This window comes from Salinadaptatus halalkaliphilus, from assembly GCF_006543045.1.
GTDB lineage: Archaea > Halobacteriota > Halobacteria > Halobacteriales > Natrialbaceae > Salinadaptatus > Salinadaptatus halalkaliphilus.
In genome coordinates, this window is the sequence record NZ_RBZW01000028.1 from 1 (window position 1) to 56,966 (window position 56,966).

At 62.7% G+C, this 56,966-nt stretch carries 50 protein-coding genes and 1 tRNA gene (1 of these 51 running past the window's edge); 32 read left to right on the top strand and 19 right to left on the bottom strand.

What is annotated here, in order from left to right; genetic code table 11:
• Together D8Y22_RS11510 and D8Y22_RS11515 are read left to right on the top strand one after the other, a co-directional pair.
• On the top strand, positions 1 to 766 hold a 766-nt coding region (locus D8Y22_RS11510; RefSeq protein ID WP_141464857.1), incomplete at its 5' end, for an acyl-CoA dehydrogenase family protein.
• Positions 767 to 918: 152 nt separating this feature from the next.
• Complete coding sequence (locus tag D8Y22_RS11515; protein ID WP_141464858.1) at positions 919 to 1,686, top strand: IclR family transcriptional regulator; 768 nt, start codon at positions 919 to 921, stop codon at positions 1,684 to 1,686.
• A gap of 230 nt (positions 1,687 to 1,916) precedes the next feature.
• Here the strand turns inward: D8Y22_RS11515 and D8Y22_RS11520 are convergent, their stop codons facing one another.
• Positions 1,917 to 3,899 carry an archaea-specific SMC-related protein gene (locus D8Y22_RS11520; RefSeq protein ID WP_141464859.1) on the bottom strand — a complete coding sequence of 661 codons (1,983 nt, stop codon included), beginning with the start codon at positions 3,897 to 3,899 and terminating at the stop codon, positions 1,917 to 1,919.
• A 1,705-nt stretch (positions 3,900 to 5,604) separates the two neighbouring features.
• Here D8Y22_RS11520 and D8Y22_RS11525 point away from each other — a divergent pair.
• Entirely contained in the window at positions 5,605 to 6,366 is a 762-nt protein-coding gene (locus D8Y22_RS11525) for an SDR family NAD(P)-dependent oxidoreductase (protein WP_141464860.1), read from the top strand.
• A 208-nt stretch (positions 6,367 to 6,574) separates the two neighbouring features.
• Here D8Y22_RS11525 and D8Y22_RS11530 read toward each other — a convergent pair whose 3' ends face one another.
• Positions 6,575 to 7,543 carry a succinylglutamate desuccinylase/aspartoacylase family protein gene (locus D8Y22_RS11530; RefSeq protein WP_141464861.1) on the bottom strand — a complete coding sequence of 323 codons (969 nt, stop codon included), beginning with the start codon at positions 7,541 to 7,543 and terminating at the stop codon, positions 6,575 to 6,577.
• Between the two features lie 161 nt (positions 7,544 to 7,704).
• Here D8Y22_RS11530 and D8Y22_RS11535 point away from each other — a divergent pair, with 161 nt between their 5' ends.
• The 6 genes from D8Y22_RS11535 (at position 7,705) to D8Y22_RS11560 (ending at position 11,569) form a co-directional block, all read left to right on the top strand.
• Entirely contained in the window at positions 7,705 to 8,223 is a 519-nt protein-coding gene (locus tag D8Y22_RS11535) for a peptidylprolyl isomerase (RefSeq protein WP_141464862.1), read from the top strand.
• 261 nt (positions 8,224 to 8,484) lie between these two features.
• Positions 8,485 to 8,997, top strand: a complete 513-nt coding sequence (locus D8Y22_RS11540; protein WP_217350881.1) for a peptidylprolyl isomerase — start codon at positions 8,485 to 8,487, stop codon at positions 8,995 to 8,997.
• Positions 8,998 to 9,073: 76 nt separating this feature from the next.
• Positions 9,074 to 10,027 (top strand): oxidoreductase, encoded by a 954-nt coding sequence (locus tag D8Y22_RS11545; RefSeq protein ID WP_141464864.1) that lies wholly within the window; start codon positions 9,074 to 9,076, stop codon positions 10,025 to 10,027.
• Between the two features lie 111 nt (positions 10,028 to 10,138).
• Positions 10,139 to 10,477: a ferredoxin gene (locus D8Y22_RS11550; RefSeq protein WP_141464865.1), complete on the top strand. Its 339-nt coding sequence runs from the start codon at positions 10,139 to 10,141 to the stop codon at positions 10,475 to 10,477.
• A 220-nt stretch (positions 10,478 to 10,697) separates the two neighbouring features.
• Positions 10,698 to 10,781, top strand: a tRNA-Leu gene (locus tag D8Y22_RS11555).
• A gap of 329 nt (positions 10,782 to 11,110) precedes the next feature.
• Positions 11,111 to 11,569 carry an SPW repeat domain-containing protein gene (locus D8Y22_RS11560; protein WP_141464866.1) on the top strand — a complete coding sequence of 153 codons (459 nt, stop codon included), beginning with the start codon at positions 11,111 to 11,113 and terminating at the stop codon, positions 11,567 to 11,569.
• Positions 11,570 to 11,789: 220 nt separating this feature from the next.
• Here the strand turns inward: D8Y22_RS11560 and D8Y22_RS11565 are convergent, their stop codons facing one another.
• A complete protein-coding gene (locus D8Y22_RS11565; protein WP_141464867.1) occupies positions 11,790 to 12,563 on the bottom strand; it encodes a hypothetical protein in 774 nt (257 codons plus the stop codon).
• Between the two features lie 119 nt (positions 12,564 to 12,682).
• Here D8Y22_RS11565 and leuS point away from each other — a divergent pair, with 119 nt between their 5' ends.
• From leuS to D8Y22_RS11580, 3 genes are all read left to right on the top strand, one after another.
• Entirely contained in the window at positions 12,683 to 15,397 is a 2,715-nt protein-coding gene (leuS, locus tag D8Y22_RS11570; protein ID WP_141464868.1) for a leucine--tRNA ligase, read from the top strand.
• A gap of 141 nt (positions 15,398 to 15,538) precedes the next feature.
• Complete coding sequence (locus D8Y22_RS11575) at positions 15,539 to 15,853, top strand: HalOD1 output domain-containing protein (RefSeq protein ID WP_141464869.1); 315 nt, start codon at positions 15,539 to 15,541, stop codon at positions 15,851 to 15,853.
• A 57-nt stretch (positions 15,854 to 15,910) separates the two neighbouring features.
• Complete coding sequence (locus tag D8Y22_RS11580) at positions 15,911 to 16,510, top strand: DUF420 domain-containing protein (RefSeq protein WP_141464870.1); 600 nt, start codon at positions 15,911 to 15,913, stop codon at positions 16,508 to 16,510.
• Positions 16,511 to 16,585: 75 nt separating this feature from the next.
• On the opposite strand, the gene D8Y22_RS11585 is transcribed toward D8Y22_RS11580, so the two are convergent.
• The 3 genes from D8Y22_RS11585 to D8Y22_RS11595 form a co-directional block, all read right to left on the bottom strand.
• Entirely contained in the window at positions 16,586 to 16,771 is a 186-nt protein-coding gene (locus D8Y22_RS11585; protein ID WP_141464871.1) for a DUF7525 family protein, read from the bottom strand.
• 177 nt (positions 16,772 to 16,948) lie between these two features.
• Positions 16,949 to 17,980, bottom strand: a complete 1,032-nt coding sequence (locus D8Y22_RS11590) for a phosphate signaling complex PhoU family protein (RefSeq protein ID WP_141464872.1) — start codon at positions 17,978 to 17,980, stop codon at positions 16,949 to 16,951.
• 130 nt (positions 17,981 to 18,110) lie between these two features.
• Positions 18,111 to 19,211: an ATP-NAD kinase family protein gene (locus D8Y22_RS11595; protein ID WP_141464873.1), complete on the bottom strand. Its 1,101-nt coding sequence runs from the start codon at positions 19,209 to 19,211 to the stop codon at positions 18,111 to 18,113.
• A gap of 125 nt (positions 19,212 to 19,336) precedes the next feature.
• On the opposite strand from D8Y22_RS11595, the gene D8Y22_RS23150 reads away from it, so the two are divergent.
• Together D8Y22_RS23150 and D8Y22_RS11600 are read left to right on the top strand one after the other, a co-directional pair.
• Positions 19,337 to 19,462, top strand: coding sequence for a hypothetical protein (locus D8Y22_RS23150; protein ID WP_281282397.1), 126 nt, complete (start codon positions 19,337 to 19,339; stop codon positions 19,460 to 19,462).
• Between the two features lie 166 nt (positions 19,463 to 19,628).
• A complete protein-coding gene (locus D8Y22_RS11600; RefSeq protein ID WP_141464874.1) occupies positions 19,629 to 20,963 on the top strand; it encodes an MFS transporter in 1,335 nt (444 codons plus the stop codon).
• Between the two features lie 68 nt (positions 20,964 to 21,031).
• Here the strand turns inward: D8Y22_RS11600 and D8Y22_RS11605 are convergent, their stop codons facing one another.
• Entirely contained in the window at positions 21,032 to 21,226 is a 195-nt protein-coding gene (locus D8Y22_RS11605) for a cold-shock protein (RefSeq protein ID WP_005554588.1), read from the bottom strand.
• 184 nt (positions 21,227 to 21,410) lie between these two features.
• Here D8Y22_RS11605 and D8Y22_RS11610 point away from each other — a divergent pair, with 184 nt between their 5' ends.
• From D8Y22_RS11610 to D8Y22_RS11620, 3 genes are all read left to right on the top strand, one after another.
• A complete protein-coding gene (locus D8Y22_RS11610) occupies positions 21,411 to 21,875 on the top strand; it encodes an Lrp/AsnC family transcriptional regulator (RefSeq protein WP_141464875.1) in 465 nt (154 codons plus the stop codon).
• A gap of 363 nt (positions 21,876 to 22,238) precedes the next feature.
• The gene (locus D8Y22_RS11615) at positions 22,239 to 23,723 is read left to right on the top strand and encodes a proton-conducting transporter transmembrane domain-containing protein (protein WP_141464876.1); all 1,485 of its coding nucleotides are present in this window, start codon (positions 22,239 to 22,241) and stop codon (positions 23,721 to 23,723) included.
• Positions 23,720 to 26,161 (top strand): DUF2309 domain-containing protein, encoded by a 2,442-nt coding sequence (locus D8Y22_RS11620; RefSeq protein ID WP_141464877.1) that lies wholly within the window; start codon positions 23,720 to 23,722, stop codon positions 26,159 to 26,161. The genes D8Y22_RS11615 and D8Y22_RS11620 overlap by 4 nt, the downstream gene beginning before the upstream one ends.
• A 61-nt stretch (positions 26,162 to 26,222) precedes the next feature.
• Here D8Y22_RS11620 and D8Y22_RS11625 read toward each other — a convergent pair whose 3' ends face one another.
• Entirely contained in the window at positions 26,223 to 26,924 is a 702-nt protein-coding gene (locus D8Y22_RS11625) for a carbonic anhydrase (protein WP_141464878.1), read from the bottom strand.
• A 151-nt stretch (positions 26,925 to 27,075) separates the two neighbouring features.
• Between D8Y22_RS11625 and D8Y22_RS11630 the strand changes: the two genes are divergently transcribed.
• Positions 27,076 to 28,092 carry an NADP-dependent oxidoreductase gene (locus tag D8Y22_RS11630; RefSeq protein WP_141464879.1) on the top strand — a complete coding sequence of 339 codons (1,017 nt, stop codon included), beginning with the start codon at positions 27,076 to 27,078 and terminating at the stop codon, positions 28,090 to 28,092.
• Between the two features lie 99 nt (positions 28,093 to 28,191).
• Here the strand turns inward: D8Y22_RS11630 and D8Y22_RS11635 are convergent, their stop codons facing one another.
• From D8Y22_RS11635 to D8Y22_RS11650, 4 genes are all read right to left on the bottom strand, one after another.
• Positions 28,192 to 29,295 carry a PAS domain-containing sensor histidine kinase gene (locus D8Y22_RS11635; RefSeq protein ID WP_141464880.1) on the bottom strand — a complete coding sequence of 368 codons (1,104 nt, stop codon included), beginning with the start codon at positions 29,293 to 29,295 and terminating at the stop codon, positions 28,192 to 28,194.
• Between the two features lie 241 nt (positions 29,296 to 29,536).
• Complete coding sequence (locus D8Y22_RS11640) at positions 29,537 to 30,334, bottom strand: ABC transporter permease (RefSeq protein WP_141464881.1); 798 nt, start codon at positions 30,332 to 30,334, stop codon at positions 29,537 to 29,539.
• Entirely contained in the window at positions 30,331 to 31,395 is a 1,065-nt protein-coding gene (locus tag D8Y22_RS11645) for an ABC transporter ATP-binding protein (protein ID WP_246084417.1), read from the bottom strand. The genes D8Y22_RS11640 and D8Y22_RS11645 overlap by 4 nt, the downstream gene beginning before the upstream one ends.
• Positions 31,396 to 31,485: 90 nt before the next feature.
• Positions 31,486 to 32,682: a CBS domain-containing protein gene (locus D8Y22_RS11650; protein ID WP_141464882.1), complete on the bottom strand. Its 1,197-nt coding sequence runs from the start codon at positions 32,680 to 32,682 to the stop codon at positions 31,486 to 31,488.
• A 415-nt stretch (positions 32,683 to 33,097) separates the two neighbouring features.
• On the opposite strand from D8Y22_RS11650, the gene D8Y22_RS11655 reads away from it, so the two are divergent.
• The 3 genes from D8Y22_RS11655 (at position 33,098) to D8Y22_RS11665 (ending at position 35,156) form a co-directional block, all read left to right on the top strand.
• On the top strand, positions 33,098 to 33,325 hold the full coding sequence (locus D8Y22_RS11655) for a MarR family transcriptional regulator (protein ID WP_141464883.1): 228 nt from the start codon (positions 33,098 to 33,100) through the stop codon (positions 33,323 to 33,325).
• 103 nt (positions 33,326 to 33,428) lie between these two features.
• Positions 33,429 to 33,959: a 50S ribosomal protein L16 gene (locus tag D8Y22_RS11660; protein ID WP_141464884.1), complete on the top strand. Its 531-nt coding sequence runs from the start codon at positions 33,429 to 33,431 to the stop codon at positions 33,957 to 33,959.
• 321 nt (positions 33,960 to 34,280) lie between these two features.
• Positions 34,281 to 35,156: an ATP-grasp domain-containing protein gene (locus tag D8Y22_RS11665; protein ID WP_141464885.1), complete on the top strand. Its 876-nt coding sequence runs from the start codon at positions 34,281 to 34,283 to the stop codon at positions 35,154 to 35,156.
• A 171-nt stretch (positions 35,157 to 35,327) separates the two neighbouring features.
• Here the strand turns inward: D8Y22_RS11665 and D8Y22_RS11670 are convergent, their stop codons facing one another.
• Both D8Y22_RS11670 and D8Y22_RS11675 read right to left on the bottom strand, forming a co-directional pair.
• Positions 35,328 to 37,220 (bottom strand): ATP-binding protein, encoded by a 1,893-nt coding sequence (locus D8Y22_RS11670; protein WP_141464886.1) that lies wholly within the window; start codon positions 37,218 to 37,220, stop codon positions 35,328 to 35,330.
• Between the two features lie 151 nt (positions 37,221 to 37,371).
• Complete coding sequence (locus D8Y22_RS11675) at positions 37,372 to 37,989, bottom strand: DUF7344 domain-containing protein (RefSeq protein ID WP_141464887.1); 618 nt, start codon at positions 37,987 to 37,989, stop codon at positions 37,372 to 37,374.
• Positions 37,990 to 38,122: 133 nt separating this feature from the next.
• On the opposite strand from D8Y22_RS11675, the gene D8Y22_RS11680 reads away from it, so the two are divergent.
• The 4 genes from D8Y22_RS11680 to D8Y22_RS11695 all read left to right on the top strand — a co-directional run bounded on the left by D8Y22_RS11680 (position 38,123) and on the right by D8Y22_RS11695 (position 40,056).
• Positions 38,123 to 38,458, top strand: coding sequence for a DUF7113 family protein (locus tag D8Y22_RS11680; protein ID WP_141464888.1), 336 nt, complete (start codon positions 38,123 to 38,125; stop codon positions 38,456 to 38,458).
• A gap of 51 nt (positions 38,459 to 38,509) precedes the next feature.
• Complete coding sequence (gene ric, locus D8Y22_RS11685; RefSeq protein ID WP_141464889.1) at positions 38,510 to 39,253, top strand: iron-sulfur cluster repair di-iron protein; 744 nt, start codon at positions 38,510 to 38,512, stop codon at positions 39,251 to 39,253.
• A 101-nt stretch (positions 39,254 to 39,354) separates the two neighbouring features.
• Positions 39,355 to 39,618 carry a ubiquitin-like small modifier protein SAMP2 gene (gene samp2, locus D8Y22_RS11690; RefSeq protein WP_141464890.1) on the top strand — a complete coding sequence of 88 codons (264 nt, stop codon included), beginning with the start codon at positions 39,355 to 39,357 and terminating at the stop codon, positions 39,616 to 39,618.
• Positions 39,619 to 40,056, top strand: a complete 438-nt coding sequence (locus D8Y22_RS11695) for a GNAT family N-acetyltransferase (protein ID WP_141464891.1) — start codon at positions 39,619 to 39,621, stop codon at positions 40,054 to 40,056.
• 11 nt (positions 40,057 to 40,067) lie between these two features.
• Here D8Y22_RS11695 and D8Y22_RS11700 read toward each other — a convergent pair whose 3' ends face one another.
• Positions 40,068 to 42,500 (bottom strand): ATP-dependent DNA helicase, encoded by a 2,433-nt coding sequence (locus tag D8Y22_RS11700; RefSeq protein ID WP_141464901.1) that lies wholly within the window; start codon positions 42,498 to 42,500, stop codon positions 40,068 to 40,070.
• A 338-nt stretch (positions 42,501 to 42,838) separates the two neighbouring features.
• Positions 42,839 to 43,204, bottom strand: a complete 366-nt coding sequence (locus D8Y22_RS11705; RefSeq protein ID WP_174811833.1) for a hypothetical protein — start codon at positions 43,202 to 43,204, stop codon at positions 42,839 to 42,841.
• A gap of 280 nt (positions 43,205 to 43,484) precedes the next feature.
• Here D8Y22_RS11705 and D8Y22_RS11710 point away from each other — a divergent pair, with 280 nt between their 5' ends.
• Positions 43,485 to 44,300: a nucleoside phosphorylase gene (locus D8Y22_RS11710; RefSeq protein WP_141464892.1), complete on the top strand. Its 816-nt coding sequence runs from the start codon at positions 43,485 to 43,487 to the stop codon at positions 44,298 to 44,300.
• Between the two features lie 113 nt (positions 44,301 to 44,413).
• Here D8Y22_RS11710 and D8Y22_RS11715 read toward each other — a convergent pair whose 3' ends face one another.
• Together D8Y22_RS11715 and D8Y22_RS11720 are read right to left on the bottom strand one after the other, a co-directional pair.
• Complete coding sequence (locus D8Y22_RS11715) at positions 44,414 to 45,145, bottom strand: helix-turn-helix domain-containing protein (RefSeq protein WP_141464893.1); 732 nt, start codon at positions 45,143 to 45,145, stop codon at positions 44,414 to 44,416.
• A 54-nt stretch (positions 45,146 to 45,199) separates the two neighbouring features.
• A complete protein-coding gene (locus D8Y22_RS11720) occupies positions 45,200 to 45,577 on the bottom strand; it encodes a cupin domain-containing protein (RefSeq protein ID WP_141464902.1) in 378 nt (125 codons plus the stop codon).
• An 89-nt stretch (positions 45,578 to 45,666) separates the two neighbouring features.
• On the opposite strand from D8Y22_RS11720, the gene D8Y22_RS11725 reads away from it, so the two are divergent.
• From D8Y22_RS11725 to D8Y22_RS11745, 5 genes are all read left to right on the top strand, one after another.
• Complete coding sequence (locus tag D8Y22_RS11725) at positions 45,667 to 46,779, top strand: MBL fold metallo-hydrolase (RefSeq protein WP_141464894.1); 1,113 nt, start codon at positions 45,667 to 45,669, stop codon at positions 46,777 to 46,779.
• Positions 46,780 to 46,782: 3 nt separating this feature from the next.
• Positions 46,783 to 48,093 (top strand): MFS transporter, encoded by a 1,311-nt coding sequence (locus D8Y22_RS11730; protein ID WP_141464895.1) that lies wholly within the window; start codon positions 46,783 to 46,785, stop codon positions 48,091 to 48,093.
• An 874-nt stretch (positions 48,094 to 48,967) separates the two neighbouring features.
• Positions 48,968 to 49,264 (top strand): DUF7130 family rubredoxin-like protein, encoded by a 297-nt coding sequence (locus D8Y22_RS11735; protein WP_141464896.1) that lies wholly within the window; start codon positions 48,968 to 48,970, stop codon positions 49,262 to 49,264.
• Between the two features lie 66 nt (positions 49,265 to 49,330).
• Complete coding sequence (locus tag D8Y22_RS11740) at positions 49,331 to 50,236, top strand: ketopantoate reductase family protein (protein WP_141464897.1); 906 nt, start codon at positions 49,331 to 49,333, stop codon at positions 50,234 to 50,236.
• A gap of 471 nt (positions 50,237 to 50,707) precedes the next feature.
• A complete protein-coding gene (locus D8Y22_RS11745; protein ID WP_246084420.1) occupies positions 50,708 to 53,242 on the top strand; it encodes a histidine kinase N-terminal 7TM domain-containing protein in 2,535 nt (844 codons plus the stop codon).
• A gap of 7 nt (positions 53,243 to 53,249) precedes the next feature.
• Here D8Y22_RS11745 and D8Y22_RS11750 read toward each other — a convergent pair whose 3' ends face one another.
• Positions 53,250 to 54,866, bottom strand: a complete 1,617-nt coding sequence (locus D8Y22_RS11750) for a helix-turn-helix domain-containing protein (protein ID WP_141464899.1) — start codon at positions 54,864 to 54,866, stop codon at positions 53,250 to 53,252.
• 339 nt (positions 54,867 to 55,205) lie between these two features.
• On the opposite strand from D8Y22_RS11750, the gene D8Y22_RS11755 reads away from it, so the two are divergent.
• Positions 55,206 to 56,966, top strand: partial view of a GLUG motif-containing protein gene (locus tag D8Y22_RS11755; protein WP_141464900.1) — the 5' portion only. 1,665 nt of this gene lie beyond the right edge of the window; the window shows 1,761 of its 3,426 coding nt (coding positions 1-1,761); its start codon is at positions 55,206 to 55,208; its stop codon lies beyond the right edge, outside the window.

Sequence of the window (56,966 nt, forward strand, 5' to 3'; positions counted from 1 at the left end):
CGAGCATGGCTCGAACCCGTCGGCGATGGAGACCTACGCCGAACGCGATGGCGACGGCTACGTGCTCAACGGCTCGAAGACCTGGATCACGAACTCACCGATTTCGGACGTCGCCGTCGTCTGGGCTCGCGACCGCTCGGCCGCGGACGACCCCGTGCGGGGCTTCCTCGTCGAGACCGACCGCGACGGCGTCTCGACCAACAAGATCACCGAGAAACTCTCGCTTCGCGCCTCGATTACCGGCGAGATCGGCCTCACCGACGTCTCGATCCCCGAGGAGAACGTGCTCCCGGGTGTCTCCGGCATGAAGGGGCCGCTGTCCTGTCTCAGTCAGGCCCGCTACGGTATCGCCTGGGGCGCCGTCGGCGCCGCCAGAGACGCCTTCGAGGAGGCGCGCCAGTACGCCACGGACCGCGAACAGTTCGGCGGGCCGATCGGCCAGTTCCAGCTCCAACAGCGGAAACTGGCGGAGATGGCGACCCAGATCACGCTGGGCCAGTTGCTCGTCTACCGGCTGGCCGATCTGAAAGAGCGTGGCAAACTGGGACCACAGCACATCTCGATGGCCAAGCGAAATAACGTCAGCATGGCGCGCGATCAGGCCCGCGTCGCCCGCGAGATGCTCGGGGGCAACGGGATCACGACCGACTACTCGCCGATGCGACACATGGCCAACTTAGAGACGGTCTACACCTACGAGGGCACCCACGACATCCACACGTTGATCCTCGGTGAGGATCTGACCGGTATCCCGGCATATCAGTAGGTCGACGTACGTTCGCTATTCCGATCGATCTGGAACACCCTCTCTCCTGGGAACAGGTCACCGCGACGCTCGACCCGAGCCGCTGTTCCACATATCGACGATAGTGTTTTGCTATCCGGAACATTGATGTGGATACCGGCGGACACACGGATATGGCGACGGACGGACCATCGGCCGACAGCGCCGGCGTGACTACCACCCGGAAAACGTTTGCCCTCCTCGAGGCGCTGCGCGACGAGGAAGGGTGTACGATCACGGAACTCACGGCGCGGACATCCCTCACCAAAAGTACCGTTTACCGCCACCTACAGACGTTGACCGAGCTCGGATACGTGATCGAGCGCGACGACGGCTACTATCTCAGCTTTCGGTTCCTCCAACTCAGCGAGACGCCGCGAACCCGAACCCCGGGCTACACGGCTGCGAAACGAACGGTGTTCGAACTCGGCGAAGAGACGGACGAACGGGCCGTCTTTATCGTCGAAGAGAACTACGAGGCCGTCTACATCCACCGCTACGGCAGTCTGTCGGATACGATGATCGGCAAACGGCGACCACTTCACTCGATGGCGTCGGGAAAGGTCATTTTGGCCGAGTGGGACGACGATGCCGTCGCAGCCTTTCTCGAGGCGACGGAACTCGAGCAGTTGACCGAGAACACGATCACGGATCCCGACGACCTCTATGCGGAACTCGAGACGGTCCGCGAGCGTGGATACGCGGTCAACGATCAGGAGCATATGGACGGTCTGCGCGGCGTCGCCGTCCCAGTCTATACTCCCGATGACGAGTTGCTTGGCTCGCTGGGCGTCTTTGGGCCGACGACTCGGCTCCCGGACGAGTACGTCCACGGGGAACTCCCAAACCGTCTGTGGGACAAAGCAGGCGAAATCAAAGTAACGCTCGCGTACGGGGAATAGTGATTCGCCGATAGTTCGAGTCTACGTTTCAGTATGTGAAATCCGGATCACTCATCTCGGATTACGGTACGGCTGCGGGGCCGTCAAACAGAGTGTTCCCGCTATCCGAAATCGTTGTTCGAGAACGTCTGCTCGAGTTCGGTAGCTGTGACTGGATCGAATCGACGTATCGGGGCCAGACGACGTACCTGCAGTACTCATGGTAGGTACCCGTTCCGAAACGAAGTGTGTTAGATTCGTTCGATACGGTCGTGTCTGTCGGGGATCGCGTCGGCGTCTTCCGGGAGCAACGCGACGACGAGATAATCGGTGTACTCTTCGAAGTACTCGACGAGTTTGGCGATCCGATTCGAATCGAGCGCCTCGAGGGAGTCCAGTAGCATGAACGGGACGACATCGTAGACTTCGTGAACGAGATAGCCTGCCAGCGCGAAGATCAGCCCCGTCACTTCGCGTTCGCTCTCGCTCAAGTGATCGATCGTATCCTCGTAGGTCTGGCCCGACTCGGTACTGCGGACGATGTGGAGATCGAACGTCGTCTGTTCGACCTTCTGCCGGCCCTCCCGGACTGTCTCACCGATGCGTTCGATCCAGATACGCTCGATGTTGTCATACTCGAGGACCTCGAGGACCGCATCCATGTGTTCGTTGAAGGAGTCGACGGCCTCGCGCTCGATACGATCGATTCGGGTGCGCAACTCCTCGAGATTCTCGCGGATCTGCTCGCGGCGCTGCTCGAGACGCTCACGTTCCTCCAGGTCGGCTTCGATCGCTTCGATCTCTTCGGTCGTCGTCTCGAGGTCGCGCTGGAGGCGACCGAGCGAGAACTCGAGTTCGTTCGCTTTGCGGTTGAGATCGAGGAGACTCTCCTCGTCGCTTTCCTCGTCGTCATCGGCGACGGTGTCGGTCTCGAGTTCGGCCGCCTCGCTCTCGAGGGCGTCGATTTCGGCCTCGAGTTCCTCCTGACGCTCGGAGAGCTCCTCGAGTCGATTTTCACGGCGATCGATCTCGGCGGTAACGTCCGCGAGTCGGTTCTCGATACGTTCGTGGCGCTTGCGCGACTGGTCGATTTCGCGCCGGTCCGAGCGCAGCGACTGGATCTGTTCTTCGAGCTCGTCGCGTTCGCCGAGTTTCTGCTCCTGGAGCGAACGCAGTCGGTCGATCGTCTCCTCGATTTCCGAGCGCTGGACTTCGCTGCCACAGGTCCAACACTGGACGGTTTCTTCGTCTGCGAGTAACTGATCGGTGACGGCCCCCTCGGCCGTCCCGCCGTCGTCGGCCAGTAGTTCCCGAATTTCGGGATGTGCGCCGTCGAGCATCTCCTCGTTGAACTGGACGATGCTCTGGAGCTGGCTGACGACGCTGTCGATCGACTGGGAGCGGCGCTGGAGTCGATCGATCTCCTCGTCGATCTCGTCGCGGTCCAGCGACTCGGGTTCGGGGATGTCCTCGCGTTCGTCCGCTAACTCCTCGCGTTCCTCCCGCAGCGCGGAAAGACTCTCCCGTTCGGTCTCGAGGTCGAAACGGACATCCTCGAGTGTTGACCGGCGCTCGCGCAGCTCTTCGAGTTTGGCTTCGAGTTCGTCGTCGTCGTCCTGGCTGGGTTCGGCCTCGGCTTCGGCGTCTTCGATCGCTGTTTTGACCGCCTCGAGTTCCGCGCGCTTGTCCTCGATCTTGCCTTCGATGTCGGTTCGCTGCTGTTCGAGCGACGGCAGCTCGTTTTTCAGCGACTCGAGCCGGTCGAGTTCGTCGGCGACCTGCTCTTTTTCGGCGGTGAGGCGCGTGATTTCGGCTTCGATTTCGTCGGTGTCGACCGGTCGAAGCATGATTTCGCGTAAGTCGTCGCCGGTCGTGACCGCTCGGCGTGCAGGATTCGACTCGAGCAAGAACGCAAAGAGTTCGGCGAGCTCGGGGTTGTCCAGGTACGGTTCCCCACCCATGATGACGGTGGAACCGCTTCGCTGGAGCGTGCGCCGATAGATCTCGTCACCGATCTCGAGTTCGGCTTCGCCCTCCTCGGCGTCTGCCTTGAGCGAGGCGGACTCGCCGCCGAGTGTCGCCATAAATGCTTGCAAGAGAGAGGTTCGATTCGTCGCGTTTCGCCCAGCGAGAACGGTAATACCCGACTCGAGATCGACGGTCGTCTCGTCGATCCCACCGATATTTCGGGCCCACAACTGCGCCTCCTGGGCCACTGGTTGCTGCGTAGCCATCACCCGAATTATTCGCCACACAAGTGATAAACCTTTGGAGGATTTCGGTGGCGGGTGGCCACCACGTTGGTCGTCGCATTTCGTTCGAGCAGTCAAACGCTCGCTCGAGACACTCTCCGGCAGTGTTATCAAATGTATTCACCTGGCACACAGTTATGTGCAATGATAGCAAGACGATCACTGGCGAACTCGTAACGCCGAGAGGGAAAATAACGCGATGGAAATAAGTTTATGTGTATGGGTGAGAGATGAAACTATACGTCGGTATTAGGCCCTTCAAATGGAATTTATGCCAAATACTGGCTCGATAAGAAGTAGTCTAATCCCATATATATCACACACATCTTTCGAACCAGAGCTGTCGGCTATAAATGTATGACTTAATCAACTATACCAATTTATACCGGTGTCCATATAGGTTAGCCGTCGTCAAACATCTGTCTCGGCCGTTTCGGAGTCGAATCTCCCGTTACGGACTAAATACTGACGACAGTAGCGGAATTTCGGATCGGAGGGAGTATCGGCGCCACTCGTACGGTTTACGGTACGTCAGTTCCGACCCAGTCGCGACCCGGGCGGCGGGTGGGCCGGTAGATCGGTACAGGGATCCGTATCAGCGTTTTCCGCTGACGAACTCCTACCCGTATCCATCATTCGGTGCGCAGGTTTGCTGCTCGATCGAGGTGTCGCCCCTGCTTGATCGATACGGGAGTGGCGCCGCTCGAGGCGATCGAACGACGAGACATGCATCGCGGCCCCACATTATTACGACAGTACGCATGTAATTACAGATCGTCTCGGCTGTCTCTATGGGCTGCAGTCGCCTGTTTGGCGCGACTCCGGCCCGTGTGATCGTGCCGAGGGATAGAGCAACAGCTGAACGATAATAGCCACTGCACGACACTGCACACCCGATCGCACAGTCCCACGCACGGGGCGTGCCGTTGTTCGTCGATACAGTCAGGTGGCCACCAGCTGCAGACAGTGTTGTCAGTCGGCACGGCCACACCACCTCGTGACGGACGAAATTACAAACCGGCCCGTCGAACTGACTGTCTCGGCCATAGTGGTGACGACATCTGCCAGAATTGTCTCTTCCATTTTATAGCTACTATACAAATATATCAGTATCTATTTCTTTTGGCGAGTGTCGGTGTGTACCGTATTAAAATCCATTATAAGTCGTCCGGGCTTGTTTAAATATCCCGTACAACGTCTATCGCTGCCATCCAATGATCCAGGGAATATTGTCTGTACAGTGGTTTAAGTAGTTCTCGAGCGACTGTAGGGTGCGAACGAAATCGATACCCGCGCCCGAGCAATATAGATAAAAAATCAAATATTTTGTTATAGCACCCATTGAAGAGACTATTATATGCTGCTCGATACGCTTGACGCGGTGCTCGCTGAACCACCGCGAGCGATTACCGTACAGAACGGCGACAATCCGTACGAGTCGCTACCTCGAGGGACGAGACTCCGGGCCGTTGTCGGCCGTTCCCGGTGATCGCTCGAACAGGGTATCGACCACCGGCAACACGCTACAACGATCCGTAGTGACTCGTGGGTAGGCTCTGGCCCGGGCGTCGCTGGAACGGCCACTACATTACCACTGTTGTCCCAGCTACTATACTACCGAACGGTGGTAGGAGCTGTACGAAAATTAATGAACGAACTTATACGATGGCCTTTCGATGATCCACCCATGCGACTCGAGGACAAGACGGTCGTTATTACGGGAGCAGCATCGGGAATTGGGCGGGAGACGGCACAAGAATGTGCTCGTGAGGGTGCGACGGTCATCGTCACGGACGTGGATACCGAGGGTGGCACGGGGACCGTTGCCAGTATCGAAGACGCCGGTGGCGAGGCGACGTTTTACGAACTCGACGTCACCGACAGCGACAACGTCCACGCGGTCGTCGACGAGGTTGCCGAGACCCACGGCCTCGACGTGATGATCAACAACGCTGGGACCGGTCATCCGGGCGGCAGTCTGGAGGAACTCGACGACGAAATTCGGGACTTCGTCGTCGATATCAACATCAACGGCGTCTGGAACGGTTGTCACGCCGCCCTTCCCCATCTGAAGGACCAGGGTGAGGGTGCAATCGTCAACGTCGGCTCGCTCGCGAGTATCCTCGGCTTACCCAAACAGGCCGCGTACTCGACGACGAAAGCCGCCGTCCTGAACCTGACCAGAACGATCGCCGCCGAAGCCGGACCACACGGCGTGCGAGCGAACGCCGTCTGTCCCGGCTTCACAGAGACACAGATGCTCGATCAGTATCTCGAAAAACAGGACGATCCCGAGGCCGCGCGCGAGGCGATGGCCGAACAGTATCCGCTCAAGCGCCTGGGCAGACCTGAGGACATCGCGAACGCAATCCTGTTTCTCGCAAGCGACGAATCCGCGTTCGTCAACGGCCACGGATTGGTCGTCGACGGCGGCTTCTCGACGTGTTGAGTGGCGTGGCACGGCTGCGCTGCGAGGCGATTAATCGATGGCGCGCACGATTTTCACGCAGCGGTCGACGCGCGAGTAAGTAGTGGGCCAGTCGCGACTGTTCGCTGGCCCGCTGACTGTTGCTCTCTCATACGGTTTGCTGTAGTCAGTTCCGGCACAACCGCAAGCCGGGTATGGTTGCGCCGGGACATCGGGACAGCAATCCGTCTCACTCGTCCTGGACGGCCGCGACGCTCGCGAGCTGATCGCCGGCCATGACCGTCGCCTCCTGAGTCAACGCATAGAGGATGCCGGCACGATCGGCCACGGCCGCCTCGACCACGTCGTAGCGCTGGGGATCGTAGACCGTTCCGAGCGCCTCCCCCTCCTCGACGCGATCACCGACCTCGAGCGACAGGGCCGGTCGGAAGAGCCCGGAGCCGGTCGCGGTGACCGTTCCTAGATGGTTCTGTGCCAGCGTTTGCGTTCGATCAGGTGGTGCTCCCGGTAGCAGTCCGAGGTACCGACAGACGTCGAGCACCCCCTCGACGCCGAGTTCGACCGCCTCCTCGAGAATCTGTTTGTTGTATGCTAATTCGGGTGTGATCGACGGAATACCCTCGGCGGCTGCAGCGACGCGGAGCTTCCCGGCGAATCCTCGTCGGTGCCACTCGTCGGTCGCGTCCTCCTCGGCCGGTTCGGCCAGGAGGAGGTCGGTACCGAACGCTTCGCCGAGAGCCTTCGATTCCTCGTCGCCCTCGCGGTAGACCACGTGAGGGAGCATGTCGGGGCTCCCGGTATGGAGATCGACGACTGCATCAGCGTCGGTAACGTACGTCCAGAGTCGCGCAGCCATCCGCTGGTGGAGTGTTCCTTCGCCGTCGCCGGGCCAAACCCGGTTCATGTTGGGGTTGACACTATCGATGGCCTCCGGCGTCGTATAGGAGATCCGATCGAACGTGAGCGGATTCGCGACGGGGACCGCAACGACCGTGCCGGCGAGGTCCTCGAGGGGAAGTCGGTCGTGAAATCGACGTAACGCTGCGGTGCCGTTTATTTCGCGGCCGTGCTGGGCGGCCTGGACGTACAGCGTCGGCCCGTCGTCCGCGCCGCGATACGTGTGGACCGTCGTCGTCAGTTCGATCCCCGACGGGAGGCGCTCGAGCGTGATCGCCTCGGCCGTGTGGGTTCCGGTCATGGAGTAGTGTTCTACGTCCGACGGTATGTAGCTGCGGCCGGGAACGCTGTGGACTCGAGTACCGATGGCTCCTCAAGAGTGATTTGAACACCAGCAGTCGGCCCGTCGGTACGGCGGCCAAGACCACTATCGTTTTCCGTCGGCCCGTCGTCGCCGGAGGTATGGGAGACGTTACTGCCACCCTGCACACGAACCGTGGCGATATCGAGGTCGAACTCTACGACGAGCGCGCCCCACGAACCGTCGACAACTTCGTCGGGTTGGCAACCGGCGCCAAGAGCTGGGAAGATCCCGAGACGGGCGAAGAGATCGAAGGCGAACCCCTCTACGACGACGTCGCCTTCCATCGCGTCATCGAGGACTTCATGATCCAAGGGGGTGACCCGACCGAAACCGGTCGCGGCGGGCCGGGCTACCAGTTCGACGACGAGTTCCACGACGACCTGCGCCACGACGACGAGGGCATCCTCTCGATGGCCAACTCCGGGCCCGACACCAACGGCTCGCAGTTTTTCATCACGCTCGACCCCCAGCCTCACCTCGACGACCGCCACTCAGTTTTCGGGAAAGTCACCGACGGGATAGACGTCGTCCGCGAAATCGGCACCGTCGACACCGACCCGAACGACCAGCCCCGCGAAGACGTCGTCCTCGAGTCGGTTTCCGTCGACTACGAGTAACCGCCACCGATCGACATCGTTTTCTGCGTTTCCGACCGATAGCGAGCTATTAGACCGACACGACGACGGCTACTCGCAGCCACAGCGACGGGCGTTGCCGGCTCGCTCGCCGGCTGTACGAGTAGCGACGACGAAGACGACCAGCACGGCACGAGAGATCCGGACGACTCGAGTGACGATACTGCCGACGCCGACGGATTGAGTGACGGCGACGACGACTCGAACGATGGCGACGCGAACAGCGATAGGGACGGCAACGACCTGCTGGGTGCCACCCTTCAGACGAGTGAGGGCGATATCGAGATCGAACTCTACGCCGGACGTGCACCGCGAACCGTCGACAACTTCGTCGGACTGGCGACCGGCGATCGCGCGTGGATCGATCCCGAGTCGGACGAGGTGATCGAGGGTGAGCCGCTGTACGACGACGTGCTCGTCCACCGCGTTATCGAGGACTTCATGATCCAGACCGGCGATCCGACCGGCACCGGCCGCGGCGGACCGGGCTACCAGTTCGACGACGAGTTCCACGACGACCTGCGCCACGACGACGAAGGCATCCTCTCGATGGCCAACTCCGGGCCCGACACCAACGGCTCCCAGTTTTTCATCACGCTCGCACCCCAGCCCCACCTCGATGGCAACCACGCGGTCTTCGGGAAAGTCACCGACGGGATGGACGTCGTCCACGAAATCGGGAGCGTCGATACCGACGAGGGCGACCGCCCGCTCGAGGATATCGTCCTCGAGTCCGTCACCGTCCACGACGCGTAGTCCGCGTGGGGCGTGGCTTGCCCGTTTCGGGGCGGTCCTGACAAAGCATTACGGTCGTCCGCGTCGTTCTCGGTGTATGACCTGGACGGCCGAAGACATCCCGACCCAGCAGGGACGAACCGTCGTGATTACGGGCGCCAACAGCGGCATCGGCCTCGAGACGACCCGAGAACTCGCACGCAACGGTGCGTCGGTCATCATGGCCTGCCGGAGCATCGACCGCGGCGAGGCGGCGGCAAACGACGTTCGGACGGACATCCCCGACGCCGACCTCCGCGTCGAGGCCTGTGATCTGGGTGACCTCGAGTCCGTGCGATCGTTCGCCGACCGCCTCGAGGACGAGTCGATCGACGTGTTGATCAACAACGCCGGAACGATGGCGATCCCCCGATCGGAGACCGCCGACGGGTTCGAAACGCAGTTCGGCGTCAACCACCTCGGACACTTCGCGTTGACTGGGTTGATACTCGAGACGCTAGCGACCGACGATGGGGACGAGCCCGCACGGGTGGTCACGGTCTCGAGCAACGTGCACAAACAGGGCGAGATCGACTTCGACGACCTCCAACACGAGGAGTCCTACGACGAGTGGGGTGCGTACGCCCAGTCGAAACTGGCGAACGTATTGTTTGCCTACGAACTCGAGCGGCGGTTTCTCACTGCGGGGACCAACGCCGAGAGCATTGCAGTCCACCCTGGCTATGCCAACACGCGATTACAGTTCCGTGGACCGGAACAACGCGGGAGCCGGTTTCGGAAGGCGCTCATGAAAGTCACGAACACGGTCGTCGCACAGTCGTCAGCGAAGGGCGCACTGTCGACGCTGTACGCGGCGACCGCACCGGACGCCGAGGGCGGAGCGTACTACGGTCCCGGCGGCCTCGCAAATATGCGCGGGGCGCCCGAACGACAGGCGTCGTCGGATCGCTCCTACGACGAGTCAACCGCGCGTCGTCTGTGGGCCGTCTCGAGCGAGTTGACCGGCGTCAGTTACGACTTGCCCGAGCCGAAAGCGGAGGTGCCGTCGTAGCAACCCCTTTCCGGGCGTCGACGAGGTGTTCGAGAGCTCGCCACGTCGTCGATCGTCGCCAGATCTGACTCGACCGCAACGGGAAAGACGCCGGAGCCGAACACCTACCTAATGAGCGACGACGGTATCAAGCGAGCCAGCGACGTGGGATCGGTCGACGCGCCGCCGGTCGAGGACAAGCCCTACAAGATCATCTTCGAGGCCAACAAGTGCTTCGGTGCGGGCAAGTGCGCCGAGGTCAGCGACACCTGGGAGCTCTCGATTTCGACCGGCGTCGCGAAACCGACCACGTACTTCATCGACGAAACAGATCTCGAGCACAACGTCCGCGCCGCGGAGGTCTGCCCGGCGAAGAAAGACGACGGCTGTATCCACGTGATCGATCGCCGCACCGACGAGGAGATCGCGCCCGACCCCCACGGCGACGGGACGCTGAGCGTCGACTGGTAGCGGGCCGCCGTGGCCGAGGCGGGAAACGGATACCAAAACGCACGGACTGTTTGCTGTGTGACCCTCGCAAGTGTTCTCCACCGGCAAAATCTCCACGAAAAGCCATCGTCACCCGCTAGGTTCCGTGGCCCGCTCTTCCGACGCTCGCTCGCGGTACCGATCGCCGGCACACATCGAAACGCACATTCCGGCTGAACGACTATCCTCGAATGCCTTCTGTGCGAGGGTAGCCAAGCAGGCCAACGGCGGTGGGCTTAAGACCCGCTCTCGTAGGAGTCCTTGGGTTCAAATCCCAACCCTCGCATACCGACTCGAACGACGGCGAGAGCCGTGTGTGCGAGATTGGGGATTTGAAGCAGAGTCACAGTCGCGCGAACGGGTAATACGCCACTACTCGATCCGAACGAGACGCGGAGACGACTCGAGCCCGAATCTCGAGTGTGTCGGAATCAGGGGCCGTACGTTGACGCCGGCGTGAATTCGGCCAGTGGCTGATTGGCCTCGAGAAACCCGATCTTTGTCGATCCACGTTCGAGCCCTGTTTGCCAGCGTTTCGTGGCGGTTTGAGGAGAGCTACTGCAACAGTCGTGACGGTTTTTCTACGCGCTCGGGCAACGGTTACGACGAGAGCCCATGAGTGAATCGACCAGCGATCCGGCGACCGGAGAAACGCGAACCCGAACACAGGGCGAACCAGCGGCCCAGAAGTGGCTCAGCGGTATCGTTTCGGTTATCGGGCTGTGGATCGCCGTCTCGCCGTTCGTCTACGAAGTGGCAGCGACCATGCTGTGGAACAACGTGATCATCGGGGCGGCGATCTTCCTCCTGGCGGGGTACAACTACTATCGGATCGTCACCGATCATCCGACGAGTACGGGCGTGATGTCGCTCGTAGCTATCCTCGGACTGTGGGCACTCGTGGCCCCCTTCGCGATCGACGGACAGCTCGCGATGGCGGGCCTCGAGGTCGCCGCCGAGGGCCTCGTCTGGAGTACCGTCGTCGCGGGCATCATCACCGCAGCGATGGCCGCGTACATCGCCTACACCGCCGGCAGTGACATGCGGACCGGAACGGCAGCCGGAACGCAGTAACGCGCTCACCTCGAGTGGCAGGATCGAGCCCCGGCAGACGGCTGGCGTCCGTCGATGCCAGTGCAACGCGACTGTCCTGCCGTTGGGCCGGGGACATCGGTACAGCGGGCCGTTAGCCGGATAGCAGTCAGTGAGACGTCGGTCGCGACATCGCGGCCGTCACGCTGGGGACGGCCCCAGGAGCGCGACCGATCGTCGAATTGTGCAGTCCGGCAGTATCTTAGTCGAAGAACCCGTCCGCGTCGTCGTCGAAGGGCGAACCGTCGTCGAACGGTGAGTCATCGTCGAAGGGCGAACTGTCGTCGAACGGCGAGCCGTCGTCGAAGGGCGAACTGTCGTCGAAGGGCGAACCGTCGTCGCTCGAGTCGCCACCGTCAGTCGGTGGGTCGTCGTCGGGCGGTGACTCGTCGGGGGGATCGGCGGCGGGTGGGTCCGGCTGCTCGGGTTCCGGTGGCCCGGTCGGGCTCTCCCCAGACGGATCGGTCTCAGGCGCGTCCGATTCCGGCGGGTCCGGGTCCGTCGGCTGTGTGTCACTATCTGGCTCGTCTGCCGGCAGCTCGGATTCGGGTGGGTCCGCCGGTGGCGGGTCGGATTCGGTAGCCGAATCAGTTGTCGGCGGCGTATCCGGCGATTCGTCGGGAGACGTTGCGGGTGAACTGTCGTCGGTATCGTCGGTGTCGTCACCAGCAGCAACTGCGGAGTCGTCGTCGCTCGTCGGACTGGTATTTTCGGCAGCCATCTCCCCGGACGCGTTGTCAGTGGCGTTGTCCGCCGACGTGAGGGTCCCGTCGGTGACATCGTCGTCGGAGTGGGTGGGTTGGACGTCTACATCGTCGTCGGTATCATCGTCGACCACACCGGCGGAATCGCCACCGATAGCGGTCAGTTCCGGAAGCAAGAACACGGCAAGCAGACAGAACGTGAGCAGGACCAGCGCGATCGTTCCGTAGAGGACGAGCGCGGACGAATCGGCGTCGGTTCCGAGGCGAGACATCCCTAGATCGACCCACCCGACCGACGACCTTTGTTAACCGCGACCCACAGTGGCGCGCCTCGCGTTGGGGCCGAACAATGATATAGCCGGCACGCCCAGACACCGACAACGGGAGCCCAATGACGAGTCATTACGATCACGCGCAGGTACAGGAGTTCTGGCAGTACGTCTGGGAGCGCGACGACGTCTACGAACTCCCCGACGATGCAACCGATCCGACCTACGTCCTCGGAATGTTTCCCTACACGTCGGGAACGCTCCATATGGGCCACGTCCGGAATTACGCGATAACGGACGCGTACGCTCGCTACCGGCGAATGTGTGGCGACGACGTCCTCCATCCGATGGGGTGGGATGCGTTCGGCCTGCCGGCGGAAAACGCGGCCTACGAGCGCGCCAGCGATCCCGAATCCTGGACCCAGGCCTGTATCCGTCGCATGCGCGAGGAACTCGAGACGTTGGGCTTTGGCTACGATTGGTCACGAGAGATTACGACCTGCGAGCCCGACTATTACCGGTGGAACCAGTGGCTGTTCACCCGCCTCTACGAGGCCGGACTCGTCGAGTACGAGGCGGCGACGGTCAACTGGTGTCCCGACTGTGAAACCGTCCTTGCGGATGCCCAGGTAGAAGAACGCGAGGGCGAACGGAGTGAGCCCTCGGATCAAGTGAACGGCGACGCCGTGAACCGCGAGGACGAACGCGTCTGCTGGCGCTGTGAGACGCCCGTCGGTCGTCGCGAACTGGACCAGTGGTTCTTCACGATCACGGACTACGCCGAGGAGCTCCACCAGGGGCTCGCGGACCTCGAGGGGTGGCCCGAAGGGGTCCGCGAAATTCAACGCAACTGGATCGGTCGCCAGGAAGGTGCACGCATCACGTTTGAGGTATCCGAAACCGGGGTCGATACCGTCGACGTCTTCAGCACTCGCCCGGAGACGATTTACGGCGCGACCTACCTCGCGGTCTCGCCGGGCCACGATCTAGCCCGGGAACTCGCCGAGACCGACGACGCGGTTGCAGACTACGTCGAAACCGCTCGAGCCCACGATCCCGACGAGATCGGCTTCACGGGGGTGGAGACGGACGCGACCGCCGTCCACCCCCTGACCGGCGAGGAGCTGCCGGTCTACGTCGCCGGCTACGTCCTAGAAGACGTCGGCACGGGGGCAGTCATGGGCGTTCCCGCACACAACGAGCGCGATCACGCGTTCGCGAGCGAACAGGACCTGCCGATCGAACGGGTGATTCAGCCGACGGATGCGCCGGTCGACGTGGACCCGAGCGACGAGCCCTACGTCGGCGAGGGGATCCTCGAGGCAAGCGGCGAGTACGACGGGTTAGAGAGCGAGACGGCCCGCGAGCGACTGCTCGCGGAGAGTGGCGCGATCGACGCCGACGTCACCTATCGCCTCCGTGATTGGCTCATCTCCCGTCAGCGCTACTGGGGGACGCCGATCCCCGTCGTTCACTGCGAGGACTGTGGGCCGGTGGTCGTTCCCGACGAGGATCTCCCCGTCGAGTTGCCGGAGTTCGTCCGGACGACGGGCAACCCCCTCGCGGAACACGAGTCGTTTCGCCACACCGAGTGTCCCGACTGTGGCGGGCCGGCACGCCGCGAGACCGACACGATGGACACCTTCGTCGACTCCTCCTGGTACTTCCTGCGATTTCTTTCGCCGGATCTCACGGACGCGCCGTTCGACAGCGACCTCGCGAACGACTGGCTTCCCATCGACGTCTACGTCGGCGGCGACGAACACGCTATCTTGCACCTGCTGTACATCCGCTTCTTTACGCGGGCACTGGCCGATCTCGATCTGCTCGAGGTTCGCGAGCCGGTTCAGGACCTCGTCAGTCAGGGGACGGTACTGTACGACGGCGAGAAGATGTCGGCCTCGAAAGGCAACGTCGTCGACCCGCTCGAGTACGGTGCGGAAACGACGCGGCTGTTCGTCCTCTCAGCGGCCCACCCCGAGCAGGACTTCGAGTGGACGGCGAACAACGTTCGCGGGGCCTACGACCTCCAGCAGACGCTGTATGGCATGGCGACCGACTTCGTCGACGAGGGTGAGACGCGACTCGATACCACAGCTCACGACGAGTACGTCCGCCGGGAGATCGACCGGACCATCGCGGCGGTCACCGAGGAGTACGAGCGGTTTCGATTCCATCGGGCGGCGACCGAGATTCGGGAACTCGCCCGGCTGCTGCGACGCTACCGGGCGTACGATACGCCCCAGGACGAGTGCTACCGACGCGGGTTGCTGACGCTCGCGGCACTGATCTCGCCGATGGCCCCGCACCTCGGCGAAGAGCTCTGGAACAAGCTTCGCGGCGACGGTCTCGTCGTCGAAGCCGACTGGCCCGAACCGGAGAGCGATGTCACCGACTACGCCACAGAGCGGCGGTTCGTCGAGACGGCGCTGTCGGATGTCCGAGATATCGTCGACGTCGCCGCGATCGACGAGCCCGAACGCATCGACCTCGTCGTCGCCCCCGAGTGGAAGTATCGCGTCGTCGATCTGGCCGTCGACAGCGCTTCGGACGACTCGTCCACCAGCGAGAGTCTCGTTGATCGCACTCGATCGGCCGGCGTCGACGCCCCCGACGACGAGGCACTCGAGGCATTCGTCGGCGACCTCGAACAACGCCGCACGCGCCGCGGGATCGAACGGCCACTCGGCGCCGAGGATGAACGCCGGATTTTAGAGCGGGCGAGTTGGCTGATCGTCGACGAGTTCGACACCGACGTTGTCATCAGACGCGCCGAAACTGGTGACGAACTGGGCGAAAAAGCTCGGCCCGGCAAGCCGGCGATCCGGATACATTGATACGGATTACTGTACCGATGTACCGGCCCAGCCGCCGCCCGGGTCGCGGCTGGGCCGGAACTGACGTACAGTAAACCGTATGACTCCAGTAATCGAGAAGGACAGTTTTATTCGATCGGATTCGAAAGTGAGAGCATGCCGATGGAGGGTGGTGGCGACAGCGTCGACGAAACGGTCCCGAACACGCCCAGCCAGGCGGTGCTCGAGGCCGTCGCCGACGCCGAGGGGATTTCGACCGCGGAGTTACAACCCCCTGCCTACGAGCCGCTGCACGCGGCGATCGATCCGGAGTCGCTCGATGCGCTCTTTGGCAATCGCGAAGACGGTGCTCCTCGACCGACCGGTCAGATTTCGTTTCGGTACTGTGGCTATGCGATCACCGTGACCGGCGATGGCACCGTCACGCTCGAGGATCAGCCCACCGAAGAGACCACAGACGACGGCGAGTGTTGTTGACGGCGTCGACGATCAGAAACAACAACACAGATACCCGATCGGTCCAAAGGGTCGAATATGGCAACCGCGGCTGCGAGACGACGACTCCGAGAGCAACCGGTCGGTATCACGATCGGTCTGACGATCGTGGGTTATACCCTCGTTCTCGGTACCTTTCTGTTGGACGTACCGATCTACCCTGATCTTACGCTCGCACAGATCGATCTCCTCACGCACGTGATTGCGGTGATCAACGCCGCCGCAACGGTCTGTCTGGTGGCCGGCTGGTACTGGATTCGTACTGATCAGGTCGACAAACACCGGGCAGCGATGCTCGGCGCGTTCGCGCTCATCGTGCTGTTTCTGGTCGTCTATCTGATCAGAGTCGGCGGGGGCGGCGAGAAGGTCTTCGTCGGCCCCGACCTCGTCAGAACGGCGTATCTCATCATGCTCGCGATCCACATCCTCCTCTCGATCGTGGCCGTTCCCGTCGTCCTGTATGCACTCATTCTCGGGCTCTCACATACGCCCGCGGAACTGCGCCAGACCGCCCACGCTCGCGTCGGTCGGATTGCGGCGGGTACGTGGATCCTGAGTCTCGTGCTCGGCGTCGTCACGTACGCGATGCTCAATCATATCTACAGCTACGAGTTCGGGATGATCGTCCCCGTCTTGTAGTTGGGGCCGGACGGCTGTCGAGATGACGGCACTCGAGCGGTGGTATGAACGGTCGAAAACCGACAGAAAACGTCGCTACTCCCAGAGGTGGATGCCGACGACGGCGAGGGAACTAAAGATCATCGCCGCAGCGAAGCCCCAAGCCGCCTCGATGTCGGGTGCGCCGGTGAACATCAACGCGGCGCCGATAGCCGCGAGCGCACCGAGTGCAAGCGCCAGTCCGAGCCCCTTGTCCGTGCCAGATTCCGATTGGGTCGTCATGCCCGGGGGTTGTGAGTGCGGGCTCTTAATTGCACCTGTTTTGGCAAGGTCAACCACGGCTCCCGTCTCGAGGACTGTGGCGTTCGTTCGTCCAGTCATACGGACCGTTGTAGTTCTTTACCGGTGATCACCGACCCCGTCCGGGTGATCACCGGTAAAACGCTACAACAATCCGTATCAGTTGATCGTCGTGTGTTCCGACTCCTCGTTGAGCGCGAGATTTGCGGCGATTTCGGCGTTTCGCATCGCGTACTGGGCCGTCTGCTGGAGGCTGACCAGTACCTCTCGAATTCGCAACAGGTCCTCGTTGTCCATCTCGGGGAGTTCGTCGAGGATCTCCTTCTCGTGGTCGGAGATTTCCTGAAACAGCGTCCGAACCCTGTTCGACTTGTCGTAATCGCGCTCGACGGCGGCCTCGACGGAGATCGTCGTGATTTCGTCGACCTGCTCGTTGAGTTCCCGAATATCTCGCATCACGGAACTATCGACGTTCAGCGAGTGGCCGTCAGTTTCGATGACGATATCGGCGATGTCCTCGCCGTTGTCGGCCGTCAACTCGAGGTTCTTCGCGATCGAGCGGTAGCCGATCAGCGGGAAGCCGCTGTTCAGGCCGACGGCGCGTGCGAGGTTGGGGTTCTGGTAGGCGGTAAAGATCAGCCGAAGCAAGAGCACAAAGATCTTGTTCGCCTGGCGTTCGCGGTTGAGCGCCCGCTGTGCGAGATCGGGATTCCCGTGAGCCAGTGCTTTGATACCTTCGCCGCGCATCGTCTGGCCAGTTCGCTCGAGGCGCTCTAAGAGGTTGTCGAGCGTGAAGTCCTCGGGATCGACAGAACATCGGATCGCGATACTCTCTGGAGTCTCCTCGATGACGCCCAGGCCCATCAGCTGCGTTTCGGCCTGGTAGACCGCGTTGATGTGTTCCGAGTCGAGCGCGCCGTCCTCGCGTTCGATGCGGATGACACGCCGGCCGAGGACGTACTGGGCGACGATCGCTCGCTCGACCGCGTCGGCATCGAGGTCGTCAGCGTGGATGATTGCTTCCGTCTCTTCGGTACTAGCGGACTCGGGCATCACCGTCAGCGTCCCTTTGCCGCTGGTTCGCAGCGATACTTCGTCCCCTTTCTCGACGCCGTGCTCGGATGCCCATTCGGCGGGGAGGGTCATCGCAAGCGTCGACGGCCCGAGTCGTTGCACTTTCCGCGTTTCCATGGTCAACCGTATGCAGCGACCGACCTTAATATTGACTATATATGCCTTACACTGCCACCGAATCGTTATATGGTTGATTGTCAGCCATTATTTGGCCGAGACCTTAAACAGAAGGAGATGAACCACCGGATTATACGATTTTTACGAGCTTCGTCGTGAACCGACCGGTTCTGACCTGCGTCCAGCCCCGGAGTTCCTCGTCGATCGCGTCGCTGTCGGTATCGACACGCAAAACGTCGAGATCGGCCAGTTTCTCGTCGGTGGCGACGATCTCGACATCGTCGGCGCACTCGAGGACGGCCGGTGAAATCTGGTGATTACCGCGGCCGAAGACGAACCCCTGGCCGCCGATCGGCGAGACGACGACCGTGACCGGCTCCTCGAGGGCGGCGAGGACGTCGGCTTCGGCACCGTCGCGGACGAGGATCTCGTCGTCGCGCCAGACATCGACCCCGAGTGGTGCCGGGTCGATGCCAAGTTCCGACTCGATCGCGCCGACGGTGCTTCCCGGCCCGAAGACGTAGGTTCGACCCGACTCGATCTCGCGAGCGACGCCCGAGGCGAGCGTCTCGACGCTTCCACTCGTGACCTGCTTGCTCGACTGAACGGCGGGCGCGACGGGGACCGACACGACCGCCTGAAGCGTCGTCCGGACGTCGCCCTCGCGGTAAGCCACCTCGTCGATGTCGGTCACTTCGCGCGATTCGACGCGATCGAATTCGGCAGCGATCCGACCGGCGTCGGTCGGCGTCACCCCGAACACCGACGAGTAAATTTTGACCCCGGCCGGGACGCCGAGCATCGGCGTCGTCTCGGCTTCGTCTGCGTCCTCGAGGGCGGTCGCGACGTCGACGGCCGTCCCGTCGCCGCCGACGAACAGGACGAGGTCGACGCCGCGCTCGAGAAACGCCCGGACGGCGTTGCGGGTATCGGCCGCGCTGGTGCCCGACTCGGCGGGTGATTCCGGCGTCGCCTCGGCCGGTTCGTAGACGACCGTCGGTTCGTAGCCGGCCTCGCGAGCGGCGGCTTCGCCCATGACACCCCCCGCCGTATAGACCGCCAGTTCCGGCTCTCGATCGAAAAGCGATCGCAACGCGGTCCGCGCTCGAGTCGGTGCACGCGGTTGTGCGCCCCGGTTTCGTGCCTCCTCGAGTTGTCCATCGGTCCCTTTCAATCCGACCCGACCGCCCATCCCGGCGATCGGATTGACGACGACCCCGAGCGCGTCCATGGCAGGGGTATGGACGGTCGAGTCAAAAGGCTGTGGTGATGTGGCTGCATCCTGTACGTATCGGCCTCGTTCGGTCCGGAGCCGGTATATGAAAAGCTAAGAGGGATGGGAACTGATCGGCGAGCATGAACGAACTCGTACACGGTCTTCTCGAGGCCGAACCGGCACTGCCGATGGACATCGTCGGCTGGGGGACGCTCGCATTGGGTCTGTTAGTCACGCTCGTCTGGCTCGTCTATCTCTACCGGTAAGTCGTCCCGACACTTGTTCGACGATCGTCTGTGACTGGACCCGGGAGCGGAGATCGCTCCTCGAGAGCGTCGTTTCCTTCGACGGGTCCGAAACCGAGAGTCAGCCCCGGATTGAAGACGCCACCGGTCGAATTGTGTACGCGGATCGCACTCACACCGCCATCGAATGTCCAGGGAACGAGTTACGGTCGATACGGAGGAGATGGGGCCGCTAGATACGTTTCGGCAATTTTTCTCGCTCGAGCGTGACGTACTCGTCCTCTCGGTGGCGATGTTCGCGTTCAGTCTCGGGTTCCAGATGACGAACCGGTTTCTCTCCGAGTATCTGGTCTTTCTGGGTGCGACGGGGGTCGTCGTTGGCGTGTGGGGGACGTTCGGCAACGTTATTGGTGCGGTATATCCGTACTACGGTGGTATCATCTCGGATCGCATCGGCTCGCGTTACGCGCTGACGGTCTTTGGCTTTCTCTCGGCGATCGGCTTTGGCATCTGGCTGGCAGCAGCCTTCGTCGACCCGATCGACCTCGGAATCGTTACCATCGAGCCGTGGGTGTGGGTCTTCGTCGGCCTGTTGCTGGCCCAGTGCTGGAAATCGTTCGGGATCGGCGGCCACTACGCCATCGTCAAGCAGGCCACCGAACCGAGTCGGCTGGCCCGCGGGTTCGCCAGCACGGAGACGTTCCGGCGGACGGCGTTCCTGCTCGCGCCGCTGATCGTCGCGGTGTTAGTCGCCGACGAGTTCATGCCCGGCTTTCTCTGGGTGCTCGTCATCGGAGTCGTCTTCGCCCTGCTCGGGACGGCGGTCCAGCACGTTATGTACGAAGCGGAGGACGACGGCGTCGGCGACGAGTTCGATGGATTCGGACAGCTAGTCGACGATCTCAGGGCGCTGCCCGAGCCGTTGCGTCCGCTCCTCGTCGCCGATACGTTCGTCCGGTTCGCCAACGGGATGGTCTACGTGTTCTTTATTCTGGTGATCACCCAGATAATGGAGATCGGCTGGACGCTATCGCTGCCTGCGGTCGGAACGATCGATCTCGCACCGGCGGCGCTTTTCGGCGTGCTGTCGGGTATCGAGATGCTCGTTGCACTGCTGACGATGGCGCCGGCAGCGATGCTGGCCGAACGCGTCGGGCTCAAGCCGGTCGTCGGACTCGGGTTTTTCGTCTACGCCGCATTCCCGATTCTGCTCATCTTCGCTCCCGAAAACGTCTGGATTCTGCTCGCACTGTTTGCCTTCTCCGGATTGCGGTTCGCCGGGCTTCCAGCACACAAGGCGTTGATCGTCGGCCCGGCCGAACAGGGTGCCGGCGGCCGAGTGACCGGTTCGTACTACGTCGTCCGGGGTGCGGTCGTGATCCCCAGCGGGATACTGGGGGGCGTGCTTTGGCAGTACGTCACGCCGGAAGTGGCGTTTACGCTCGCATCGATCATCGGCATGATCGGCGTCGTCTACTTCGTTATCTTCGGCAGAGAGTTCGACGCCTACCGGAGAGCGTAGGTGGGACAACGCTGCAGCTACCCGAGTAAAATACTTCAGTCAAGTGCCGATACCGTTACGAATCTGCCTTACAGGCGCTCGACGTTCGTCGCGCGCGGGCCCTTGGGGGCCTGCTCGATGTCGAACTCGAGCTCCTGTCCTTCCTCAAGGTCCGGGCCGCCGATGTCTTCCATGTGGAAGAACACGTCGTCGTCCGCGTCCTCAGTCTCGATGAATCCGTAGCCGCCAGTGTCGTTGAAGAAATCAACGGTTCCTTTCGCCATTGCCTTTGAATGGAGTCGACGGACACGTATAAATACACCGACTCCACCCCGCGAACGCGTCTCGCACGTCGGTCGGGTGCTCGAACGTGACGGCGGCTCGTTCCACCGCGTCACCGACCACGGCCACCGCTCGAGGCGCCAAGCAGCCGAAGTCCCTTATATTCTCCCGTGGAAAACGAGACGTATGGCCGAGTACGAGCTCGACGCGATCGACCGGGAGATTCTCTACGCGCTCCAGGAGGAGGCCCGGAACCTCTCCTCCGGCGAGATCGCCGAGCGGACCGACGCCTCCTCGAGTACGGTCCGGAAACGTATCCAGCGACTGGAGTCGGAGGGGATCATCAAGCGCTACAGCGCCGACATCGACTACACCAAATCCGGCTACCCGATCCGGATGCTGCTGTTCTGTACGGCACCGATCACGGACCGGGGCGAGTACCTCGAACAGACCCTGGACGTTCCAGCCGTCATCTCGGTACAGGAGCTGGTCACTGGCGAGGAGAACCTGCTCGTGACGGCCGTCGGCGAGACCGACAGGGACATCACGCCGGTCGCACAGGAGCTGTCGGACCTCGGGCTGACGATCACCGACGAAGTCCTCGTCCGCAGCCACGAGGTGACCTCGTTCGACGAGTTCTCCGGCGAGTGACGCTCCTGAGGAGCCACCGCTCCGATAAACCGTTCTCGAGGAACCCGTCGCCAGGCTAGTCTGTCTTCTGGGCTACCGGAATCGCGCCACGCACACCCAGCCCACATCGAGGAGCACCGCTGCTGTGTCCCCCGTATCGCTCGATATCCCCCGACAGAGAGCGCTGCTTCGGCCAGCTCCACCTCGAGACCGTCGATGACAGTTCGTTCCTTGGTACGCCATAACACGAACAAATTGTTCGAATCGGTGGTTATAATAACCAGTCTGTCCAACCACTGTCCAGATACGACCGGTTCGGTAATACTTGCCCGAACCTGTCCGTTGGTCAGACGGTCGGGCCTGGTCGGACGGAGTACCCGAAGAATGTCAGACGAAACACCGACGAACGACACCGTACCACTCGCTGAAACGACGACGACGCCGTCCTCTTCGGTCGCCCGAGCGGCGACGCTCGCGGTCTGGACGCTCTTCGTCCTCACCGTCGGCATCCTCGTGCTCACCGCCTGGGGCGGTTACGAGTGGAGACTCGAGGGTATCGCGGTGATCGACGGACTGACTGCCGTCATGTGGGCCGTCGTGACATTCTTCAGCGGCATCGTCCACAGCTACTCGCGGCGTTACATGGCGGGCGACAGTCGCCTCGAGTCGTTTTACGCCCGCGTATTCGCGTTTACGCTCGTTGTGATGGCGCTGACCGCAGCCGATCACGTGGCCCTGTTCGGTCTCGCGTGGCTGGCGATGGGACTGTTGATGGCGTCGCTGATCGGCCACGAGCGCGACTGGACCCAGGCGCGGGCCGCCGCGGCCCTCGCGCGGACGTACTTCCTCGCCAGCAGCGCCTTGCTCGCGGTCGGGCTGGTCGCGCTGGCGTGGACGACCGGGACAACGTCGATCACCGGGATCCTCGGTGAACTGGAGAGCGTCCCGACCGCGGTCGGACTCGTCGCCGTCGGCGCGATCGTCCTGGCGGCGATGATCCAGTCCGCGCTGTTTCCCTTCCACGGCTGGCTGCTGTCCTCGATGACGGCGCCGACACCAGCCTCCGCGCTGATGCACGCCGGGTTCGTCAACGCGGGCGGAGTCCTGCTAACGCGGTTCGCACCGGTAGTCGCCGACGAACTCCTCGTCATGTCTGCCGTCGTCCTGCTGGGCGCGTTCAGTGCCCTGCTCGGCCAGGCGATGTTGCTCGTCCAGACCAATGTCAAGCGCGAGCTCGGCAGCTCGACCGTCGCCCAGATGGGCTTTATGATCATGCAGTGTGGCCTCGGCTTTTTCGCCGCGGCGATCGCCCACCTCATCCTGCACGGCTTCTACAAGGCCTACCTCTTCCTCTCCTCGGGCGCATCCGTCGAACACACCGCTCCGAAAGCGGCCGGACGCACCCGACTCGGCTTCTCGGGTACCGCCGTCAGTCTCCTCACCGCCGTCGGCGCTGGCGCGCTCTTTATGCTCTTTACCGGCAAGTCGGCGACTCTCGACAGCGGAATCGTGCTGACGCTCGTGGTCGTGTTGACGACGATCACCGCGACCCGCGACATCCTCCAGCGGACGACGCTGCCCGCTTCGCTCAGGCTCGTCAGCGTCCCGCTGGTCGTCCTCACCGCGATCAGCGGCTACGCGGTGACCTTCAACGCGATCTCGTCGCTGCTTGCTGGCGTCCCGATGACCGCGACACCGACCGAGCTGACCGTCGTCCACTACCTCGTCGTCGCGCTCTTCGTAGGCGCCTATCTCGCGACGGAACTCGGCTGGCACCGCTCGAGCGACCGCCTCTACGTCACGCTACTGAACGTCTCGCAGCCGAACGCGGCGACCGTTCTCACCACCAAGGAGGAGTACGACCGATGACACGCACACAGACCCAGACCCAGGCCCAGACCGCTGACGCGACCGAACGCCGCGATCACATCACCGACAGCATCGACCGCGCGGCCGACCGCATGGGCGCGGTCTGGCCGATCCACTCGTTCGTCACAGCGAACCCACTCTCGGGGTTCGAGAACCGCCCATTCCACCGCGCCGTTGCCGAGGCCGAGGCGCTGTTCGGCGGCCGCGGCTACCCCCACCCCGACATCTTCCGTCGGGCCTGGGAGGACGGCCGAATCGATCCGAACGTGCTCCAGGCAGAACTCGAGGCCCGTGGGATCGACCGGGATCCGGAGACGCTCCTCGAGGAGCTGGAACGAGCCGACGCCGAGCGCGAGCCGGCGACCGACGACGCGACCGAGACCGTCGACCGCATCCTCTCGAAGTGGCTCGCCGCCTTCCTCGATCAAGGACACGCGACGTGGTCGATGCCCGGCCGCGAGGACGGCTTCTACGCCGCTTGGCGACAGCTAGCGCCCAACGACGGTGATCTCCCCTGTGACGACGCCGACGAACTCCCGGAGACCGCCCTCGAGGCGCTGGACGCCGTCCTCGACGAGTATCCGGAGTCGCGCTGGGAGGCGATCCTCGAGGCCCACCTCGCGGCCCTTCCCGGCTGGACGGGATTCGTCAAGCAGCGCGCCGACGACGACTTCGACCCGTGGCAGGAAACGTACCCGATCACGCTGGCGTCGTATCTGGCGGTGCGTCTGACGCTTGCCGATCTGCTCGACGCGCCGATCGAACTTGACGAGCGGACCGATGCGAACGCGGGTTCGGACGGGGACGCGACCGACGGCGACGTACCGCTGCCCGAGATCTGGCTGACCGCCTGGGAGCGCAGCTACCGCGACGGACTCCTCGCGGGACTCGACGACTCGGTCACCGATCCCACGCACGGTCCCGGTGACGGGGACGCCCGCCCCGACGCCCAGCTCGTGTTCTGTATCGACACGCGCTCGGAGATTATCCGCCGCCACATCGAGGCACAGAGCGAGTACGAGACCCACGGCTACGCAGGCTTTTTCGGAATTCCAATGCGATACGAGGGACACGACTCGGCGGTCGCCGCCGACGCCTGTCCGCCGATCGTCGAGCCGGAACACCAGATCAGCGACGAGCCCGAGACGAACCACGCCTGCGACGAGAAGGCGGCGACACACGACCGTTGGAACGGGCTGGTGGACGCGACTCGGAAACATTTCAAGCGCCTCAAGACCAACGTCGCCGCCGCGTTCCCGTTCGTCGAGGGGGGCGGTGGCGTCTACGGCTCAGCGATGGCCGCGCGGACGCTCGCCCCGTCCGCTCTCTCCACGCTCGAGACCGTCGTTGACGAGCAGGTCCCGAGCACCCACGAGTTCTGTTCGCCGACAATCGACTACCCACGGATAAGCCACGACGAGAAGGTCGAGTACGCAGCGGCGGCGTTCGATCTGATGGGGTGGACGACGTTCGCCCGCCTGGTCGTCTTCACCGGCCACGCGAGCCACACGACGAACAACCCATTCGACTCGAGTCTCGACTGTGGGGCCTGTGCCGGCAACCCCGGCGGCCCCAACGCCCGCGTGCTCGCGGCGATCTGTAACGACGAGGCCGTCAAAGCCGACCTCCGTGAGCGTGGCTACGAGATTCCCGAGGATACCGTCTTCCTTGCAGGTGAACACAACACCACGACCGACAAGATCACTCTCTTCGACGACGAGGTGCCCGAGAGCCACGCAGACGCGCTCGAGCAACTGCGCGAAGACCTCGAGATCGCCCGAGCGGGCGCGACGGCCGAGCGCACCGAGTCGATGACGGCCGACGAGCCGGCCAACAGCGTCCGCGAGACGGAACGGCGCGCCCACGACTGGGCCGAGACTCGCCCCGAATGGGGACTGGCCGGCAACGCCTCGTTCGTCATCGGGCCGCGCGAACTGACCGCCGACGAGAATCTCGACGGGCGTGCGTTTCTCCACTCCTACGACTGGACGACCGACCCCGACGGCGAGGCCCTCGAGTTGATCATGGCGGGACCGCTCGTGGTCACCCAGTGGATCAACAACCAGTACTACTTCGCGACCGTCGACAACGGCGTCTACGGCAGCGGCTCGAAGGTTACCCAGAATCCGCTTGGCAACGTCGGCGTGGTTCAGGGTAACGGCGGCGACCTGATGACCGGCCTCCCGCTCCAGTCGCTGAAAATCGACGACGAACAACCCTATCACCAGCCGCTGCGTCTCTCGGCCGTGATCCACGCGCCGGTCGAGCGCGTCACCAAGATCCTCGAGCACCACGCGGAGATCGAGCGATTGGTCGCCAACGAGTGGATCGGCGGCCTGACGGTCGTCGATCCCGAGCGCGACAACGAGGTCTTTCACTATCAGGGCGATCTCGAGTGGGAACCCCGAGTGCGGGTCCCAATCGCACAGCAGCGGTAGTGACATCCCGATCGAGGCCAACACGAACAGCAGAAACCGACGACGCTGCCGCGATCTCGAGTCAGAACAGGAGACTCTCCGTCACCGTCTCGAACGCGTCGGGAACCAGTTCGGAGATCTGCCCAGAGTCGGTCTCGCCGTTGACGTTGACGAGGTACGAGCGGCCGTACTCGTTGCCGTAGACGCCCTGGAAATCGTAGACGAAGCCGTAGATGTCGACATCACGGGGGACGTCGTCGGAGTCGGACAGCGCCCGCGCCTGGTAGTCGACGTTGTACTCGACGAGCTGGTTGACGATCCGGTCTTCGTCGGCATCAGCGTCGATCAGTCCGCTCTCGAGTGCCTCCTCGACGACCGGTGAGAGCATCTCGATCCACTTGTCGACCCCCGGTGGACCGGGCAACTCGGCGCCGGTCGCGACCCGGTAGGCGGCGGTGACGGCCCCGCAACCGGTGTGACCGACGACGGCTGCGACGGTCGTCCCGGTGTGGTGAATCGGGTAGAGCATCCCTCCGTCGACGATCCGCTCCCCATGATCCTCGTCACAGACCTGATTGCCGAGGGTGCTCGGCGTGAAGATCGCGCCCGGTCGATCGACCCCCCACATCTGTTCCTGGGGCACCCGCGAATCTGAACAACAGATCGCGACGACGCCCGGGTGCTGCTCGGTCTGGACGTCCGCAAAGTAGTCCGCAGGCAGCGACTCGACGTGGCGCTGGTTGCCAGCGAGTAACTCCTCGAGGAGGGCGTGGTCGGTCCCCATACGCGGTAGACACCGACGCGGGGCAAAAAACTTCTATCCGTTCGCGCTCGTGGGAACGCGGCTCTTCGCGCGTCGGACAGCCGTCGCATCGCCGCTCGAGTATCCCTTCCGCGAGGCAAATATTGAATTGTTGCCACGAGAATGGTGGTGTATGCCAGCAACTAAGCAGTGGCAACTCGCAAGTCGTCCGGTCGGCGAACCGACACACGACAACTTCGAACTCGTTACCGTCGACCGACCCGAGCCCGGCCACGGCGAGGTCCTCGTCGAGACGCTGTATCAATCGGTCGATCCCTACATGCGCGGTCGAATGCGCGACGCCGAATCCTACGCCGACCCGTGGAACGTCGGCGAGCCGATGAAAGCCGGCATCGTCGGCGAAGTGCTCGAGTCCAACGCCGACGACATCGCCGCGGGCGACATCGTGACTGGCGACGGTCTCTGGGCTGAACACGCCGCAATCGATGCCGACGATCTGCGTACGGTCGATCCCGAACTCGGCCCGGTCTCGACCGCACTCGGTGTCCTCGGGATGCCCGGCGCGACGGCCTATTTCGGCCTGCTCGAGGTCGGCCAACCCAAACCCGGCGATACGGTCGTCGTCTCGGCCGCCGCGGGCGCGGTCGGGTCGGTCGTGGGCCAACTCGCACGCATCAACGGCGCTCGCGTCGTCGGGACGGCCGGCAGCGACGAGAAAATCGACTGGCTCACCGATGACCTCGGATTCGACGCCGCGATCAACTACAAGGAGACCGACGACCTCGGGTCGGCGGTGGCCGAGGCCTGTCCCGGCGGCGTCGACGTCTACTTCGACAACGTCGGCGGCGAGATCACGGACGCCGTCTGGCCCCTGTTGAACGAGCACGCTCGAGTCCCGGTCTGTGGGCAGATCGCACTCTACAACGCCACCGAACTGCCGACCGGCCCGCGAAAGCTCACCAAACTCATCGAAACTCGCGCCCGCGTCGAAGGGATCCTCGTTCGGGATTACGTAGGCCGGTGGGGAGAAGCGTTCGAGCGTCTCTCACGGTTCATTCAGAACGACGAACTCCACTATCGCGAGAACGTCGTCGAGGGCCTCGAGAACGCTCCCGACGCCTTCCTCGGTCTCTTCGAGGGAGACAACATCGGGAAACAGCTGGTGAAGGTGGGGGATCACGAGTACTGATACGGTGTACTGTACGTCAGTTCCGGCCCAGCCGCAACCCGGGCGGCGGCTGGGCCGGTACATCGGTACAGTAATCCGTATGAGACCGCTCCCGCTCGATCACCGCGTGCCTCGACAACGTCGAAGGCGCAACCGAACGCGGGCACCGTCGGCACGACTACGCTCGAACGACAGTTCGCCGCCGAACCCCTCGACGATCCACGTGACGAGCCAGAGTCCCAGACCGCTGCCGTGTCTGAGTTCCGTAATCTCGGCATCGCCGGTCCGTACCTCCCGTTCGACGGCCGGAATACCCGGTCCGTCGTCGGCAACCGTGAGATAACACCACCCCTCGGTGTCGGTCCCTGCCTCGAGCCACACGCGTGGCTCACTGGCCGGGTTGTGTTCGATGGCGTTTTCGAGCAGACTCGAGAGGGCGACCTCGAGTCGGTCCGTCCCGGTGACCCAAAGCGTGTCGGGAACCTCGAGCGTGATCGAGGCCTCGGGATACCGCTTGCCGAACGTACCGGCGACCGACCGGATCAGCGGGACACAATCGACCGTGGCGTCGGTCGGTACCGACGTGTTGAGGATCCGGTACAGTTCGCTGGCCTCCTGTGACAGCGTCTCGAGGTCGTCGATACCCGTTCTGGCGGTCTCGACTAACTGCCGTTCTCTGGGCTCGAGGGCGTCGGTATCGAGCGTCTCGAACAAGCCGTCGAGGCTGCCGGCGACGAGCGTTACCTGGTTTCGAAGGTTGTGTCTGAGTACGCGATTGAGGACATCGATCCGGCTTCGGTTTCGCCGGTCCTCGGTCAGATCCGTGTAGACGGCGAAGCCGCGTTCGACCCCCGCTGCGGTCTCGTAGGGAATGCCCCGATAGAGAAACTCCCGGATACCATCCGTCGTCTCCCGGCGGACGTGGCGATAGTTGACCTTGCCGCCCTGCGTTCGATCGTCCAGCGTGGTCGATTCCCCCTCGAGCCAGGTCGGGACGATGTACGCGTTGAGCGACTGGCCGACGATTTCGTCGGGTTCGTAGCCAAACACCTCGCTGAAGGCGGGGTTGATTCCGCGAACGATCGGCTCGCCGTCGACGAACTCGAACTCCACGACGGCGTCCTGGATGTGTTCGATCAGGTGGCGAAACCGTCCGGGCTCGAGGTCCGTCTCGAACCCGCATGCAACACCAGTACTGTCACCGGCGGCCGACTCTCTACCCACGGACCGAACACCATGTCATCAGTACGTGACGTGATAGTAGAAGCTAATCAATGTTTTCGCCGAAATCGGGAGACGGCGTCGGCGACGACGGCACGAACTGCAGGCCCGCCCACGACTGCAGTCGTGGAACGCGTCGTCTGGACCGCGTTTGGCCAGTTTCGTGCCAACCGATGTATGTCGGTACCAGAGCGGCCACAGGACGGCTCGCGGCCGCTCCGGGAAACCGGTACGGTAATCCGTATCAGTCGGTGAGCCCGTAGCCGATTTTGAACAGGTACACGTCGAGCGCGACGACGGCAACGGTGAGGACCGTCAGAATCGACAGCGACGCGTAGGGAGCGAACTCGGCGTAGGCCGCCGGCGCGACCTCGAGCAGGTCCGAGTAGCCCAGCAGCCCGTATCGGACGCTGTCGACCATGTAGACCATCGGATTCAGCAGCGAGACGTACTGCCAGACCGGATCGAGCATGGTCAGCGAGTAAAAGACCGCGCCGAAGAACACCAGCGGCCGCAGGATGAACTGGTTCATGACGGTCAGATCGTCGAAATCTCGAGCGACCAGGCCGCCGATGATCCCCAGGCCGGCAAAGAGCGCGGCGATGACGACCATCGTCGCGACCAGAAAGAGGCCGTTTTCGATGCTGATCGGAACAAACAGCCGGCCGACGATGGCGATGATGACGCCGACGATCAGCCCGCGAACGGCGCTGGCGGCGACGTAGGCGACGACCATCTCGACGTAGGAAAGCGGTGAGGTCAGCGTCTCGTGAATGTACTCGTTCCACCGGCCGTGAAAGATCGAGAACGAAGCGTTCTCGAAGGCGTTCGAGATCGTCCCCAGGACGATCAGCCCCGGCACGAGAAAGAGGATGTAGCCGATCCCCGCGACCGGTTCGTCGATCCGCCCGCCCAGGATCACTCCGAAGACGGCGAAGTAGAGCACGTTCGTGATCGCCGGCGGCATGAACGTGTTCTTGGGGCGGCGAACGAACCGCAAAATCTCGCGGCGGACGAGCGAGCGAAAGCCAATCGAGATCATTGTGCGATTCCCTCCTGTGTCGCCTCGTCTTCGGTGTGTGAGTCGCCTCGGGCAGGCGACTCACCATCCCCAATCGACTCGTCGTCCCCGGGCTCGAGGTCGCCGTCGCCGGTCCCGGATCTGGTCACCGATCGATCCTCGCGCTCGGTCAGATCGACGAAAATCTCCTCAAGCGAGGTCCGCGAGATTTCGAGATCGACGATCTCGTGGCCAGCCGCCTCGAGATCGTTGAGCAGTTGCGGGGCCGTCGCGCCGCCATCGTCGACCCGCACCTCGAGGCGGTCGCCGGCCGTCGACACCGCCTCGGCGTACGCGCCCAGATCGCCGTTCAGTCCGCCGGCGGTGGCCGGCGTCGACTCGAGGCGGACCGACACCGTATCCGTGCCGCGGGTCTTCAACTCGTCGGGCGTCGCGACGGTTACCTTCCGGCCCTCGTTCATGATCGCGACGCGGTCACAGAGGCGCTCGGCTTCCTCGATGTAATGGGTCGTCAAGAGGATGGTCGTCCCCTCCTCGTTGAGTTCGGTGACGAGGTCCCAGAGATCGTGGCGCAGTTGCACGTCGACGCCAGCCGTGGGTTCGTCCAGAATCAGCAGGTCGGGATCGGTGACGAGCGCTCGAGCGAGCAGGAGTCGGCGTTTCATCCCGCCCGAGAGCCAGTCGAAGCGTTCGTTCCGTTTGTCGTAGATGCCGACGCGTTTGAGCACCTCGTCGGCGCGCTCGGCGGCCTCGTCGTCGGGAATTCCGTGGTAGCCGGCCTTGTGCATCAAGACTTCTTTGATCGGGAAGAAGCGATCGACGTTGAACTCCTGGGGTGCCAGGCCGATGGCGTCACGAGCCTGCTGATAGTCGCTCTCGACGTCGTGACCGAAGACGCGAGCCTCGCCACCGCTCTTGCGAACCAGCCCGACTAGCGTGTTGATGAACGTCGTCTTGCCCGCACCGTTTGGTCCGAGCAGGCCGAAGAACTCGCCTTCCTCGACCGTCAGCGACAGTCCCTGCAGGGCGCGCAACTCGCCGTACTCCTTCACCAGATCGACGGTCTCGATGGCCGGTGGCATCGCCGGATCGTCGGCCCCGACTGCGGTTAAGAATGTTGGTCTCGGCACTCGAGACGTGGGTTTCCCGAGGTGTGTTTCGTACCGTCTGGATTACTGTTGAATTCGGCCCGCCGCCTTCGGCCGCTGGCCGAAGTCGGCGTTGCCGCCGCTTTTTTGCACGATATCGAAGGCAGTCATCAGATCGGACCGCGAGATGATGCCGACGAGGTCGCCGTTCTCGACGACCAGGAGGCGACCGATGCTGTGTTCTCGCATGCGTTCGATCGCCGTCATCGCGTCTGAATCGGCCGTGATCGTCTCCAGGTCCGTCGACATCACCTCCTCGACGGTGTAGGCGTCGCGTTCGACCGGATCGATCTCTCGAGCGTCCGAGAGGGTCACGAGTCCGATCAACCGCTCGTCGCCCATCGGATCGTCATCGATCACCGGGTAGCCGGTGTGGCGCTCGGTGAACATCCGCTGGAAGAGTTCGGCCAGCGTCGTCCCGGGCGCCACGGTGTGGAGATCGCCCGCCGGCGTCATGATGTCGGCGACGGTGACATCCTGGAACGCCGCCTTCATCGTCACCTGCTGGGCCTCGCTCGAGGCCGCGATGTAGATGAAAAAGGCGACGGCGATGAGGATGACGTTCCACGACAGGAGTCCGAAGAGGCCGATGAGGACGGCAAATATCTTGCCGACGGCGGCGGCCTGCTGGGTCGCTCGAGCGTAGGGCTGTCCTCGTGCAAGCAGGGCACGCAGAATTCGGCCGCCGTCCATCGGAAACGCGGGGAGCATGTTGAAAACGGCGAGGAAGACGTTCAGAATCGCCAGATAGGCGAGGACGAACCGGGCCCCATCGAGCGACTCGGGTGTCACGACGAACAGGGCGTAGGAGCCGACGCCGACCAGTACCGAAACGATCGGCCCGGCGATGGCGATGTTGAACTCCTGTTTCCAGTCTTCGGGCATCTCCGAGAGCGCGGCGACGCCGCCGAGCAGCCAGAGCGTGATCGAGTCGATCGGAAAGCCGTAGCGTTGGGCCGTCAGTGAGTGGCCGAGTTCGTGTAGGACGACGCCGACGAACAGCCCGAGTGCGGCGGCGAATCCGAGCGTCCAGGGCATCCACCAGGGATTGGTCACCATCCCGACATCGATGCCAGCCCCCATCGAGAGGTTGAGCACTTCGACGACGGGTTCGATCTGTAGCCCGATCAGATACGCAAAGACCGGGAGAATCAACAAAAAAGTCACGTCAAGCTTGATCGGGATGCCAAAGAGCGACCCGACCCGGAAACTCCACATCATGCCGACAACTAGCAGTGGAACACCCTTAAATACGCCGCTGGTCCGACGATTTCGCCACCACCTGCCTGCAGCCAAATTCGAGCCACCACATATCGACGTACCAGTGACATATATTCGTTTTACATACCATCGCGGTCGGATGTGAAGACGTAACTTCTACGCTGTCACTGCCAAATTCGGCCCTCGATAGTCCGAACGAACGGGAACCGTTCATCGATCGAACTCCCTCCCGACAGATCGACCTCGAGAGAAATCCCGCCCGTATCGCCGTGAAGGGGCCAATCCTTGGCAACCTGTGTCAGAATAGCCGTCTGGCATCGCGTATCAATAGATATAATCACGTACTTATATTTTAACGCGTATCTATTCATCCTACCATAGAGTTATATGTAGGTTCGTCGTCGGTATTTGCACGATGATGGAATACGACCACCCCACGCAGATCGACCAGCTCCCCGCGGACGTCACCTCGCCACAAGGCAAACTCGTCTATCTCTATCTCGAGGCGACCGGCGGCGCAACGGTCGGCGATCTGAACCAGACTCTCGCGATGAACAAACTCAGCGTGCTGAGCGTGCTCGAGTCGCTTTCGAGCGAAAATCATATCGAACAGACCGGCACCGAGTACGTCGTCGCCAACTGACCTGTTCGCGAACCAGCGACCCTGCCGGACTGTCACAGCTGTCCACGCGCTTCGAAGGCTTTATCCGCACGGTAGGCCTCCGTTTTCGTAAGTAACCACAACCATGTCAGAGAAACCTGCCTCCATGTACCGGGATATCGACAAGCCGGCCTACACGCGCCGCGAGTACATCACCGGTATCCCTGGCTCGAAGATCGCACAGCACCAGATGGGCGACCTCACCGCCGACCCCGAAGACTACCCCATCCAGATCAGCCTTATCACCGAGGAAGAAGTCCAGATCCGTCACGGCTCGCTCGAGGCGTCCCGGCTGTCGGGGAACCGCCACATGCTGAAAAACGCCGGCGAGGGCAACTACAAGATGATCCTCCGGAAGTTCCCCCACCACGTTATCCGGGAGAACAAGCAGGCGACGGGTGCGGGTGCAGACCGTGTCTCCGATGGAATGCGCCAGTCCTTCGGGAAGATCGTCGGCACCGCCGCCCGGATCGAGGCGGGCGAGCGCATCTTCACCATCTGGTGTGACATCGACGACGCCGAGTTCGCGAAAGAGGCCATGCGGCGTGCCTACAACAAGATCTCGCCGCCGTGTCGCGTCGTCGTCGAGAAAGGCGAAGAGCAGCTGATCGCCTAAACCGAAGTTTTGCTCTGCGGGCCGCCGTTGGCGGCCCTCGGCAAAAATTCGATTAAAAGCCTCCTCCTTCCGTTCACTCACTCTGTAGCTCACGGCTTACGCCGTTCGCAGTCGTTCGTTTACATCAGTCGTCGGCCCGCTCGCTCTCTTCGGTCGCTCGCGATCGGTTACGGGTGACATCCTGCCCTTCCCCGGGTCATGCGTCTCTCGCGGTCGCTCGAGACGCACTCCCGGCCACCGCAACGACCCTTCGGCCACCGCAACGACCTCCGTTCGATCGGTCTCGAGCACCTTTTTACCCGTCTACGCCCGAGTTCAGGTATGATCGATCTTGCGGTCGCCAACGACGAGGAAACGTTCCAGCGGATGGGCGATCCGCTCCGTGAGCGAGGGATCGAAGCCCATCACGTGCCCGCGAGCGAGCGCGTGGTGGCGCTGGGCGAGGACGCGCCGTGGTCGGCCGGCGAGTACGATGTCGGCTTCGTCTACCCCGGCCGGCTGATGGAAGGTGGGGTCGCGGACGCCCTCCTCGAGGTCCCGTGGCTGAACGACCACGAGACGGTGTTGACCTCGCGGAACAAAGCCGAGGTGCTAGCTCGCCTCGAGCGTGCTGATCTGCCGGTTCCGAAGTCGGTCTACGTCTCGAACGACGTCGACGAGTCGGAACTGGCCACGGTCTTCGAGCGATTCGAGCCGCCGGTCGTCGTCAAGCCCAACTCGACGACACGCGGCGTCGGCGTCGCGAAGGCCCACGACGTCGACTCGTTTCTGGGCATCTGTGACTACCTCTCGCTGGTCCACGACTACCGGGCGACGGGGGACCGATCCTTCCTGGTCCAGGAGTACCTCCCGAACGCGACCGACTACCGCGTGATGGTGCTCGAGGGCGAGTACGTCGGCGCCGTCGAGCGTCGGTTGCCCGACGACGCCGTATCGGCGGGCCAGTGGAAACACAACGTTCACCGCGGTGCGGAAGCGACCGGTATCGACCTCCCACAGGAGCTGCGCGAGCTCGCCGAAGCCGTCGCCGCCGAACTCGCGATCCCGTTTCTCGGCGTCGACCTGCTCGAGACTGACGACGGCGTCGTCGTCAACGAGACTAACGCCAGGCCAACCATCGACGCCGCGACGAAGTACGAACCGGCGTTCTACGATCGGCTCGCGGCGGCGATTCGGTCGACCGCGAGCCTCGAGTGAAGCCGTCCTCGGTTGGGAATCGATCTCCCGTTCAGACGGTTTACTGTACGTCATTGCCGGCGCACCCGCGACCCGGACGGCGGTTGCACCGGTTGACTCGCTTCGCTCCTCGACCGAGGCTCGTCTCACACAGTTCGACTCACCGCCGGGACATCGGTACAGGAATCCGTATCAGTCTCGGCCGTGGCGCGTCAGGCACTTCGAGAGGCCGATCAACTCGACGGGTTCGGAGTTGTCCGGCGAGTAGACGACCATCTGGCCTTTTTCCATGTACGGCACTTTCGACTCGAGATTGCTGGGAATGTTGACGCTTTTGATGGCGTCCTCGTCGCCTAAGTTGAGGACGACGGTGGTGTTGATCTGTTTGAAGACGGCGTCGTCGATGTCCTGTGGGTCCTGTGTGATGAGAAAGAGGCCCAGTCGCTCCTTGCGACCCTGTTTGGCGGCTTCGGTGAATTTTTTGATGACCTTGCCCGCCTGAACGCTGTCGGCGTCGGTGAGGAAGTTGTGGGCCTCGTCCATGCCGAGCAACAGCGGCGTCTCCTTGATCCGGGCGTAGGTTGGATCGTTCGAAAGCTTCTCGTCGATCAACAACGAGGAGAGCGCGAGGACGATGGCCTCGGTCGCTCGCGTATCGTTGATGTGGTAGGTCGGCACGACGCTCAGCCCGCCGGGTCGGACGAAGTCGTGGATCAGGTCGGTGATCGGCCGTGCGTCCTGATCGAAGACGTGGTCGAACCCGAGCACCCGACGGCGGACGGCGTCGAAGGTCGCCTCGTGGACGCGCCCCGACTCGTCGAGTTCCTCGCGCAGTGCTGGATCGTCGAGGAAGGTCGTAAACTCCTCGTACGTCGCCTCGCGGCCGTACTCCTGTCGGAATCGTGGGAGAAGCACGCTGACGAGCGCGCCGTACTGGTTGTCGTTGAGCCCGCTGCCCGCGACCAGCCACGGATTCTCGTGGACCATCGAGAACGGAATCGTGAACTCGACCTGTGGCGCACGATGGTGGCCCGCCGAGTACGACGCCGACCCCACCTTCGGGACGAACGCCGTCGTCTCCGCAACGCCGCCGTGAGCGATCCCCTCACGCTCGAGTTTCCGGGCGAAGTCGCTATCCAGATCGGGGTTGTCGTCGTGCATCTGGGCGTACTCGTCCTGGGGGTCGAACTGGACGACCGCCGGCTGAACCTCGCGGCCGTCCTCCATGGGGTACGTCCGCTCGTCCGCGAGATACTGGCGCAACATGTTCTTCGCGCCGTGGGTCTTCCCCGATCCCGTTCCGCCGGCGATCAGGGTGTGTCGAAAGACCAGCGGATCGCCCGCGTCGTAGTCGTCTTTCAGTCGGTAGTCGATCGTCGGCGGCGATGCGGCGGTCGTCACTTTCTCGCCGCCGACCGAGAGATGCCCGAGGAAGACGCCGTCTTCGGGCATCTTTAGCCCGGTCTTGATCTGTTCGGTGTCGGCAGCTTCCTCGATCACCGTCTTCGGTTTGGGCACGCGGTCGGTCATCCGCCGCTTGAGTTCGCCGTCCTCCCGATAGAGGATCGCCACGGGCTCGAGTGTGGCGACGAACTTGTAATCAGCTTCTTCGATCTCGTCGGTGCGCATCGCGCGTCTGGCGTGGATCTCCGTCGCATCGTCGGTGTGGTACTGTTGGGCGTACTCGAGGCCGGTAATCCGACAAAACAGCGTTTCGCCGCCCGCGTCTCCACCGGAAGGCCCTCGACTGGCGGCTGTCACCCCACCGTCGGGATAGGGCGCGAGCAGATAGCTGCCCAGCCGGATCGACGAGCGGTTGCCCTTCGTGACGTAGGCCCGCAGCGTCGTGTCGTCTTCGTCTTCGGCGACGCGAAGCCCCTGGGAGACACAGACCGCGCCGATGCCGATGTCCTCGCCGCGGGGATCGACTGCCGTCGTTTCGAAGTGGGTCTCGGTGTCGCCCGCGTTCGCGTCGACCGACGACCCGTCACCGCCGGCCGTCGATCCACCATCGCCAGCCGGTGACGACCCCTCACTCGGGTCGACGTCACCGTCGTAGTCGTTGAAATCTCCCAGATCGGTCATATCACCCCAATCTGACTGATGCCTAAAACACGTTTCCCTCCGCGAGAGTCCGGTCGTCTCGACGGTTGTCCGCGTCGATACGTTCGCCCGCTGGTCTGGCGGTAGTTCCGCTCGTTGGTCGTGCTCGAGGCCCTCGAAACGGTAATACCGATCAGAAGGCGTCGCCGATATCCCGCGCGAAGACCTGTTTGGTGTCGCGGTCGTACCCGAGCAAGTCGATGGCTGCGAGTGCAGGCAGATGCATATGGTGCAAGCGAATCTTCACGCGCCCGGTATCGGCAGGCAGTGACCGTTCGCGGCTCGCAAGCGTCGCTGCGAGGGATTCGATCGACACCGGACCGTCGTGGTCGGCAAGCTGGTTCAACAGGGCGATCCGGACCGGATCGACGACCTGTTCGATGTAGTCCTCGAGCTCGTCGTCGGCCTCGAGCAATCCGGTGATCGTACTCGGGCAGATAGGGAGGCCGTCGGCGAGTGCGATACCGGTCTCGATATCCCACGTGATGATGTCGTGTGCGTCCAATCGTGGCAGGTGATTGTGCACGAGGCTACACCGAACCTCGTGTCGCTTGCGCCCGTCCGAACTGCTTGCTCCCTCCCGTTCGAGCAGATCGGTTGTCACCGCCGACAACGGCCGGTACCGGTCCTCCTCGAGACACTCGAGCAGTCGGAGTCGCCGGGGATGGCACAACACCTCGTATCGATCCGCCGGAACGTCGGCGAGAGAGTCCAACTCCAGAGCATCGCCGAGGCGAGCATCCGAACTCATTGTTCCGGTAGACCGCTGCAACGAGGATAAGCACACTTCCAAAACAATTTGGATTATTAGTATGATAGGTTGGGGCGCTGAACGCCGTGGTTATCCCACCGAGTTTTTGCCGCTAGACGACGTAACGGACGGTATGCTCATGGTACGCGGCCGAGCCGGGGGGACCGAGCTCACTGGAACGCTGTACGAACGCGGTGAACGGGCCCCGTCGTTCAAGGGCGCGCCCGACGAGGACGCCGCGTACGTTTGGGTCTGTGACGAGTTTTACGAGGTCGACAGCGGCGGGACGACTCAGCGCGTCGACGGCCGCGAGGTTCACCTCGCGTTCGAGTCGCCGATGCCCCGCGGCTTCGATACGCGCGATCAAGCCGTCGAACAGGCCAAAGAACACGTTAGAACCCAGTTCGCCCGAATCGGGGTCGATCCCGACTCCGTCGAGTTCGATGTCGAAAGCCAGGAGCCGACGTAACCGAATAGGTTCGGGAAGAGTACCTTCGGCGCGTGTCCCGAACCCCCACGTATGCCATCGACGACGATCGACCCCGACACCCAGCTCGCAACGCTCGTCGAAACAGACATCGCGTTCGCCCGCGTGCTCGAGACGGTCGGGCTCGACTACTGCTGTGGTGGGAAACGGTCGCTCGAGACCGCTTGCGATGCCGCCGATCTCGAGGTCGAGGCCGTTCTCGGCCGTCTCGAGGCCGTCAAAAGCGACGAATCGGAGCGACCGCGACCGGCTGCGTCCGCCGGTGCAGCCGTCGAAACCGATCGCTCCTGGGAATCGCTCACCCAGCTCGCGAATCTGATCGTCTGGGAGCACCATCGATACCTGCGCCAGGAGTTGCCGGAGCTGGAGGCGTTGGCCGCGAAGGTCGCTCGCGTTCACGGCGATTCACACCCTGAACTTCGCGACCTCGAGGGGGAGGTCGACGCCCTCGCCGCGGAGATGACCGACCACGTCGACGACGAGGAACATCGCGCGTTCCCGATCATCAAGCGACTGGACGCCGGCAAACCCCTCTCGAGTGCGGAGGAGGGGCGGCTCCGGCGGGAGATTCACGCCCTCGAGGACGACCACGACGAGACGGCAACCCGTCTCGAGCGACTCAGCGACCTCACCGACGGGTACGCCGTTCCCGAGGACGCCTGCGGGAGCTACCGAAGCCTATTCGAGCGCCTCGAGACGCTCGAGCAAAACACGCATCTGCACGTCCACCGCGAGAACAACGTGTTGTTCCCGAGAGCCGAGGTGTTGCTCGCCTAACACGAGAGGGTGAGGCGGTCTGTTGTCCCGGTATGCCGACACACCTACATGGGTCCGTCCGACAGCAGTGCGCTCAAGTTCGTGCCCGCCCAACGTCGAGCATGCGCGTCACCGTCGACGTGAAAGGCGAGGCCACTCACGAAATCGACACCGACGAACTCCCAGGCGACTCCACGTCGGCTGCCGGACAGTCCGCCTCGAGCGACGGGACGAGCAATCCGGAATCGACCTACGCCGACCTCCTTACCGCAGTCGACCTCAGTCCACACGAAGTGAGCGTGCTGGTCGACGGCAGACCCGTCCCCGAAGACCAGCCCGTCGACGCCGACCACGTGACTGTGTTGCGACTGATCAAAGGCGGATAGATGTTCGTTCGCACCGCTATCCCCGACGATACGCTCGAGATTCGACGCATTATCGACGCCGCGATGCTCGAGGTGGGCGACGTCGAATCCCGTATCGACGGCGATAACGTCCTCGTCGCCGGCGATCGACGCGGCGGGTCGGGAGCCCAGGACCGGCTCCTCGGAACGGCCGTCCTCGTTCCCACTATCGACGAAGACGACGCGCCCGGCGCTCGTATCTCGGCGATCGCGGTCCGGCGTCGCCACCGAAATCAGGGGATCGGCCACGCCCTGATCCGCCGGGCTCTCGAGCGCGAGGGGCGTCTCACGGCGCGATTCGACACCGACGTTCGCCCCTTCTACGATGCAGTCGGCTTTTCGATCGAGCGAATCGACGACAGTCGGTATCGTGGGGTCATCGTCGCTTCGGACGCTCTCGGGCCGGGCGGGTGCTCCTGAACGAAGCGCCATCACGACGACCGGGCGTCCGTAAGCGTCGACCGGAATCGTTCGAGACCGAGCTCGAGCATATCGGGACTGACGGGCTGGAATTCGCTATCCTCGGGAAAGTGCGGCCGCACGGAGTCCCAGCTATCGCGGGCGTAACGCTCGTCTAAGAGCACGCGCACACCGACGTCCTCCGGCGAGCGGATGACGCGGCCGATCGCCTGGCGTGCCTTCCGAACCGCGGGGATCGTCAGCGCGTAGGTGAAGCCGTCCTCGAACTCGTCGTCGTAGGCTCGACGGACGGCCTTCGTCCGGGGACTCGCGGTGTTGACGATCGGAACGCCACAGACGACCGCTGCGGAGAGCCGATCCCCGCTGTAGTCGACGCCCTCGGTCAGGGTCCCGCGAAGGCTCGTCACGAGAATCTTTCCCTCGCCCGCGAAAAAGTCGCTCTTGAGCGATTCGGTCGCGTCGTCGTCGCTCGAGGCATCGAGCAGGACGGGCTTGTCGACGCGCCCCTCGAGGGCGTCGGCGATCCAGGCGGCTTCGGCGTAGCTCGGCATCCCGACGAGGACGTTACCGGGGAGCGCTCCGACGTGGGAAACCGCGTCGACGTACTGCCGTCGCGTCGGATTCTGTGGCTCGTCGCCCCCGCCACTCGAGGCGCCCCGTCCCTCGCTCTCCCCGCCCGGCCGCCCGCGGTTGTCGTAGGTAAACTTCGGCGCGGCGACCGCGAAGCTCTCGCGGTTCTCTTCGGGGAAGTGCAGACCGTAACGTCGCTCGACGACCGGCCGATCCTCCTCGCGCTCTATGTACTGGAGGCCGGTCACGTCGGTGAACGCCTCGATCGGCTCGAGGGTCGCACTCATCAGGATGCCGCCGCCGAAACTACCCAGACGTTCACCGATGGCATCGCTGGGAACACAGTTGTGCAACGCGAGTCTGGCCGTGTAGGCCCGCCGCCAGGAGTCGGCCGGCTCGGTCTCGTTCCAGGTGCGCTCGAGTTCGATCTCCCGGAAGTAGTCGGTGTGGCCGCGTCGATACCACTCGCCAAGCACGCGGCCGACGGCAGGTACCGACCGCGTTCGCTCCTCATCTTCGGCGTCGTCGAGGATTCGTGCGGCGACCGCGCCGACGCTCTCGGCGCGCACCCAGTCGGCGTCGCTGTAGCCCGCTTGGCGTGCCCACTCCGTGATCTCGTCTTCGGCGGGCTCGCTCGGGTCGCGAAGCGGGATCTCTTCGTCCTCGAGGTCGGTCAGGTTCGACTCCCACCCCCTGTGTTTCCGGTCGAGAAACGCCGTGACACGACGGTCGAGTTCACCGCGGAGGTCCTGGACGAACTCGAGCGTGCGGGTGAGGTCCTCGAAGGAGACGTCGCTGTCGGCGAGTTCGGCCCGGACGAGTTCGGCGTCGGCGGTCTTGGAGCCGCCCTGGGCCTGTCGACCCTCGCGCTCGAATTTGACCGGTTGGATAACTCGCGACAGTTCGGTTTCCGCGTCTCGTAGCGTCGTATCCGCGATGCCGTCGCTGACTAAGTTCCTGACGCGGGGCTCTACCATGTGCGCTTCGTCACAGACGACGAACGTCGAGTCGTCGAGCAGGGCGCCGGTAAAGGTGCCCACGGTCCGGGGATCGAACGCGTGGTAGTAGTTGCCAACGACGACGTCGACGGATCCGAGCGCTGCGCCCATGACCGAGTGCGGGCAGGTGCCGTGGCGGACCGACCGTGCCACGAGGTCCTCGGGCGTGACCATCCCCGCCTCGGTGATATCATAGGGAACCGCCTCGAGCGGGCTCCCATCGCTGTCTTCTTCGGGGAGGTCTTCCAGATACTGGGCGTAGAACGGGCAGAACTCGGTTTCGGCACCGACGGGACCGCCGTCGGAATAGGTCGGCATCGCCGGCGGGTAGGCTGCGGTTTCGCCCGCCGTCTCGAGGAATCGTCCCGTCGGTCCAGACTGGCCGCTGTCGGCGAGGCCGGTCTGTTGTTGGCGCGCCTGTGCGGTGAGCGAGCCGGCGGTTGTTTCCCCGCCCTCGCCGGTGAGATCGCGGGTTCGATCCCGTAGCGTCTCACAGCGATCGTAGACGTTTCCGTCGTCGATCCCGCCCGCGTTTGCGCGGTTGTACGGACAGACGTCGGCCTTCCCGACGAGGGTGAGCCCCGACACCGGATCCCACTCTGTGGGCAGGTTCTCGTTGATCGTCTCGAGGTCGGCTTCGAACTGGCGCAGTTGCTGTTTGACGCTCGTCAGGACAAACACGCGCTCGTAGTCGGTCTCGGGATCGCGGACGAGGTCGATCCCTGCCGTCAGTGCGATCATCGTCTTGCCCGTGCCACAGGCACCCTCGACGACGGTGTAGCCGCCGTCTCGAGCGGTTTCGATGGCGGTCTCGATGCCGTCGACCTGCTCGTCGTAGGGCGCTTCGTGGCCGAAGATCGCCCGCCAGTCCGTCATGCTTGCCGTACTCATCGTCGGTCGGCCATAGCCTTGACGGAGTCGTTGCCTCGGCTTCGGGTATAAACTGCAGGTCGAAACTATATCGAGTGCGGATTGTGACGACATCGACGGGACGGTCGCCACCGCAGAAGTTGACTGGTTAACTTCTATAACGAACCACGGGAATTGGAATTACGGGTGCGACTGAATTGACTGGGTGACTATCGTGCCGATCGTCCAACCCGACAGCTCAAAGCTATTTTCGACCGCCAAACGGCCTGAAAGCACGCCCAACCGGAGAAACAGCGAGAATGCCGCCGCCCACCGAATCAACACAAACCGGAAAATCCCACGACCTAATCTCCCGGGTCGAACAGGCAGAACGCGACCAGTTCCACGATCTCGCCAGCCCGCAACGGTGGCTTTTCGCCAAGCTCCATATCGACCTCCTCGCGCAAGACGAAGTTCGCTAACCGCCACACATTGTACATGATCACTCCGACGACGAAATACAGGAAGCGGAGCCGGTAATCCTTCGAGGCGCAAGTCGGCAGGAAGTGTTTCTTGATCGTCTTGTACTGGTTCTCGATCTCCCACCGCTGGTACTGCGTCGTCAATGCCTGCGCTCGATCCGGCGACACTTCCGCGTTCGTCGTGAAGATCACGTAGTCGTCTTCCACCAGGGCCTCGTTCTCCTGCGCCGCGTCTTTTGGCACGTACATGATACTTTGACCGCATCTAATCATAACCGACGACACTCCCGACATCGATCGCGAGAGCCCGCGCCCTCGAGGCACCTATTCACGCTTCGACGACAACCCGTGATTCTACGTCGCTGACGACCTCGCGAAGTCGATCTCCCTTGGACCGCTTGGTGACGCCGAACGAGCGGTCGACACGCTCGAGGTCGGTTGTCAAAGAGGAAACAGCCAGGCTGCTGCCGGAGAGAAAATCGTGCGAACACCGACCGATTGATACGACCGTCGAAGCAACGGAACCGTGATGACAGAGGAATCTCCGGTCGACTCGCCGCTTTTGGGCGCGAAAGCCTACGACGAGCCGTCGGTGTTCACATCCGACTCGCTGGTTCGGGAGGCCCGTCGGCAGAAGGACCTCCCGGAGGAACCCGTTCCCGAAATCTGTGCGCTTGATCCCGACGGCGACCTCGTGCGGTATCTGCGAGAGACCGGGCAGGCCGAGCGCGATTCGAACTGGCCCGGCTACCATACCGACCTCTATCGGTTCGAACTGGGCGGTCAGGAAATTGGGCTCGTCGGCTGTGCCGTTGGCGCGTCCTTCGCGGTTCTGGTCGCCGAACAGCTCTTTACCGCGGGCTGTGAGTTTCTCGTAAGCATCACCTCTTCCGGCCGGATCGTCCCGCAGGACGACCCACCCTATTTCGTCCTCATCGAACGCGCTCTGCGAGATGAAGGGACGAGCCACCACTACGCCGAACCCGAGCCGTACGCGACCCTCAAAGCGGACCTCCTCGAATCGGTCGAGTCGGCCTGCGAATCTGCGGTTTCGACACCCGTCTACACGGGGGCTACCTGGACCACCGATGCGCCGTTTCGCGAGACTGAGACAGCGATCGAGCGGGCCCGGTCAGAGGGCATTCTCGCCGTCGAGATGGAAGCCGCCGCACTGTACACCTTCGCGAACGTACGCGAGTACCCGGTCGTTTGCTTCGCTTACGTCACGAACGACATGGGCCAGGGTGAAGAGGAGTTTGAGAAGGGCATCGCGAACGGAAGTGAGGCCGCACTCGAAGTCATCGACGCCGCGGCCGACGCCTGGTACTGCGACGCTGCGCGTTAGTTATAAATAGTCGTCCCATTCATTCCGACGCCTCAAATGGCCACGGAACGGAACGTCGGAGCTGCGGATCAAAGTGCTCGAATCGTCTTGAGAATTGCACCCGGTTCAACGTATCAGTCGCTCTCGACCGGTTCTACGCTCCGTGCTCCTGCACGTAACACGTCGCCCTGTGCCTCAGTCAGCAGTCGCACGAACTGACCAGCGTTCGTCACGAGCTTGTTCTCCGCCTTCCGCAGATGTTCTTCGAAGGTCGCCCGCGCGACAGTCGTCCCCTCGGCGAGTTCGGTGATCGACGCGCCTCGTGGCTGATCGTAGTAGCCCGCGTCCAGCGCGATCCGCAATGCCTCGAGCTGGCGCTCGGTGAGCCCATCGAACAGTCGATCGACCGAGAACAGCGAACTGTGGGGAACGTGCTGTTCCTCGATCGAGGTCTTCGAAAGGACGTCGATTTCCCGGTCCTCGTCGAGCTCGGCAAGCAGTGCGGTTACATCACCCTCGTCGAAACCGATCACTGAATAATGTTCCCAGCCGTTGCGGTACACTGTTGGCGGCAGGTGCACGCAGTTGTGGCGCTCGAACTTTCGGACGATTGACTCCTCGATGGGGCAGGAACACGACTGGACGATCACGTTTAGGTCCGAACCATCGATCGACGTGTGGAGGATCGTCCCGAGTTCGTCGATCTCCTCGAGTAAGTCGCCGTCGTCGGCGTCCGGGGCGCTGATCTCGAGGACCTGACAGTCCTGGAGGTACCACTCCCGGATCGACACTCCCGGGAACTTCTCCGAGACCTCCCGGTAGGGGCACTCGTGGCGGAGCTTGAACGAGACTTCGTGCATTCCCATAGTAGTGTAACGGCTCCGGAAGCAATAGTGTTGCCGGTTATAACCGGCTTTCGATCAACCAAGAAAGGCGTCGGTGACCCATCGGGAGGAGTCGTCCGTCTCGAGCGACGCCGACGCACTGACGAGGACGAACATGCTCTCTCCGTCGCCATTAATGATCTGGCGGGTCGATTCCGGGGGGATCCAGACTGCATCGCCAGCTTCTACCTCGACGGTCTCGTCGCCGACGACGACCGTCGCCTCACCCTTGATCAGGACGTACACTTCCTCGTGACCGTCCTCACGGTGGTCGTGTGGTTCGCTGCACCAGCCTGGCTCACACCGGACGATCGTGACCCCAACGTTCCGACACTCGAGTGGCTCCCGAAGGTGGTGCATGCCCCCTAGGACTGTCTCGACGGCATCGTAGTTCGTGTGCATGTAGTTCCCCATGTTTCCACCGTCGGTCCCCAGCGGAATATCTCGAGTGCCGGTTATAACTGGCATTGGGGATATGTCCCTACTCTCCCTACGGGATATTGATGTCAGAGATTGCGCCGGAAACCGTTGCACAGCGACTCGAGGGAGGAGACGACGACTTCACGCTCGTCGACATTCGGCGGGAGGCCGACTTCGAGGAGTGGCACGTCCCGGGAAGCGAGAACGTTGACGTCTACGAGGAACTGAAAGACGACCCCGACGCGGCAGCCGAGGTGCTCTCCGACCTGCCAGAGAACGGTGAGATCGTCACCGTCTGTGGGGCGGGCGTGCTTGCCGCCGACGCGGCGGAACTGCTCCAGGAGCAGGGATACGACGCTAAGACTCTCGAGAACGGCATGAACGGCTGGGCACGCGTCCACCGCATGGCTTCCCTCGAGGTCAACCTCGACGGGGAGTTGATCCAGGTTGCCCGCCCTGGAACGGGCTGTCTCTCTCACGTCCTGATCACCGAGGGGGAGGCCGCCATCTTCGAATCCTCCCAGTACACCGCGGAGTACGAAGCGGTCCTCGAGGAGTACGACGCCGACCTAGCAGGCGTCTTCGACACCCACGCCCACGCGGACCACGTCTCCGGTGGGAAGAACCTCGCCGAGGCCCACAGTGCACCGTACTACCTACACCCGGCCGACGACGACGGTATCGACGCGACGCACGTCGAGGACGGGGACGTTATCGAGGTCGGTGCCGTCGAGATCGAAGTGATCCACACACCCGGTCACAGTCCGGGCAGCGTCTCCTACGCCGTCGAGGAAGAGGCACTCCTGACCGGTGACACGCTCTTTCACGACAGCGTCGGGCGCGTCGAACTCGGCGTCGATGCCGGCCTCGAGGAGACCAGCATTGAGGACAACGCCGAGACCCTCTACGAGAGCTTAGAGCGCCTGCGTGAGCGCGACGGTAACCCACTCGTGTTGCCGGCCCACGACCCCGGCTCGCCACAGCCACCTGTGGCCGCGAGTCTGAACGAGGTCAAGCAGCGCAACGAGGCGTTCGTCCAGGATCGGGAGACGCTAGTCGCGGCGCTGTCGGCCGACGTGCCTAAGCAGCCGCCGAACTTCGAGCGCATCAAGCTCACGAACGTCGGCACCGAGGAAATCTCGGATGAAGAAGCGGACGAACTCGAACTCGGCCCGAACCGTTGTGCAGCCGAATAATCCATGAGCGGCGAGTACGCACAGGGAATTCGTCGAAACTGGCGGCAGTTCCTCCTGCAAATTCTGACGGTCTTCGCCGTCGGGCTCACGATGGGCTCCCAGCGCAACGTGGTGCCCATCATGGGCGAGGAGACCTTCGGCGTCGAGTCGCTGCTGGTCATCGGTTCGTTCGTCGTGAGCTTCGGAATCGTCAAGGCCGTCCTCAACCTCTACTCGGGGAAATGGGCCGACGCCTACGGCCGCAAGCCGATCCTGATCGCGGGCTGGATCGCCGCGCTCCCGATCCCCTTCATCCTCATCTTCGCGCCGTCCTGGAGTTGGATCGCCGTCGGGAACGTCCTGCTCGGGATCAACCAGGGAGTCGCATGGAGTATGAGTATGATCTCGAAGATCGAACTTGCCGGCCCCGATCAGCGCGGGCTCGCCGCGGGGCTCGACGAGGCCTTCGGCTACACCGGCGTCGCCGCCGGCGCGTGGCTAACGGGCGTGATCGCCGCCCAGTACAGCCTCCGGCCGGAGCCGTTCTACTTCCTTGCGGCGGTGATCGTCGTCGCCTTGCTCATTGCGATCGTCCTGATCGAGGAGACCCTCCCCTACGCGAAAGCGGAAGCGGAAGGACTCGACGACGACAGTGTCGAAGCTGACGGTGGGAAAAACGAGGCTGACCTCTCGTTTACCGAGATCGTCAAGCGTGCCACATACAAGGACCGAACGCTGCTCACGGCGGCACAGGCGGGCCACGTCGAGAACTTCGTCGACACGCTCGTCTGGATCGCTTTCCCCCTGTTCCTCGTCGCTCAGGGCTTAGACATCGCCCAGGTCGGGGTCGTCGTCGGTGTCCACAGCGCCGCGTACTTCCTGCAGGTCTACACTGGCAAGCTCGGTGATCGGGTGGGACGCAAACCCCCAATCGTCGCCGGCTTCTTTCTCGCCGGCGCGGGCATCCTCGGGATGGTACTCGTCGAGGGGTACTACCTCTGGATTCTCTTCTCGGCGCTGTCAGGCGTCGGGATGGCGCTTCACTATCCCAACCTGATCGCGGTCGCAAGCGACGCCGCTCACCCGCTGTGGCGCTCGACCGGCCTGGGCGTCTACCGGCTCTGGCGGGACCTCGGCTACGCCGTTGGTGCCGTCCTCATCGGCCTCTCCGTCGACTTACTCTCGCTCGAGGCTGCCTTCTATGGCACCGCCATCGCGATGTTCCTCTCCGGTGGTCTAGTCGTGGTCTGGATGGAAGAGACCCACCCCGACTTCGGCACCCACGAACCGCCGGCGGTGGATCTCGAGAGAACCGAGGAGGTTACCCAGGACTGACCATTTCGAAATACCCTACTGCCTGATACGGATTACTGTACCGATGTCCCGGCCCAGCCGCCGCCCGGGTCGCGGCTGGACCGGAACTGACGGACAGGAAACCGTATGCGGTCTAACTGCTGGTCCGTCTCTTGCCGTCCGGCTGCAGCTCGTTGACGGCAAGCCAGAACTTTCTCCTATAGTAGCCACTACAAGAGAGCTTATCATAGAACCCCTCTCGTGGGTTCCGTCGGTGGGTAGTGCAGGTGAGCGACGTATCGCACTGGAGTCTGATCCACACGTCAACTGGTGAAAATAGCGTACAACATCCAGAGAGTCATCCGTTTAGACTACTCTCGCTACATCCGAGACGAGTGAATCTGAATCCTGTTCGTTAATCGTGGCAACATAGCCTCGTGTATCGGAGCCGGCTATCCGCAGCTTCCGGCTTCAACGACAGAGTAGCCACCATCCGAGAGTGGATCAACTATCACGAAAACGAGCATGGCAGCCAGCCCGCGGTCACCGTAGCCGTACCGATCACCGTGTCGGCGAGGATAAGCAGTTCGTCACCCGCCCTCGCAGAGAGCAGCGTCGAGAGTACACCCGTGGGACCGACAGCACGGTCTCGCACGCCAACCTGTATTAATATCATCTCTTCTATGGTGGTTCATCGACTCCGGCACGAACTCTGTCCGTGCGCCAAAGTGTTTGCTGGTTGGTGGTTTGTAGAAAGCCAAACTCCGAATCTCTGCCACCGGGGTCCGGCAACTTCCATATAGCGCTTAGAGCTTTATTCGAGAGGAGACGACAGTCTTCGATACACGCTCGAAACAGACGTTCAGACCTTCTAACGTCCGTCCTCTTTTAATACACCTCGAGTCGTAGGCGTCGTATGGCCACGAGCGAACGCCCACGACTCGGGTTCGGCACGACAGTCTACACGGACGACGGCAAACCGATCGGTCAGGTTCGCGGGTTCGACGAGGACGGCGTCTACATCACGTTCCGTGATGGATTCGAGGGGATGAGCGTCGAGCACGTCCGTTCGGGCCACGAGTTCGGCGAGGCCCACCTGATGTGGCGCTGTCTCGAGTGCGGCGAGATGGACAAGCTCGAGGACCAACTGCCCGAGACGTGTCCCTCCTGTGGCACCGACCGGGAAAACCTGTACTACTGGACCGAAGACTGATAACGGGTCACGAGCCGTGACTCGGCGACGGGAATCGTTTTTGTCACACCGCACCCACCGTGAGCTATGGAGGTCGTCGTCTTCGGCGCCGGCAGTCTCGGCAGCCTCGTCGGCGCTGTGCTCGCACGCGAGTCGATCCACGACATCACGCTCGTCGGCCGTCAGCCCCACGTCGAGGCAATTCGGGAGACGGGACTTCGACTCGAGGGTGAACTCGAAGCCCACGTCCAACCCCGGGCGACGACCGACGGCCGGGACCTCGAGGGCGATCTCGCGGTCGTCACCGTGAAAGCGAGCGACACCGCAGTGGCGGCCGAGGCGCTCGCGACGGGGTCGTTCGACGCGGCACTGTCCCTGCAAAACGGGATGGGAAACGAGGAGACACTGGCCGAGACACTCGAGGCGACGGTACTCGCGGGGACGGCCTCCTACGGCGCGATCTATCGTCAGCCAGGCGTCGTCACCTGTACGGGCTTAGGCGAGATCGTTCTGGGCGCTCGAGACGGGGGTTCGTCGGCGCTTGCCGAGCGCGTCGGCGAGGCGTTCACAGCGACTGGACTCGAGACGATCGTCGTCGACGATATGCCGCGGCGACTCTGGGAGAAACTCGCGGTCAACGCCGGAATCAACCCGGTGACCGCACTCGCAGACGTCGACAACGGGGCCGTGCTCGAGGCGCCCACTGCCGAGATCGCGCGGGCGGCAACCCGTGAGACGGCCCGCGTCGCTCGAGCCTGTGGCATCTCGCTCTCCGATCAGGAAGCGCTGGCGGCGATGGAGACGGTCGCCGCGGAGACGGCGGCGAATACGTCCTCGATGCGCCAGGACGTTCGGGCTGGCCGCCGAACCGAGATCGACGCGATCAACGGCTACGTGGTAACTCGAGCGGCGGAAACGGGGCTCGAGGTCCCGACGAATCGGCTGTTGAGGGCGCTAGTTCGAACGTGGGAACGCGGACTCGGCCACCGATAGCGAGTCGGAGTCAGCGACTCGAACCTCGTGGCCGCCGCTGTTGGCCAGGTGCCAATTTCATCGATGCAGCCGTACGAGAGCGACGAGCCGAACGAATCGATACCCGACTTCGCCGACAGAATAAATCATATTTCGATATACAGAATAGTGTCCTCGGCACCACCAGTGGTCGTGTGTTTGGGACGGTACTCATTATCTCTCTTCACGGTCAGCGGCGGTCGCCTGCAGTTGCGGTTGCGGTTTCAGTACCGAACTTTGTGAGGTACTGAGAGTAGCTCTTTATCCAGAAATGCGGTCTCAGGAACTCGAGGCAACGCACGTAGAACAGCAATATACCCTCATATTCAACCCCGCCCACGGTGGGACGGAGAATCCGCCTTGCTACCTAGTTTGAAGTGAAAACGGTTTCACATACCAGTAATGACACCGTCCCCGGTCGTCGTGTCGGCACTGATCGAAGTGGCGATCGGGATGATTGCTGCTGTTGTTGCCATCATTGCCTGGCAACACCGTCGGATACGAGCCAGTCGCCCCCTTGTTGTTATGGCGGTTGGAACCTGTCTATACGCCCTCTCGGCTGCAGCGTCATCGTTTGTCACAGATCCGGTCTGGTGGCGGTTGGGTAACAACATCCGGTACCCACTCGGGGCAGCGATCGCAGTCGGCTCGTTTTTCGTCATGGTAGCGTTCAGCGAACGAGATCAATTACAGAACAGATGGATTCGGGCACTTCTCGCGGGCTTTGTCGTGGTCAATTTCGTCGTCGCGATGACCGATCCGCTTCACAACCAGTTCATCACCGCCCAGCAACTGGTCGATGGCGTGGTCGTCGGGACGGCCGGGCCGCTGTTCTGGGTGCATACGATCACCTCCCTCGGAATCGTCTTCCTGGCCACCGGCCTCTGTCTCGGGACGTTTCTCACCTCGAGTGGGATCCATCGCAAACAGTCCTTGTCGATCCTCTCGGCGTTCGGTGTCGGTATCGTCGGATTCGCCTGGCAGTCGATCGCACCCGTACACCCTGCTCTCGATCTGGCAGCTGTTGGCATGCTCGGCTGGTGTGGCATCATACTGTGGGGCATCTTCGCCGCCGACTTCTTCGATATCGTTCCTGTCGGTCGGGAGCGTGTCGTCGAACGCATCGACGACCCAGTCGTCATCCTGGACGGGAACGATCGCGTCCTCGACAGCAATCCGGCTGCCCGACGACTGGCGACGTCGTCATCTGAGTGGCATGGGATGCCGGTTTCGGAGTTTTTCGAATCCTCTCCGGAACTGGCCGACCGGGTCACCGCTAGGACGCCCGGCGAAATCACGCTCGAACAGTCCGGAACGACACGTCGGTTCGATGTAACGATTTCCCCACTCGACACCGGCCATACGGACCCGGGAGACCGAAAGCAGCAATCAGAGTCCGCTGTCGTCATTTTACGGGATGTGACCGCCCAGTTCACCTATCAGCGTGAGCTCGAGCGGAGCCGTGAACGATATCGGTCGCTGTTCGAGAACAGCCCGCTCGTTCTGTGGGAACAGGATCTCTCGAAGACGATCGAGCGAGCACGGACGATCGCTGCGGATACAGACGACCTTGCTGCGTACCTCGAGGAACATCCAGAACAACACCGAGAGCTAGTAGAGACCGTCGAGATACTCGACGTCAACGAGGTCGCCGTCGAGGCCTATGACGCGGAGTCGAAGAGCGAGCTCGTCGACCGAATGGGCGAGTTGTTCACCGACGAGGCGTTGGCCACGAGCAGACACATGCTCGAGGAACTGATCGATGGCGACCGACACTTCCGGGCAGAGACCACCTACCGGACACTCGACGGGGACACGAGACACGAACTCATCGAGGTGTTCGTTCCGGAACCATACGTTGCGGACTGTTCGCGGGTGCTCGTGGCTGGAGCAGATATTACGGTCCAGAAAGAACGCGAGACAGAACTCCGGTATCAGACGGCGCTGTTCGAGGCACTCAACGAGTCGACGAACGTCGGCGTTCTCGTCACCAACACCGACCGCGAAATCCTCTGGTACAACGACCGATTCCGCGAACTGTGGGGCATTCCGGAGGAAATCCTCGCCGCCGGGAGGGATCGGGACGCCGTCGAGTACGTCCTGGACTCCCTCGCCGATCCGGATCGGTTCGTCGCGGCGACCGAGGACCTGCACAGGCCGCCGTTCGAGCCACTGGAGATGGAACTTCGGCTACTGGATGGTCGCTGGTTCGAGCGATATACCGCTCCGGTCACCGACGACGACGGCACGCGGTACGGGCTATTGACGCTCACCCGCGATATCACCGAACGGAAGCGCTACGAGAGGCGAATCGAGTCACAAAATCGGCGGCTCGAACGACTGGCGAAGGTGATCTCGCACGATCTGAAGACACCGCTTTCGACGGCAGAAAATCACCTGAAACTACTCGAGATCGAACTGGCGGATCCAGCGGCGCCGGTCGAGCAGTCACTGAGAGACCTGGAGCGGACCCACGAGCGCCTTCGTCGGTTCACCGATCACCTGCCGCGGCTGGCCCGGGAGACGACGAACGTCCACGAGTCGACCGACTGTTCGCTGAGACGCCTTGTAACCGATGCCTGGGAGGTCGTCGACACGGGGTCGCTGGAACTGACAGTTGCGGAGGACCGACGACTGGATGGCGATCCCCGGCGGCTCCAGCAATTGTTCGAGAATCTCTTCTCGAACGTCGTCGAACACGCCGTTGACGGCGTTGCGCCCGCGGACACGGCGACGACGGTTCGTGTCGAGGCCCTTGATACTGGATTTGCGGTCGAAGACGATGGACCAGGTGTGAGCGCGGGCAACGAGGTCTTCGAGTACGGGATGAGTACTGGTGATGGCTCGGGCATCGGTCTCGCAATCTGCCGGAGTATCGTCGAAGCCCACGGCTGGTCGGTCAAAGCTGTCGACGGCGACGACGGCGGTGCGCGCTTCGTCGTGACGACCGTCGAGGACATCGAACTGGACGAGACGGACTCGTCCTGACTATCGATCACTCCTCGAGGAGTCCGTTCAGCAGTTTGCGTTCGGCAGCCCGGAGATGGTGGGTGATCGTCTGGCGCGTGACGCCGAACTGCTCGGCGAGTTCGGTCGCGGTCGTGTCCCGCGGGTGTTCGAAAAATCCCTGATAGTAGGCGTGTCGGATGGCATCTTCCTGTTTGTCCGTCAGCGGCTCGAGCACGTGATCGATCCGTTCCGAAGCGTCCGATCGTCGATCCTGCCGAAGTGACGTGATCGTCGCATCGCCCCCCGTCGATTCGAGGGCCGTTTCGAGAGTGGACACGGACTCGTGGTCCGGCAGTTGCACGTGCAGTTCCATTGCGTTCCCCTCGACGAGGGCCTCGAGGACCGCCCCATCGGTATCGAGAACCTGCGAGAGCGGTGTGTCTCCGTTGAGAAACAGCGCACAGTAAAGTGGGTCATCGCTACCCCGTCCCCGGACCGATTCGCCACCGTCGGCAACGGTTATCCCATCGGTTTCCCCGACGGCGTCGACGAGGGCGGATTCTGTCGTGCCCTCGACGGCAGTGAGACAGAGGAGGTCGCCGTCACGCCGACGGACGACCGATCGGACGAGGAGGCGACTCTCCGCCGGGAGCGCTCGCCAGAGCGCGAGAAGCGAGGTCGAGCCCTCCGTGAGTTCGATGCCCACCCGAACTGGCTGCTCCGAGAGCAGTGAGCGCCTGAACTCGGCGGAGTGGAACGCGTACCCAATTGTTTCGCCGAACTCGGCCAGCAGGTGGCGTCGCCGGTCGTCGAACGCTGGCCCATCACTAGCGTACACTCCGAGGACGCCAAAGCGAACGCCATCGTGCCGGACCGGAACGCCCGCAGCCGTTTCGAACCCGTAGTCGGTGGCGATCGCGTGCCAGCTACGCTCGTCGTCCGCTGACGGGGACGGTGAGCGAACGACCGGCTCGTCCGCATCGCGGGCGGCGACCGCCGGGTCGGTGGGATCAGGGGCGGAATCGCCGCCGTGGAGGACGGTCTCGAGGAAGCCGTCGGCCCCGGCGCTGGCCTGGACCACGATTTCCCCGTCCTCGCGTTCGGTGCCGACCCAGGCACAGGCGTAGCCGTGGCCCTCGACCAAAAGCGAGCAAAACTCCTGACAGAGCGTCGTCTCGTCGCTGGTAGTCGTCAACAGCTCGAGGAGGGCGTTTTTTGCGTCGCGTTCGCGTTCCAGGGCGCGCCGGGTGCGGGCCGAGTCGACGACGGTCGCGACGCGGGTGGCCAGCAGGTTGGCACCGCCGTCGTGTTTGACGACGTACTCGGTGACGCCCTTACGGGTGGCCTCGCTGGCGACGTGTTCGTCGCCGCGGCCGGTGACGAGGATGAACGGGCAGTCGGGGTCGGCCTCCCGGACGGTCTCGAGCAGGGCGAACCCGGTGCCGTCGCCGAGCTGGTAGTCACAGACGACGCAGTCGGGGTCGGTCACGGCGTAGCGATCGTGGCCCGCCGCGAGGCTGGTGGCCGTCTCGACCCGGACGGCGTCGACGGCGTGCTCGAGCAGCCGGGCAGTGCTTCGGACCCACACCTCGTCGTCGTCGACGAGCAATACGTCGACGGGCGTCTCGAACGACGGGACCGAGTCGGCAGAGGCGTCGCTCATGGTCGGCCCTCTCGAGCGGCTGCGCGCGATGTCGAAACCAGGCGTTCGTGCCGGGGCATGTATTGTATCAGTTGTTGCAGGGTGCGTATTAAATTAGTATCTGCCTATGCAGATTTCCCTTTTATTACAACTGGATTTCATTGCAGTAGCAATGAACGAGCGGATGCTGTGGCGAACGCCGTTTCGGATGAGGGACATGAATCGGGGGACTGGTTGCTGTAGCGGGCGTTGCTGTGGCGCGCGTCGACAGCGGTGGAGACAGTCCGGTGTGGGCACTGTCCGGCAACACACCGATGGCATAGCACTCCGGGCTGGGAGTGAGCTACTCGAGGTGGTGCGATGAGCCGGCGCGGGGTTGTTGTCGTTGCGCTCGCCGTCGTCGGCCTCGGCGTCAGCGGGTTCGCTGCCACGGCCGTGGCCGACAGCGCGGACATCGACGGTGAAGAGTCGGATGTCGATGCGAACCCCGCGACGGTGGGTGCAGACTCGACACACGAGTTTACGATAGAACTGGAAGATGGTAGTGAGATCGGTGAGATAGCCGAATTCGAATTCTATTATACGGAGGGTGACGGTGCAGGGACGTCCATAGACGGAATGGACGATGCTGACGTGACGATCGAAGTCAACGGGGAGACGTATGAAGATATCGACACCGTCAGTGTAGCTACCGACGAAAGTGTCGAGATTTCACTCGACGAGGCAATTCAAGTCGCCGCGGATGCTAGCCCTAGTGATCCAACAGCAGTAGAATCTGGCCAAAACATAGTCGTATTCCTCAACAATAACGATGCCGGTGAGATTACGAACTCGGAAGCGGTGGAGACCGAAGATATCGAGGTGACGCTCACCGAATCCGACGGATCAACGTCCGACTCGACGACCGTTTCGTTCGATACCAACGGTGCGAATTCAGTCGAGGTTGAAACCGATCCAGAGGATACGATCGCTGGTGATGCGATCAGCGGGAATCCCGAAGCCAAAGTAACGGACGAATCCGGGAACCCGGTCGAAGGTGTCGAAGTGACTGTCGAGGCACAAGGCGTCGAAGGCGGTGGGATCGATGCCGGAGAAACCGAAGTCGACACTGACGACGACGGCATCGCGACGTTCGACGATCTCGAGATCGAAGACGCAGACGAGGGCTACGAACTCGAGTTCTCGATCGACACCGAGGGTAATGAAAACGTCGAAGACGGCGATGACGAGACGACCGACCCGTTCGATGTCGAACCGGCAGATGCTGACACGATTACCGAGTTCGACATTGACGATGAGGAATTCGCCTACGACGACGGGTCGACGACCGTCACCGTCCAGGCCGAAGACGAGTTCGGCAACCCAGTCGAATACGAGGATGACGCGCTGACGCTGGATATCGACGGAGCCGTCTACTCGGATAGCGTTACTAACGTCGACATCAGTGATGGCGACGCAGAAGTGACCATCGACGACCAGGACGCTCCTAGTGATCTCGACACCGCTGTCGGTGAGTTGACCGTTACCGCTGAAGCCGCTGATACCGGGAACACCGAGAGTGGTACCCTCACAGTCTATCCAGACTTCATTACTGTTAGTTTCACGGATTCTGAAGCTGATGCTGACGAAGAAGCGGTCACTGATCTCGACCTCGAACTGGAAGATAGCGACGGGAACACACTCGCGGACGATGAGGTCGACCAGATCGACGTCGAGTACACGTTGTTTTTCAAACCGGACGACTACGATGACGAGGCAACTCTCGCCGAGCAGACGCTCACCGGAGAGAGTATTACCATCGAGGATGTGACCGAGGCAACGGATACGTGGACGTTTGCGGCCACCCGTGCTGACGACTATGCCATCGAGGGTGACGTTCAGCCTGCCGTTACCGAGGGGGCCACTCAGAGCAATGTGCTCACTGTGAACCCAGTGCTGGACGATTTCACGCTCGATGACGTGACAATCGAACAGGGAGATGAACTCGAAGTCGAGTTCAGCGATGCGGTAGACCTGGCCGGAGAGACCTTCGGAAGAGAGGAGGACGTGACCGTCGACGTTGACGATCTCACTGGAGTCGACGACCCTAAAACGGTCACTGTCGACTTCGATTCGGACGGC

What these genes read in the sequence shown, in the direction of transcription:
- D8Y22_RS11515 (WP_141464858.1), top strand. Translation starts at nt 919, where the DNA reads ATGGCGACGGACGGACCATCGGCCGACAGCGCCGGCGTGACTACCACC.
- D8Y22_RS11520 (WP_141464859.1), bottom strand. Translation starts at nt 3,899, where the DNA reads ATGGCTACGCAGCAACCAGTGGCCCAGGAGGCGCAGTTGTGGGCCCGA.
- D8Y22_RS11525 (WP_141464860.1), top strand. Translation starts at nt 5,605, where the DNA reads ATGCGACTCGAGGACAAGACGGTCGTTATTACGGGAGCAGCATCGGGA.
- D8Y22_RS11530 (WP_141464861.1), bottom strand. Translation starts at nt 7,543, where the DNA reads ATGACCGGAACCCACACGGCCGAGGCGATCACGCTCGAGCGCCTCCCG.
- D8Y22_RS11535 (WP_141464862.1), top strand. Translation starts at nt 7,705, where the DNA reads ATGGGAGACGTTACTGCCACCCTGCACACGAACCGTGGCGATATCGAG.
- D8Y22_RS11545 (WP_141464864.1), top strand. Translation starts at nt 9,074, where the DNA reads ATGACCTGGACGGCCGAAGACATCCCGACCCAGCAGGGACGAACCGTC.
- D8Y22_RS11550 (WP_141464865.1), top strand. Translation starts at nt 10,139, where the DNA reads ATGAGCGACGACGGTATCAAGCGAGCCAGCGACGTGGGATCGGTCGAC.
- D8Y22_RS11560 (WP_141464866.1), top strand. Translation starts at nt 11,111, where the DNA reads ATGAGTGAATCGACCAGCGATCCGGCGACCGGAGAAACGCGAACCCGA.
- D8Y22_RS11565 (WP_141464867.1), bottom strand. Translation starts at nt 12,563, where the DNA reads ATGTCTCGCCTCGGAACCGACGCCGATTCGTCCGCGCTCGTCCTCTAC.
- leuS (WP_141464868.1), top strand. Translation starts at nt 12,683, where the DNA reads ATGACGAGTCATTACGATCACGCGCAGGTACAGGAGTTCTGGCAGTAC.
- D8Y22_RS11575 (WP_141464869.1), top strand. Translation starts at nt 15,539, where the DNA reads ATGGAGGGTGGTGGCGACAGCGTCGACGAAACGGTCCCGAACACGCCC.
- D8Y22_RS11580 (WP_141464870.1), top strand. Translation starts at nt 15,911, where the DNA reads ATGGCAACCGCGGCTGCGAGACGACGACTCCGAGAGCAACCGGTCGGT.
- D8Y22_RS11585 (WP_141464871.1), bottom strand. Translation starts at nt 16,771, where the DNA reads ATGACGACCCAATCGGAATCTGGCACGGACAAGGGGCTCGGACTGGCG.
- D8Y22_RS11590 (WP_141464872.1), bottom strand. Translation starts at nt 17,980, where the DNA reads ATGGAAACGCGGAAAGTGCAACGACTCGGGCCGTCGACGCTTGCGATG.
- D8Y22_RS11595 (WP_141464873.1), bottom strand. Translation starts at nt 19,211, where the DNA reads ATGGACGCGCTCGGGGTCGTCGTCAATCCGATCGCCGGGATGGGCGGT.
- D8Y22_RS23150 (WP_281282397.1), top strand. Translation starts at nt 19,337, where the DNA reads ATGAACGAACTCGTACACGGTCTTCTCGAGGCCGAACCGGCACTGCCG.
- D8Y22_RS11600 (WP_141464874.1), top strand. Translation starts at nt 19,629, where the DNA reads ATGTCCAGGGAACGAGTTACGGTCGATACGGAGGAGATGGGGCCGCTA.
- D8Y22_RS11605 (WP_005554588.1), bottom strand. Translation starts at nt 21,226, where the DNA reads ATGGCGAAAGGAACCGTTGATTTCTTCAACGACACTGGCGGCTACGGA.
- D8Y22_RS11610 (WP_141464875.1), top strand. Translation starts at nt 21,411, where the DNA reads ATGGCCGAGTACGAGCTCGACGCGATCGACCGGGAGATTCTCTACGCG.
- D8Y22_RS11615 (WP_141464876.1), top strand. Translation starts at nt 22,239, where the DNA reads ATGTCAGACGAAACACCGACGAACGACACCGTACCACTCGCTGAAACG.
- D8Y22_RS11620 (WP_141464877.1), top strand. Translation starts at nt 23,720, where the DNA reads ATGACACGCACACAGACCCAGACCCAGGCCCAGACCGCTGACGCGACC.
- D8Y22_RS11625 (WP_141464878.1), bottom strand. Translation starts at nt 26,924, where the DNA reads ATGGGGACCGACCACGCCCTCCTCGAGGAGTTACTCGCTGGCAACCAG.
- D8Y22_RS11630 (WP_141464879.1), top strand. Translation starts at nt 27,076, where the DNA reads ATGCCAGCAACTAAGCAGTGGCAACTCGCAAGTCGTCCGGTCGGCGAA.
- D8Y22_RS11640 (WP_141464881.1), bottom strand. Translation starts at nt 30,334, where the DNA reads ATGATCTCGATTGGCTTTCGCTCGCTCGTCCGCCGCGAGATTTTGCGG.
- D8Y22_RS11645 (WP_246084417.1), bottom strand. Translation starts at nt 31,395, where the DNA reads ATGCCACCGGCCATCGAGACCGTCGATCTGGTGAAGGAGTACGGCGAG.
- D8Y22_RS11650 (WP_141464882.1), bottom strand. Translation starts at nt 32,682, where the DNA reads ATGATGTGGAGTTTCCGGGTCGGGTCGCTCTTTGGCATCCCGATCAAG.
- D8Y22_RS11655 (WP_141464883.1), top strand. Translation starts at nt 33,098, where the DNA reads ATGATGGAATACGACCACCCCACGCAGATCGACCAGCTCCCCGCGGAC.
- D8Y22_RS11660 (WP_141464884.1), top strand. Translation starts at nt 33,429, where the DNA reads ATGTCAGAGAAACCTGCCTCCATGTACCGGGATATCGACAAGCCGGCC.
- D8Y22_RS11665 (WP_141464885.1), top strand. Translation starts at nt 34,281, where the DNA reads ATGATCGATCTTGCGGTCGCCAACGACGAGGAAACGTTCCAGCGGATG.
- D8Y22_RS11670 (WP_141464886.1), bottom strand. Translation starts at nt 37,220, where the DNA reads ATGACCGATCTGGGAGATTTCAACGACTACGACGGTGACGTCGACCCG.
- D8Y22_RS11675 (WP_141464887.1), bottom strand. Translation starts at nt 37,989, where the DNA reads ATGAGTTCGGATGCTCGCCTCGGCGATGCTCTGGAGTTGGACTCTCTC.
- D8Y22_RS11680 (WP_141464888.1), top strand. Translation starts at nt 38,123, where the DNA reads ATGCTCATGGTACGCGGCCGAGCCGGGGGGACCGAGCTCACTGGAACG.
- ric (WP_141464889.1), top strand. Translation starts at nt 38,510, where the DNA reads ATGCCATCGACGACGATCGACCCCGACACCCAGCTCGCAACGCTCGTC.
- samp2 (WP_141464890.1), top strand. Translation starts at nt 39,355, where the DNA reads ATGCGCGTCACCGTCGACGTGAAAGGCGAGGCCACTCACGAAATCGAC.
- D8Y22_RS11695 (WP_141464891.1), top strand. Translation starts at nt 39,619, where the DNA reads ATGTTCGTTCGCACCGCTATCCCCGACGATACGCTCGAGATTCGACGC.
- D8Y22_RS11700 (WP_141464901.1), bottom strand. Translation starts at nt 42,500, where the DNA reads ATGACGGACTGGCGGGCGATCTTCGGCCACGAAGCGCCCTACGACGAG.
- D8Y22_RS11705 (WP_174811833.1), bottom strand. Translation starts at nt 43,204, where the DNA reads ATGTACGTGCCAAAAGACGCGGCGCAGGAGAACGAGGCCCTGGTGGAA.
- D8Y22_RS11710 (WP_141464892.1), top strand. Translation starts at nt 43,485, where the DNA reads ATGACAGAGGAATCTCCGGTCGACTCGCCGCTTTTGGGCGCGAAAGCC.
- D8Y22_RS11715 (WP_141464893.1), bottom strand. Translation starts at nt 45,145, where the DNA reads ATGGGAATGCACGAAGTCTCGTTCAAGCTCCGCCACGAGTGCCCCTAC.
- D8Y22_RS11720 (WP_141464902.1), bottom strand. Translation starts at nt 45,577, where the DNA reads ATGGGGAACTACATGCACACGAACTACGATGCCGTCGAGACAGTCCTA.
- D8Y22_RS11725 (WP_141464894.1), top strand. Translation starts at nt 45,667, where the DNA reads ATGTCAGAGATTGCGCCGGAAACCGTTGCACAGCGACTCGAGGGAGGA.
- D8Y22_RS11730 (WP_141464895.1), top strand. Translation starts at nt 46,783, where the DNA reads ATGAGCGGCGAGTACGCACAGGGAATTCGTCGAAACTGGCGGCAGTTC.
- D8Y22_RS11735 (WP_141464896.1), top strand. Translation starts at nt 48,968, where the DNA reads ATGGCCACGAGCGAACGCCCACGACTCGGGTTCGGCACGACAGTCTAC.
- D8Y22_RS11740 (WP_141464897.1), top strand. Translation starts at nt 49,331, where the DNA reads ATGGAGGTCGTCGTCTTCGGCGCCGGCAGTCTCGGCAGCCTCGTCGGC.
- D8Y22_RS11745 (WP_246084420.1), top strand. Translation starts at nt 50,708, where the DNA reads ATGATTGCTGCTGTTGTTGCCATCATTGCCTGGCAACACCGTCGGATA.
- D8Y22_RS11750 (WP_141464899.1), bottom strand. Translation starts at nt 54,866, where the DNA reads ATGAGCGACGCCTCTGCCGACTCGGTCCCGTCGTTCGAGACGCCCGTC.